This is a genomic window from Roseococcus sp. GW821-FHT12F05, from assembly GCF_058806835.1.
Map to the genome: position 1 here is coordinate 55676 of NZ_JBXAQB010000018.1, position 54077 is coordinate 109752.

Genomic DNA, 54077 nt, shown 5'->3' on the forward strand with positions numbered 1-54077 from the left:
CCGGGAGGACGAGCACGGCGTAGCGGTCCATCGCGGCATCGAGCGCCGCGACCTCCGTCGGGGCGAGCGGGCGGCTGGCGTCCAGCCCTTCCACGCGCGCGGCGAAGACCGGATGGAGTGGCGTGATGCGGAGCGGGGGCGCCGGTGTGGCGCTGTCATGTGCGGCGCTGCGGGCCTTGTCTGCCACGTCATCGGGCATTGCTTTTCCTCCCTCATCCCTTCGCCGTGGCGAAGCTTGGTATCGGTAACATGAGGCTAGCCCGGGAGTTTGCCGGGCACAAGGACATCCTGACCTTTTGCATTCGGATGCGGGATCGCGTGCCGGCGCTTCCCTCCGGTTCGGACGGGCGGACCTCAATCCGGCAGGGCGTGCGTCCCGCTCAATCCTCGATGCGCTCATGCGCGTCAGCGACGCCGCGCAGCCAGTAGCCCGCAGCCTTGGTCCAGGCGCGCGGATGGCCGAGGACCTCCACCACGTGCCGCCGCAGCGCGCGGGCGGCGGTGGCCTCGGCCGCGATCCAGACGAAGCCCTCGCCGCGGGGCAGGGTGAGGCCGGCCATGGCGGCGAGCAGCAGCGCGGCGTCGTCGGTTGCATTGCCGCGCGCGATCCAGTGGCCGGACCAGCTCGCCGCCGTCGCGAAGTGCTGCGCATCGGCCTCCTCCGGCACCACCACGAAGCTCCTGACCGGCACGCCCGGGCGCAGCTCCTCGATGCGCCGGCCGATGGCGGGCAGGGCGGTCTCGTCGCCGATCAGCAGGTACCAGTCGAAATCGTCGGGCACGACGGCCGAGCCGCGCGGGCCGCCGATCTCGATGACATCGCCGACCTTCGCCGCGAGCGCCCAGCGCGTGGCCGGGCCCGCCTCGTGCAGGGCGAAGTCGAGGGTGAGCGTGCCCGCCTCGGGGTCGAAGCGGCGCGGGGTGTAGTCGCGCATCTCCCCGCCGAAGAAGAGCTTCACGTGGTCGTCCGGCGCGGCGCTGACGAAGTCGCGCAGCTCCGGCGAGGCGAAGTGCAGCCGCAGCATGTGCGGCGTCAGCCGCTCGATCGAGGCGAGGGTGATCACCCGCCGGCGGGTCTCGTGCCGCAGGCGGGTGATCGCGTGGCGGGGCAGGCCGCCGTCCATCACAGCCGCTCGATCTTGCGCGCGGCCTCGTCGATCAGGGCGACGGCCTCGTGGACCTTGTCGCGGTCCAGCGTGCCGGTCGCCATGCGCTGCACCAGCACCGCGCGGAGGTTGTGCATGGCGCGGCGCAGCGGCGCGGCGTCGAAGCGGTCGCGCGTGGCGCCGAGCGCGTCGAGCCTGGCGAAGAGCGCCTGCACCTCGGCGGCGTGCTGCTCCAGATGGGCCGTGCCCTCGGGCGTCACGGCGAAGAGCTTGCGCGCGCCCTCGGCCTCCTGCTCGGCGATGAGGCCCATTTCCGACAGCAGGGTGAGCGTCGGGTAGACCACGCCCGGGCTGGGGGCATAGGCGCCGTCGGTCCGCTCCTCGACGGCGCGGATGAGGTCGTAGCCGTGGCGCGGCGTCTCGGAGATGAGCTTGAGCAGGACGAGGCGGAGCTCATCGCCGCCGAAGACGCGCTGGCGGCGTCCGCCCTCGCGCTCGCCGTCCCCGCCGGAAAACATGTCCCAGCCGCCGCGGCCGCCGAAGAAGCCGCCGCCGCGTCGCATGGCGTGGCGCATGTCGTGGCCGCGTCCGCCATGTCCGTCGTGTCGGTGATGTCTGAATCCGAACATCGGATGATTCCTTCTAGAGTGCTTCAGATGCGATCAAGATATATCTTGATCGCATCTTTGCAAGGGGAATCTTCGCGCCCGCCCGGCTACCCCTTCACCAGCCCGAGCCGGATCAGGCTCTCCGCGCTGGCCAGGATCGCCTCCTCGGCGCTGCGCGGCGCCCAGCCGAGCAGGCGCCGGGCCTTGGCGCCCGTGGCCCGCCGTACGAGGCCGAGCTGCGGCAAGATCGCGCGCGCCATCGGGTCGCGCAGCGCGACCAGGCGGATCAGCCAGTTGGGCAGCTCCCGGCGCGGGACCCGCCGGGCGGCCGCGCCCAGCCGGGCGCGCAGCAGCAGCGCGATCTCGTGCATCGACATCACCGTCTCGGTCGCGGCCAGGAAGCGCTCGCCGGCGGCGGCCGGGTGGGTCATGGCGCGGAGGTGCAGGTCGGCCACGTCGCGCACGTCGACCACGGTGAAGCTGAGCCGCGGCGCGCCGGGCATGTCCCCGTCCAGGAGCCGGCGGATGATCACGAGCGAGGAGAGGTCGGCGCCCAGCGCCGGGCCGAAGACGCCGACGGGGTTCACCACCGAGAGCTCCATCCCGCCGGCCTCGCGCTCGCAGAAATTCCAGGCGGCGCGCTCGGCGAGGGCCTTGGACTTCATGTAGGGCTGCACGTCGGCGGCCTCGGTGTCGGCCCAGTCGGTCTCGTCGAAGGGCCTGGCCCGCGGCTTGTTGCCGTAGCCGATCGCGGCGAAGGAGGAGGTCACGACCACGCGCCGCACGCCGGCGTCGCGCGCGGCCCGCAGCACGCGCAGCGTGCCGTCGCGCGCGGGGATGATCAGCTCGTCCTCATGGGCCGGGTTGGTCAGCGGCATGGGGGAGGCGACGTGCTGCACGAAATCGCATCCGGCGACGGCCTCGGCCCAGCCATGGTCGCGCAGCAGGTCGGCGGTGAGGAAGCGCAGGCGGTCGCCCGGCTCGGCGCCGCCCACCTTCAGCATGGCGCGGACCTCGGCCTCGCGGTCGAGGTTGCGCAGGGTGGTGCGCACCTCGTGCCCCGCTTGCAGAAGCTGCAGGATGACATGGGCGCCGACGAAGCCGGACCCTCCGGTGACCAGGACGGTGCTCATCACCATCTCCGCTGTTGCGGCGTGGAGATTCCGCGCGGCGCCGCCGGGTTCAAGAAGGATGGAAAACCATGCCGGGTATGGAAGACCTGACCGTGGAGATGGCGGACTGCGCCGGATGCCGCGTGCCGGCGCCTGCCGAGGTCCGCCGTTTCCAGGCCGCGCTGCGCGCGATCATGGGCAAGTGGAAGGTCGAGATCATCTGCGCCCTCGTCGACGGCCCGCGCCGCTTCGGCGAGCTGCGGCGCTGCCTCCCCGGCGTCACGCAGCACATGCTGACGGCGCAGCTGCGCGAGCTCGAGCGCGACGGACTCGTGCTGCGCACCGCCCATGCCGAGGTCCCGCCGCGCGTGGAGTACGAGCTGACCGAGGCGGCCTATGCGCTGGAGCCGGTCTTCGACGCGCTGGTGGGATGGTCGGGACGGCACGGGAACGTCTTGCGCGGCGGCGCGGAATGAGCCCAGGATCGCGCGTCATGAAGGCCGCGCTGCTCCTCCGACGCCGTCGTCCCGCCTCCCGCCTTCTGGCGCGGCGACGATGAGGCGCGGCTGACGCGCCCATCCGCAGGCCGCGCCCCATGCGCGGCCTTTTTGTTTCCGGATGCCTCGGAGCTTCCCATGACCACCCACCTGCGGCGCGCGGGCCCGGCGGATTCCGCCGCTGCGCGCGACCTCACCCGCGCGGCCTATGCCAAATGGGTCCCGCTGATCGGCCGCGAGCCGCTGCCCATGCGCGCGGATTACGACCGCGCCGTCGTGGAGCATCTCATCGACCTCTGGGAGGAGCAGGGCGAGCTGCTCGCCCTGATCGAGACCATCCCCGAGGCGGACCACCTGCTGATCGAGAACCTCGCGGTGCGGCCGGAGGCGCAGGGGCGGGGGCTCGGCGACCGCCTGCTGCGCCATGCCGAGGCGCTGGCGCGCTCGCTCGGCTTTGCCGAATTGCGGCTCTACACCAACGCGATGTTCGAGGAGAACATCGCCTTCTATTCGCGCCGCGGCTTCGAGGAGACGCATCGCGCGAGCATCCTGCCCGGCAGCATCACCGTCTTCATGCGCCGGCGCATCGCTTCCGGTTGACCGCGCGCCCCGGCGGGCGGAGGCTCGACCGTCACGGAGGTGTCGATGGGGCGCGTCGCGAGCTGGGCTGTCCGTATCATGACCGCGGCGCTGGCCGCGCTCGCGCCTGTGGCGCCGCGGGCGCAGAGCCTCACCATGGGCGTGCAGTCCAGCTTCACCCTCGACCCGCACTACCTCTTCCTCGGCCCGAACATGGCGGCCGCGCGGCATCTCTACGAGGCGCTGGTCGGCCGCGACGCCGACAGCCGCTGGGTGCCGGGCCTCGCGCTCTCCTGGGCGGCGATCGACGACACGACCTGGGAGTTCAAGCTGCGCCAGGGCGTCACCTTCCATGACGGTACGCCCTTCACCGCTGCCGATGTCGTGGCGAGCTTTTCCCGGGTTCCGTCGATCCCGAACAATCCCGGGCCCTATACGAGCAATCTACGAACCATCACGCGCACCGAGGTGGTGGATCCGCATACGATCCGCATCCACACGGACCGGCCGAACCCCGTGCTGCCGGGCCAGCTCACCAATATCTTCATCCTCCCCGCGCGCATCGCGGCCACGGCTGTTACCGGCGACTTCAGCACGGGCCGCGCGGCCATTGGCACGGGGCCGTTCCGGCTGGAGGCCGCGCGCGGCTCCGACGGCATGGTCCTGCGCCGCAACCCCGCCTGGTGGGGCGGCACGGCGCCCTGGGAGAGGGTCGATGTGCGCGTGGTCCCGAACGACGCCTCGCGCCTCGCTTCCCTGCTGGCCGGCGATCTCGACCTGACGGAGGAGGTGCCGACCACCGACCTCGCCCGTTTGGCGCGCGACCCGCGCGTCGCGGTGTTCCATCGCCCCTCCGACCGCGTGATGTTCCTGCTGCCCAATGTCGGCGCCGAGCGGCTACCGCTGCTGACCGATCCCGCAGGCCAGCCGCTGCCCTCCAACCCGCTGCGCGATCTGCGCGTGCGCCGGGCGATCAGCCTCGCGATCAACCGCACGGGCCTCGCGGAGCGCGCGCTGGACGGCTTCGCCTTCGCGACCGGGCAGCTGGTGCCCGAGGGCTTCGGGGGCGGCGATCCCACGATGCGCCCCGATCCCTTCGATCCCGCGCAGGCCCATCGCCTGCTCGCCGATGCCGGCTTTCCGCAGGGAATCGGCCTGACGGTCGCCTGCTCCAACAACCGCTACGTGAATGACGGGCGCGTCTGCCAGGCGCTCGGCCAGATGCTGAGCCGCGGCGGTTTCCAGGCCAAGGTGGAGGCGCTGCCCGGCACCGTCTTCTTCCCGCGCACCGTGGCCGGGCGGAACGACATGCCGCTGATCCTCTTCGGCCTCTCGCTCTCCTCGACGCGTGACGTGCAGCATCTGCTCGCCCTCGTGCTGCACAGCCGCAACCGCGAGCTCGGCTCCGGCAACCGCGGCGGCTTCGCCGATGCGGAGCTGGACCGGATGATCGAGGATGCGATGGTCCGCATGGACGACGGCCGCGAGGCAGCGCTGCGCGACGCCATGCGCCGCGGCGTCTCGCTGCTCGGCGCCATCCCGCTCTACAACCAGGTCACCATCGCCGTCGCGCGGCGCGGCATCGCCTACACGCCGCGCATGGACGAGCAACTCGTCGCCACCCAGGCCAGACCGGAGAACGCCCCATGAGCTTTGCCACGCGCCCGACCCTGAGCGGCCCCCGCCACGCCGTGAGCGCGGGTCACTACCTCGCGGCCACGGCGGGCCACGCCGTGCTGGAGGCCGGCGGCAACGCCATCGATGCGGGCTGCGCCGCGGGCATGGCGCTCGGCGTGCTGCTGCCGGACCTCGTGAATGTCGCGGGCGTGGCGCCGATCATGATCCGCAAGGCTGACGGCACGGTGGAGACCATCGCGGGCCTCGGCCATTGGCCCCGCAGCCTGCCGGCCGACCTCTTCATGCGCGAGCACGGCGGGAAGATCCCGAACGGCGTGCGGCGAACTGTGGTGCCGGCCGCGCCGGATGCCTGGATCACGGCGCTGGAGCGCCACGGCACCATGGGATTCGGCGATGTCGCCCAATACGCGATCCGCTACGCGGCCGAGGGCTTCGCCGTGTTCCCGCTGCTCGTGGAGAGCATCACGAACCACCGGACCGAATACGCCGGCTACCCCTCCAACGCGGCGATCTTCCTGCCGGGCGGCGAGGTTCCGAAGGTGGGCGACCGCTTCGTGCAGTCCGACCTCGCGAAGACGCTGACCTACATGGTGGACGAGGAGCGCAAGGCCGCGGGGAAGGGGCGTCTCGCCGGCCTCGCGGCGGCGCATGCGGCCTTCTACCGCGGCGACATCGCTCGCGAGATCGTGGCCTTCCAGAAGCAGGAGGGCGGCTTCCTCTCGATGGAGGACATGGCCGGCTTCCGCTCGAAGCTGGAGCCCGCCGTGATCCGCCCCTGGCGCGGGCACCAGGTGATGACCTGCGGCCCCTGGTGCCAGGGGCCTGCGCTGCTCGAGGCGCTGCTGCTGATGGAGCGCGCGGGCTTCACTGATATGGCGCACAACTCGGCCGACTACATCCATCTGCTGACCGAAAGCGTGAAGGCCGCGATGGCCGACCGCGAGTACCATTTCGGCGACCCTGCCTTCGTCGAGGTGCCGGTCGACGCGCTGCTCTCCGATACCCATCTGGCCACCCGCGTGGCGGCGATCGACCCGCTCCGCGCCTATCCCGGCATGCCCGGCCCGGTGCTGAACAGCGGCACCGGCACGCATCCGGAGACGCGGAGCCACGCGCCGATGGTGGAGGCCGACACCTCCTACGTCGCCGTGGTGGACCGCTGGGGCAATGCCTTTTCCGCGACGCCCTCGGATGGGTCCTGGAACTCGCCGGTGGTGCCGGGGCTCGGAATCATTCCCTCCAACCGCGGCAGCCAGAGCCGGCCGGACCCCGCGCATCCCTGCGGCGTCGCGCCCGGCAAGCGGCCGCGCCTCACGCCCAACCCGGCCATGGTGGTGACGGAGGACGGCGACGTCATGCCTTTCGGCACCCCCGGCGGCGACGTGCAGATTCAGGCGATGCTGCAGGTCATGCTCAACGTGCTGCATTTCGGCATGGAGGTGCAGGACGCCATCGAGGCGCCGCGCGTGGCCTCCTATTCCTTCCCCTCCTCCTTCGCGCCTTTCGAGTATTTCCCGGGGCGGCTCGCCGTCGAATCCCGCATTGATGCGGCGGTGCAGGAGGAACTCGCGGCGCGCGGCCACGAGGTCAAGGAATGGCCTGCCAAGACCTGGCTCGCCGGCAGCGTGGAGGCGATCCTGACGGACAGGAAAGCGGGGCTCGTCCGCGCCGGCGCCGATCCCCGCCGTCCTGCCTACGCCATCGCGGGGTGACGGTTCCTCCCGGGCGCGGATCGGGCCAAGCTGCGCCCGACCGAACCGGGAGAGACACCATGAAAGCCGCCGTCGTCACCGCCCAGGGCCTCGCCCTGCAGGACGTCCCCATGCCGAGGCCCGGCCCGCAGCAGATCCTCGTGAAGCTGCGCGCCATCGGGCTGAACCGCGCCGACCTCGGCGTCGCGGCGGGGCATGCGCATGGCTCGCAGGGCGGCATCGGCGCCATCCCCGGGCTGGAGGGCGCCGGCGAGATCGTCGAATGCGGCGCCGAGGTGCCGAAGACGCTGCAGCCGGGCATGCGCGTGATGGGCGGCATGGCCGGTTCCTACGCCGAATTCGCGCTGGCCGACTGGGGCCGCGTGAGTCTCGTGCCCGACACCAACATGCCCTGGGAGGTCGCGGCCACGCTGCCGGTCGCGCTGCAGACCATGCACGACGCTGTCGTGACGCATGGGCTCTGCGCACCGGGCAAGGCGATCATGATCCAGGGTGCGTCCTCCGGCGTCGGGCTGATGGGGCTGCAGATCGCGAAGCTCATGGGCGCATCCGTGGTCGTGGGCTCCTCCACCAACCCGGCGAAGCGCGCGCGGCTCGCGGAGTTCGGCGCGACGCTGGCTGTGGACACCAACGATCCCGCCTGGGTGAAGCAGGTGCTGGACGCGACGGGCGGGCGCGGCGTGGATGCCGTGGTGGACCAGATCAGCGGGCCGCTCGTCTCGCAGACGCTCGCGGCGACGGCGATCCTCGGGCGCATCGTGAATGTCGGAAGGCTCGGCGGCTTCAAGGCGGAGTTCGACTTCGACCTGCATGCGGCCCGGCGCATCACCTACGAGGGCGTGACCTTCCGCACGCGCAGCACCGAGGAGGTGCGCGAGATCGTGCGCAAGATGCGCGCGGACCTCTGGCCGGCGCTGGAGGCAGGGAAGCTGGCGCTGCCGATCGACAAGGTGTTCTCGCTGGACCAGGTGGTCGAGGCGCTGGCGCATATGAAGGCGAACCAGCACTTCGGGAAGATCGCGATGGTGCCGGGCTAGGGCATGTCGGGGTCGGCGCGCACCCAGCACAGCGGCCTCCCTCCGCCGCGCGCCCGCACGCTCAAGGAGCGCTTCGGCGCGCTGCGCAACCTGCGCCCCTTCCTGGCGATGGTCTGGCGCACGAGCCCGGGCCTCACCGCCGCCTCGCTGGCCCTGCGGCTGGTGCGGGCGCTGCTGCCGATCGCGACGCTCTTCGTCGGCAAGCTCATCATAGACGACGTCGTGCTGCTGCTGCGCGAGCCCGACCGTCCCGCGAGCTTTCTCGGCGCGTGGCATGCCGGAAAGCTCGACTGGATCGCCTGGCTGCTCGCCGCCGAGTTCCTGCTGGCGGTGGCCGCCGACCTTCTCGGCCGCGTCGTCTCGCTCGTCGACGGGCTGCTCTCCGAGCGCGTCACCAACGCCTCCAGCGTCCGTCTCATGGAGCATGCCGCCACCCTCGACCTCGAGGATTTCGAGGATGCCGAGTTCCAGGACCAACTGGAGCGCGCCCGCCGCCAGACCAGCGGCCGCATCACGCTGATGAACCTGCTCTTCAACCAGGCGCAGGACGTCGTGACGGTGACGAGCCTCGCCGCCGGCCTGCTCGTCTTCGCGCCCTGGCTGATCGTGCTGCTGGTCCTGGCGCTGGTGCCGGCCTTCCTCGGCGAATCCCACTTCAACGCGCAGGGCTACTCGCTCGACTTCGGCCGCACGCCGGAGCGGCGCGAGCTCGACTATGTCCGCCAGACCGCGGCCAGCGTGGAGACGGCCAAGGAGGTGAAGATCTTCGGCCTCCACGGCTTCCTGATCGAGCGGTACCTGCGGCTCTCCTCGGCCTTCTACAGGGCCAACCGGGCGCTGGCCCTGCGCCGCGCGGAATGGGGCGCCGTGTTCACCGCGATCGGCACGGCCGGCTACTACCTCGCCTATGCCTATATCGTGTGGCAGACGCTGGCGGGCGCCTTCTCGGTCGGCGACCTCACCTTCCTCGCGGGCTCCTTCCTCCGCCTGCGCACGCTGCTGGAGGGGATGCTCTCCGGCTTCTCCGTCATGGCTGGGCAGGCGCTCTACCTCGACGATCTCTTCACCTTCTTCGAGATGCGGCCCGAGATCCTCTCGCCCGAGAACCCGCTGCCCGTGCCTCATCCCATCCGCGAGGGCTTCGTCTTCGAGGATGTCGGCTTCGCCTATCCGGGCGCCGAGCGCTGGGCGGTGCGCCACCTCAGCTTCAAGCTGAAGGCCGGCGAGGTGGTGGCGCTGGTCGGCGAGAACGGCGCGGGAAAGACCACGCTGGTGAAGCTGCTGACCCGCCTCTACGACCCCGACGAGGGCCGCATCCTGCTCGATGGCCGTGACCTCCGCGGCTACGACCTCGACGCGCTGCGCGGCAGCATGGGCGTCATCTTTCAGGACTTCGTGCGCTACAACCTGACGGCGGGCGACAACATCGCCGTCGGCCGCATCGAGGCCCGCGGGGACCAGGCCCGCATCGAGCGCGCTGCCGAGCGCAGCCAGGCCGACGAGGTGATCGCCAGGCTGCCGCTGGGCTACGAGCAGATGATCGGCAAGCGCTTCAAGAACGGCGTCGAGCTCTCGGGCGGCGAGTGGCAGAAGATCGCCATCGCCCGCGCCTATATGCGCGAGGCCGAGGTGCTGGTGCTGGACGAGCCGACCGCGGCGCTCGACGCGCGCTCGGAGTTCGAGGTGTTTCGCCGGTTCAAGGAGTTGAGCGCCGGCAAGACCGCCGTGCTGATCTCGCACCGCTTCTCCAGCGTGCGCATGGCCGACCGCATCCTCGTCCTGGCCGATGGCAAGGTGGAGGCCGAGGGCACGCATGAGGCGCTGATGGCCCAGGGCGGCCGCTACGCCGAGCTCTTCGAATTGCAGGCGGCGGGGTACCGATAGAAACCCTGATGCGCGAAACGCCGGTCCGGGCGATAATGGCAGCCGCATGAGAATCGTCGCCCTCTTCGCCGCGCTGCTCCTCCTGGCTTCGCCTGTCGCGGCGCGGGCGGCGGTGCCGACGGCGTCCTGCCCGGACATCCTGCTGGGCGACAGCCTCGCCGTCGGCATGGGGCCCTATGCCCGGGCCGCGGGATTCCAGGTCATCGCGCGCACCGGCATCGGCCTCGCCTGGCTCCGCGCGCAGAATCCCCGCTGCGCCCGGCGCGTCGTGGTCGTGGTCGGCACCAACGACCTCCGTGGCATCGACCCCTGGTCGGCCGAGGCCTATCCCGAGCGGCTGGCGGCGATCATGGGCCGCTGGCAGGCGCAGCAGATCACCTGGGCGACGCCCGGCTGCTTCCCCTACGACGAGAGCCTCGAGCGGGGCAGCGAGGCGCTCGACCGCGCGCTAGCGCGCGAGCCGCTGGTGCGGGTGGGCTCCGGGCGCGGCTACATGCGCGTCCATTCCGGGCGGCCGGCGCGCTGCGGCTACCTCTCGGGCGACGGCATCCATCCCAGCGGAGCGGGCTATCGCGCCTGGTGGGCGAACCTCTCGCAGGCGATCGGACCGGCACCGGAGGACGGGCCGTATCGGGAGACAAGGACCCTCCGCGAGGCGCAGGCGCGCCCCCCCGTCCGTGCCGTGCAGCATGCCCGTTTCGAGCGGCAGGCCCGCGTCGGGCAGCAGGCGCGCTCCGCCCGGCAAACGCGTTCCGTCCAGCAGGCGCGCCTGGACCGGTGGGCTCCTTCCGCCCAGCAGGCTCGCTCGGACCGGCAGGCCCGTTCCGCCCGACAGGCGCGCTCCGGCCAGCAGGCTCGTCCGGTCCAGCAGGCCCGTTCCGACCGGCAGGCGCGCTCGATTCAGCAGGCGCGTTCCGATCGGCCATCCCGCTCCGCACAGCAAGCGCGCTCCACGCAGCAGGCCCGGTCCATCCCGCATGCCCGTCCCAGCCGGGATCCGCGGCAGCTGCGGCCGCCGGCGCGCCTGGTGGCCGCGACGCCCACCCGGCGCACCTGAAGCGCGGCCGCGCGACCGGATCAAGCGGCGCGAGGCCTTCCGTCCGGACCTTATATGGAACACCATCGGACAAATCGGGCGCCGAGACGCCCGCGTCCCAGGGAGTTGTCCATGCTGTTCGAACGCAGGCAGGCGCTGAAGGCCGCCGCCCTCACGCCCCTCCTGGCCGCTCCGGCCCTCGCGCAATCCGACTGGCCCAGCCGGGCGATCCGCATGGTCATCCCCTACCCGCCGGGCGGGGCGAGCGACATCATCGCGCGCATGCTCGCGCCTCACATGACGGAGTTGCTCGGGCAGACGCTGGTGGTGGAGAACCGGCCCGGCGCCAACGGCTTCATCGCGGCCGAATACGTCGCCCGCAGCGCGCCGGACGGCTACACGCTGCTCATGGGCAATGCCGGGCCGAACGCCACCGGCCCGGCGCTCTACGGCAGCCGCACGCCCTACGACCCGATCCGAGATTTTTCGTCCATCATGGCGGTCTCCATCGTGCCGACAGTGGTGGCGGTGCATCCCTCCGTGCCGGTGCGGAATTTTCCGGAGTTCCTGGCCCATGTGCGGGCGCTGCAGGGGCGGTTCAGCTACGGCACGGCCGGCATCGGCTCGGCCGGCCATATGGGCATGGAGCTGCTGAAGTCGCAGACCGGCATCGAGATGACCCACATCCCCTATCGCGGCAGCGGGCCCACCGTTGCCGACCTGATCGCGGGCGTCATCCCGATGAGCGTCGACACGGCGCCGGTGCAGTTGCCACATGCGCAGGCTGGGCGGGTCCGGGCGATCGCGACCGGCGCGTTGCGGCGCATGCCCGACGCGCCGGACCTGCCGACCATCGCCGAGACGGTGCCGGGCTTCGAGACGGTGAGCTGGGGCGGCGTGATGGGCCCGGCGGGCCTGCCGCCGGCGCTCGTGCTGCGCCTGAACGCGGCGCTGAGCACGGCGATGGAGCGCATCTCCGCGCAGCTCTCGACCCAGGGCATCCAGCCGCAGCGCGGCACGCCCGAGGAGTTCGCGACCTACGTGGCGGCCGAGGTGCGCAAGTGGACCGAGGTGGTCCAGAAGATGGGCCTGCGCCCGGAATGAGGGTGCAGGGAACGAGTTCCCTGCTGGGGGGAGCGCGAGGGGGGCAAAGCCCCTCTCGCATCACCGCGACGGGCTGTGCTCGTCGCGCATATGCCCGTGCTTCTGCATGTCCGGCATGAACAGCACGGCGATCAGCGCCACCGTCATCATCCCCACGACATACCAGGCGAAGCCGCCCTCGTTGCCCGCGGCCTTGAAGCTCAGCGCCACGTATTCCGCCGTACCGCCGAACAGCGCGTTGGCGATGGCGTAGGACAGCCCCACGCCCAGCGCGCGGATCTCGGCCGGGAAGAGCTCGGCCTTCAGCACGCCCGATATCGAGGTGTAGCAGCTCACGATCGCCAGGGCGCAGAGCAGCAGGATACCGGCCGAGGTCGCCGAGGTGACGCCGCCCAGCGCACCCAGCAACGGCACCGTGAAGAGGATGCCGCCGATGCAGAAGACGAAGAGCAGGTTGCGCCGCCCGAAGCGGTCCGAGACCGCGCCGAGGATCGGCTGCATCCCCATGTAGAGCAGCAGCACCACGGCCATCAGGATGCTGACCGTCTTCACCGGCAGGCCCGCGGTGTTGACCAGGTATTTCTGCATGTAGGTGGTGAAGGTGTAGAAGGCGAGGGAGCCGCCGGCCGTCAGCCCCATCACCGTCAGCAGCGCGCGCGGATGCTGCAGCAGCGCGCGCATCGTGCCGGCCTCCTTGTTGGCGCGGCCCTCGGCGGTGGTGGTTTCGTGCAGCGAGCTCCGCAGGTAAAGCGCCACGACCGCGGCGATGGCACCGATCACGAAGGGGATGCGCCAGCCCCAGGACCGCAGCTGCTCGGTGGTCAGCGTGAATTCCAGGACCACGATGACCAGCACCGCCAGCAGCTGCCCGCCGATCAAGGTCACATACTGGAAGGAGGCGTAGAAGCCGCGGTTCTTCGACGTCGCGACCTCGCTCATGTAGGTGGCTGAGGTGCCGTACTCGCCGCCGACCGAGAGGCCCTGCGCCATGCGCGCGAGCAGCAGCACGATGGGGGCGGCGATGCCGATGGTCTCGTAGGTCGGGATGACGGCGATGAGCAGCGATCCCCCGCACATCAGCAGCACCGAGGTCAGCATGGAGAACTTGCGGCCCTTCCGGTCGCCGAGCCGGCCGAAGAGCCAGCCGCCGATCGGGCGCATCAGGAAGCCGATGGCGAAGACGGCGGCGGTGTTGAGAAGCTGGACGGTCGTGTCGCCGGCCGGGAAGAAGGCATGGGCGAAGTAGAGCGCGGTGAAGGCATAGGCGTAGAAATCGTACCACTCGACGAGATTGCCCGAGGCGGCGCCGACGATGGCGCGGATGCGCTGGCGCATCTCATGGGGGCTGCCGACGACGATGCCGCCGGTGGTGGCGGCGTCACTGGTGCTCATGGAAAATCCTCCGTGTGTGCCGGACTTTCCTTCCCAATGCTGCCCAATATGTGCGGGTTGCCATGCCCCGTCACGCTGCGGTGCAGCATGGCGGGCCAAGTTCAGACGAAGCCGACCAATCCATGTTGCTTGTGATCGCACGGGGCGACCGGTGTCTGCCGTGTCTGCCGTGTGCGGATCACGCGGGAGCTCCCAAGGAGACATTTAGCATTCACGATCAGGATGATCTTTTCTGACAAGCGGACTCCTTCCTTCGACGAGGACGTTTCGGTCAGATGCTGTTCTGGTCAGTAGAGTTACGGATTCCATTCCGCTGTTCTGAATTGTATACTTACATTAAAGAACATGGCATTCTTAAGAATGATCCGGATTCGCGCCGTCCTGCTGTTATTCGCTCTGCTGGCATTGACCGGTTGCGGTCGGTCGCTCTGGGATCCCCATATCCATTCGACGAGACTACTGGCGGACGATGACCTGCTAGCAGGAGGCGCTGGCAATATCCTTGCTCCTGGCAATCCCGGCGCATCGCTAGGGGCGGTCTATCAGGCCGCGCGCGACCAGCAGCGGCTGTACCTGGAAGCCGTGGGCGACCAGTCGATCGTGCGCCAAGTCGCGCCGCTGCTGGCCGGCGGCATGGCGGTGTCCGGCGGGCTTCTCGCGGCCGGTGGCGGCGTGGCTCAGAGTACCATCACGGGCCTGATCGGCGGGGCGGCTGGCCTCGTGGCTACCAACCAGTATCTCAGCAATCCTGGGCGGCAATATATCTATCTGTCGGGGGCCGAGGCGATCGGCTGCGTCCTCCAGAGCCAGAGGATGATCTGGAACCGCGTGCGGGCGGCCAACCGGGTGGCGGCCGCCGATCGCGAGGTCGAGGCCGCGCTCACCGCGCTGGAGGAACTGCGCGCTAGGCAGGAGACTGGGATCACCTGGACGAAGGAAGGTCTCGACACCTTGACGGCCCAGGCGCGGCTCGCGCGATCGCTGGCGGCGGGCGTGCCGGGCAGTCTGCAGACGGACTTCCAGCAGGTGGCCGAGCGCCTGCGGGCGCGGGTGGTCGAGATCGTCATCGCGGTGGATCGCGAATTGCTGAAGACCTTGCCGGATCCGAGCGCCGCGATCCGGCTGGCCGCGAGCTTCCAGGCCGCCCTGTCCCAGGTCGGACAGCTCGGCATCGGCGTGATCCCGAGCCCCAATGAGCGCGCCGCATCTGCCAGCCGCGTCGATCAGGCGGCCGACCGGCTTCGGGAGGCGGTTCAGAAACTGTCCGACGCCCTGGCCGCGGTGTCCGCACAGCAGGAGCCGCCCGGCACGCATCCGATGCGGAATTCCCCCAGCAACGCCTGCGCCCTGGCCAACCTGCCGAACATGATGCGCATGCAGCCCCTGGAGGCGATCCACCCCGTGAACAGCTTCGGGGAGAAATGGGTCTTCCTGATCAGCGGAGGCACCGCGCCACGCGTGGCGACCATCACCGGCACGGCCCCCATCGATGCGATCGTCATCGACCGCCGCGACGTCGGGGTCGACACGACCCAGTTCACGGTCACGGTCACGGATAAGGCCGCCGACAGCACGGCCACGCTCGTGATCAGCGACGGCAGCGGGCTGGCGCCGATCGAGGTCCTGCTGCAGTTGCCGCAGGGCTCGGGGTCCGGTTCGGGCTCAGGCTCGGGGCAGGTCGTGGCCGGGAGCGGGATTCCTGCACGGAGGCAGAACAGGGAGCAGGCCTCGGTTCCGACTATCGCCGAGGTGAACATGGTACGCCGCTGGGCCGGTGCCGCGGTCACCCGCCCCTCGACCACGGTGCTGACGGCGGATGATGCCGAAAAGATCGAGAGGAAGGTCAACGAGGCCCGAGGAGTCTGGACGGGCAACGTCACCGCGACGACGGTGAGCTTGGCCGCCCAGGCCTTGCGGGAGCGTCGGCGCGGGGAGAATCCGGATGCACGGGAAATCCGGGCGGCCAACCCGGAGATCGGCGATGAGATTCTGCGGACGGCTGCGAGGCGACTCTGCATCACCCCGCCACGCCGTGACGACGAGCCGCCGTCGGAGGATCCGGCGCTCCGGCTGGCCCGCGCGGTCGCGGTGTTCAACGCGGATTTCCAGGACAGGCTGATGGCCTTCCAGCGGCGTCAGAACCTGCCCAGCAGCCCCGAGGTCACCGGGCATCTGGATAGCGGGACGTTCAACCTGCTGGTGACCGGGTCCCCAACATGCCGTGCCAACTGACGAGGAGATGCCCATGACCGATCTCTCCCCCGGTGCCAGCCGGATCACGGCGGAAGGCGGGCAAGCCGAGGTCTTCGGCACGCTCGGATGCGTTCTCAGCCTGTTCCGCGCCGATCCCGAAGAGCTCTTCCTGCTGACCTGCGCCCATGTCATCCGCACCGCGGAGGGTGCGCCGGCCGCGAAGGTTCTCTGCGACGGCAAGGTCATCGCGGACGCGGTGCGCATCTCCGATACGCGAGTGGACAAGCTGGATATCGGAATCGCGAAATTGACGGCGGAAGCCAGCCAGCAGATCAGGGCCGGCTATGCGATTGCCGGGATCGGTCCGCCGCGCGGCTCCCGCAACGAGGATTTTCCCGCGGAGGTGGGGCTGCCCCTGGTCATTGCCGGCGCCGCCAGCGACGGCGTCAGCAATGTCGTCGTCCAGGCGACGGACATCGCCATCGATGTCGGAGGGGAAGCCCTTGCCGGACAGTTCCTTACCGACCGCGGCGACCTGAAGCTGGGCGACAGCGGGGCGGTGGCGCTGGACGAGGCCGGGCTGATCGTCGGCATGCTGATCGGATTCCACCCCCGCGGGCCGGAGGATCCCCCTGAATGGGCGGAAAAGCTGGCGATCATGACGCCCATCCAGGACGTTCTGAAGCATATCAAGGAGAAGTTCGAGCTGGATCTCAGGCTCCTCATAGATGTATCGGAGCCACCGGAGACGGAGGCAACGCCGGACGCTTCCATACCGCCGCCAGCGCTTGCGGCGATGCTGGAGCAGATTCGCAGCGCCGGGCCGCGATCCTGGCGCAACTGCAACCCAGGCAATATGCGGCCGCTCTCGAACGATACCTGGCTGGGGCAGGCCCGGGTGGACGACCGCTTCGTCGTGTTCAGGACCGAGGCGCACGGCTGGCGCGCGCTCGCGCTCAACCTCAAGGCCTACAGGACGAAGCATCAGATCAGGACATTGCTCGGCATCACTAGGCGGTGGGCGCCTTCGTCCGACAATAACCGGCCGACGGACTATGCCAAGTATCTGCTGGACCAGTTGAACGGCGTGGCCGGCGCGCCGGCCACCGTGACCGAGGAATTTGATGTCCTGAACCCGGTCATCATGCGGACTCTGGCAAAAGCGATCGCAGGAAAGGAGGATTCCCGGGTCAAGTGGGACACGGTGGATCCCTCATGGCATACGGCCGATTTCCAGGCCGGCATGACGGCCGCCGGTTTCTGACAGGCCTGGCGGCATGGCCGGCTTGCCCGGTGGTCGGAGAGGAGGTCCTATGGCGGTTCGATGACTCCGGGCCGGCAGCGCCCGGCCTGGGGATGTCCGATGCCCGATGCCCATGAGGAACTGCGCCCCGCCGCGCTGACGCCGCCGCCCGCCCCGGCGCTCGACGAGGCGGGGCTGCGGCTGCGCCGGCTCTTCCCGCATTACGGCGTGATGGAGCGCCGGGCTAAGCGCCGCGTGCCGCGCTTCGCCTACGACTACGCGGCCGGCGGCGTGGGCGATGGCGCGCCCAATGTGTTGCGCAACCGCGCCGCGATGGACGCGGTGCGCATCCTGCCGCGCTACGGCGTGGACATCACCGGCATCGACACGCGCGTCACGCTCTTCGGGCAGGGGTATTCCATGCCGGTCGGCGTCTCGCCCATGGGCAATCCGGGCGTGGTCTGGCCCGGCACGGGCGACATCCTCGCCCGCGCGGCCCAGAAGGCGCGCATCCCCTATATCGGCTCGACCGTCGCCAACGAGAGCATCGAGCATTTCGGCCGGATCGCGCCCGACGTGTACTGGTTCCAGCTCTACCCGGCGCCGGCCAACGGCCACGAGCGCTCCTTCGACCTGCTGCGCCGCGCCGAGGCCGCGGGCGCGCAGGCGCTGGTGGTGACGATGGACGTGCCCTGCCGCCCGAAGCGCGTGGGCGACGTCGCCAATGGGCTGGAGGTGCCGTTCCGCTGGCGGGCCCGCACCATCCGCGACATCGCGATCTCGCCGAGCTGGGCGCTGGAGACGCTGCGGCGGGGCCGGCCGACCTTCGAGACGATGCGGCAGTATGTGCCCGCGGGCGCCTCCATCTTCGACATCGCGAAATTCGCGCAGAAGGAACTGGGCCAGGCCATCACCTGGGACTGGCTCGCCCGGCTGCGCGACGCCTGGCCGCGCGCGCTGGTGGTGAAGGGCATCATGCATCCCGACGACGCCGAGCGCGCGGTGGAGATCGGTTGCGACGGCATCCTGGTCTCGAACCACGGCGGCCGGCAGTTCGACGCGGCGCCGGCCTCGATCGACGTGCTGCCCGCGATCGTCGAGCGCGTGGGCGGGCGGGCGAAGGTGCTCTACGACGGCTCGATCCGCTCGGGGCTCGACATCCTGCGGGCGGTGGCGAGCGGGGCGGACTTCACCTTCGCCGCGCGCGCCTTCCTCTGGTCGGTGGCGGCGATCGGCGAGGCCGGCGGCGACCACGCGACCGCCTCCTTCCGCGAGGAGCTGCGCAGCAACATGGGGCAGGCGGGGGTGACGACGATCGAGGCGGCGCGGCGGGTGACGCTCCTGCCCTGACGGGTCAGGCAAAGAGCCCCGGACGCCGCAGCCGCAGCGTCTGCACCAGCAGCATGAGCTTCGCATCGGTCAGCAGGCCCGCATCGGCGAGGCGCGCGAGCTCGCCGAGCGGCATTTCCAGCACCGCAATCTCCTCCTGCTCCTCCGCGAGCCCGCCGCCCTCGGCGACGCGATCCGCCGCGGTATAGGGAGCAAGGAAAAGCGACACGCGCTCGGTGGAGATGGCCGGCAGCGAGAAGATGCGCGCCACGGCCTCCAGCCGGCCGAGACGCAGGCCGGTCTCCTCCATCGCCTCGCGGCGCGCGCAGGCTTCCGGCTCCTCGCCCTCCAGCCGGCCTGCCGCCGCCTCCAGGAGGAAGCCGTCCTCGCCGGCGAGGCGGACAGGGGCGCGGAACTGCCGGATCACGGTCGCGACGCGCCGGCCGGGATCGTAGGCGAGCACCATCGCGGCATCGCCATGGTCCTCGACGTCGCGCTCGCCGGTCGCGCCGGCCGCGGTGCGAATGGCGGCGACGATCACCCGGATCCAGCGCTGGTAGCCGATCCGGGTGGCGGTGATCTCGGCCATGCGGCCTCCCTGCAGTCGTGGCGCGCGAGCCTGCACGGGTCCGGGGCGGCGGGGAAGGCGTCAGGCGCTCAGTGGCGGACCCAGCCGCCGGGCACCCAGCGCCAGCGTGGCCCTTCCTGCTCCCAGCGCGGTGCGTTGTAGGCATAGCCGCGGCGCTCCCGCTCCCACCGGCCTTCGACCCAGACATGGTCGCGGCCGTTCCAGCGCCAGTAGCCGGGGACCCAGAGGAAGCCGCGGCGCGGCGGCGGAACCTCGACGACGCGCGGCGGCGGCGGGGCGCGCTCGATGAAGACAGGCTGGGCACCGGCGGGGGCGGCGAGACCGGCGGCGACCAGACCCGTGGCGGACAGCAGCAGCGACCGGCGTTCGGGCATGGGGAAGGCGCTCCATTTCGATGGAGCAAACTACGCCGCGCCGACAGCGCGGATGCGTGTCCCAGGGATGAGAAAACGGCAAAGCCGATAAGGGGCCTCAGCCGGCGTTGCGCAGGTTCTCCCGCAGCGTCTTCCCCGTGTATTCGGTGCGGAACAGCCCGCGCCTTTGCAACTCCGGAACGACCATCCGGCCGAACTCCTCGAAGGTCGTCGGGAAGATGGTCGGCGGCAGGATGAAGCCGTCGCAGGCGCCGGAGGTGAACCAGTCCTCCATCATGTCGGCGATCCCCTTCGGCGTGCCGGCCACCAGCGTGCGCGGCCGGCGCACCGCCTCGGCGAAGGTGATCCCCTTGTCGCGCGCCACCTGCATCATGCGGTCGCGATGGCCAGCCACGCCCTGGTTGCTGCCGGGCCGGTCGAGCTCGTCCGGATTCTCGATCTTCGAGAGATCCGCCACCACCGACCAGGAGCTGGAGGCGATCACCAGCTCGGGGTCCACCAGCGATTCCAGATAGGCGGCCTTCTCCTTCGCGATGGATTCCGTCTCGCCGACCACGAGCGTGACCGAGGGCAGGACCTTGCACTCGTCGGGATCGCGGCCGATCGCCTCCATCCGCGCGCGGATGTCGGTGCGGAAGGCCAGGGAATCGGCCTTGGTCGCGGGCGTGGCGAAGAGCATCTCGCCCCAGCGCGCGGCGAATTCCCGGCCGCGCGGCGAGGAGCCCGCCTGCATGATCGCCGGCCGCACCTGCGGCGTGCGCGGGATGGAGAGCGGCCCGCGCACGCTCACGTACTTTCCCTTGTAGTGCGCGTAGTGGACCTTCGACGGATCAGCGAAGCGACCGCTCGTCTTCTCGAGCAGCAGCGCGTCCTCGTCCCAGCCGTTCCATAGGGCGTCGCAGGCCTCCATGACCTCGTCGGCCATGTCGTAGCGCTGCTCCTTGGGCGGCAGGCCCTCATGCCCGCAATTCTGCGCCTCGAAGTCGCGCGCCGTCGTGACGACGTTCCAGGCCGCGCGGCCTTTGCTCAGCAGGTCCAGCGAGCCGAGGTAGCGCGCGATCATGTAGGTGGGCATGAAGCTGGTCGACAGCGTGACGCCGAGGCCGAGATGCTTCGTGACCCGTGCCATCAGCGGCAGGATCGCCATGGGGTCCAGCAGCGAGAGCTGCCCGCCGCGGCCGAGATAGTCGTCGTAGCTGCCCTTGTAGAGGTCGGGGATGCCGAGCCCGTCCGCGAAGAAGCAGGCGTCGAAGCGCGCCGCCTCCATGACGCGGGCCAGGTTCTCCCAGCGCTCCGGCTCGAAGAGGTCGTCGAGCGTCGCGGAAGGGTGGCGCCAGGTGCTGGGATAGCTGGCCGAGGGGCCGGCCTTGAGATAGGCGACGAGATGCATTTTTCCGGGCATGGGGACGCATCCTAGGCGAGCGGGACCCGCCGTCCATGGCCGCCCCTCGCGACCGCCGATTGGTCGCACGGCGCCGGGGCTGGCATCCTGGGCGGGCAACCGGATTCGCGCATGCTTCGGCACATCGCCCTCACGGGCCTCGTCCTCACGACCCTGTCGGCGGTCCCGGCCTTCGCCTACGAGGCGAGCTGGTGCAACGGCGCCATCGTGGCCGAGCGCTTCTCCACCAGCGTCGCGCCCGGACCCGTCCGCCGCGCGCGCTACTCGGTCCTGCTGCGCAACATGCGCGGCCAGAACCAGAGCTTCCGGCTCACCGTCATGGGGAGCTTCCTCGGCCGGCCGCCGCCGACGACGCAGACCATCCGGGCCAGCGCGACGATGAGCGTGGCGCTGGGCTACTCGCCGAACCTGCCCGGGGTGGCGCCGCTGCGGGGCGACCAGCTTGCGCAGGTCACGCGGATCGCCTGCCTCTGATGCGGGGACTGGTTCCTGGCCTTGTCCTCGCCGCTTCGATCATGGGCGCCGCGCGGGCCGGGACGCCGGCCGCCGCCTGGTGCGGCGACACGCTGCTGGCCGAGCGCTTCGAGACCGAGGTCGAGCCGCCGCCGCGCGGGATCGTCAGCTATGCGGTGGTGCTGCGCAACGCCCTCGACCGGGAGCGGAGCTTCGTCCTGGTGGTGACGGCGAGCCTGTTCCAGCGTCCTTCCGGCGCGCCGCGGACCATCCCGGCCGGCGGCACGGTGACGGTCGAGCTCGGCTACCAGGCCTGGCAGCCCGGCGTGGCGCCGCTGCGGGGCGACCGGCTCGCGCAGGTGACGCGCATCTCCTGCCCGGCCGGCGGCTGAGCGGCGACACACGCGACGAAGCGCGCGATTGGCGGGCGACGGGTGAAATGTCATGGTCACCGGACCAAGGGATTCGCTGCCGATGCTTCGCCACCTCGCCATGACCGGACTGATCCTGGCTGCATCGGCCGTCGCCCTGCCGGCGCGGGCCCAGCTGGCGACCTATTGCGGCGGCGTCATCCAGGCGGAGGCGTTCCCGAAGCAGGTCACTCCCGGGGTCCGGGCGAGCTATTCGGTCACGCTGCGCAATTCGGGCGGGCAGGCCCGGACCTTCGTGCTCGTGGTCACCGCGGCCTTCACCGACCGGCCGCTGCCGACGCCGCGCAGCCTCGTGCCGGGCGGCAGGATCACCATCGGCCTCGGCACCCAGATGCTCCTCGGTCGGCCTGCCATGCGGGACAACGAGCTCGCCGAGGTCGTGCGGATCACCTGTCAGTAGGGCCCGGCGGCGCGGGCTCGACGCTGATGTCCACGCGGGCGCGGGTGCCGCGGACGCCTTCCTCGACCCGCCTCGCACTTCGCTGGGCCTGGGCGCTGCGCATCGCGGCATAGGGGTCGAGCGAGCTGGCCATCAGCGCGTCGGTCGTCTCCAGCAGGTTGGCGCGGCCGTCCACCGTGCGGGCGCCCGTGCCGACCGCGCTGATCGCGCTCATGGCCCCGCCCGGGATGTAGGAGAGCGGGTTGGCGACGAAGCCGATCACGGTTCCGGTCGCATCGCGCACATTGCTCGGGCCGAAGAGCGGCAGCTGCACCGCGGGGCCCGGCCCCACGCCCCAGACGCCCAGCGTCTGGCCGAAATCGGCGTCGTGCCCTTCCAGGCCGAGGCCTCCGGCCACGTCGAAGATCCCGCCGACGCCGGCCGTGCTGTTCACGACGAAGCGCTGCGTGGTGGTCCAGGCGCGGGTGACGTTGCCCTGCAGCAGGTCGTTCGTCAGCACCACCGGCTGACGCAGGTTCCCGGCGAAGTTGCCGACGGAGCTGCGGACCGATTGCGGCAGGTTGTCGCGATAGGTCCGTGCGATGGGGGCCAGCAGGTTGCGGTCCACGAACTGGTTCGCGGCGAAGATCTGCCGGTTCACGCCCTCGGCGGGGTCGTGGACCTCCTGCGCCTCGGCCGGCGGCGGCGTGGCGGAGCAGGCGGCCAGGGCGAGGACGCCCAGGGACAGGCAGGCGATGTGGGGCAGGCTGGGGGTCATGGGGGGCTCCTGTTCGGCAGCCAGACCCTGAACGCGCCGCGTTGCAGCATGATGTGCCGGTTGCGCCGGACGGGACATGATGTGTCCGGCCGGAAACAATCCGATGGAAATCCGGACATACGCAGCGACCGCCCGGGACGGTAGAAGGGCGGCATGACGCGATTGCCTCATGTCCTGATCGTCGACGACGACGAGGACATCCTTGCCCTGCTGACCGAGTTCCTGAAGCGCCACGGCTGCACCGTCGCGGTCGCGCGGGGCGGGCCGGAGATGTTCGCGGAGCTGGGCGCGCGGCCGGCCAGCGTCGTCGTCCTCGACGTGATGCTGCAGGGCGAGAGCGGCTTCAGCCTCTGCCGGCGCCTCCGCGCGGAATCCGCCGTGCCGGTCATCATGCTGACCTCCATGAGCGACCACGCCGACCGCGTGGTGGGTCTCGAGATCGGCGCCGACGACTACCTCACCAAGCCGTTCAACGCGCGCGAGCTGCTGGCGCGGATCCGCGCGGTGCTGCGCCGCACGGAGGGCGAGGCGCCGGCGCGGCCGCAGGCATCCCGCCCGGTGCTGCGCTTCGGCTGCTGGCGGCTGGACGTCGCGCGGCGGGAGCTGCGCTCGGCGGACAACATGCTGGTCTTCCTCTCGGGCGGCGAGTTCGAGCTGCTGCTCACCTTCGCCGAGCATCCGCAGCGCGTGCTGACCCGCGACATGCTGATGGACCTCGCGCGCGGCCCGAACCATGCGAGCTTCGACCGCAGCATCGACGTGCAGGTCAGCCGGCTGCGCCGCAAGCTCGAGGCAGACCCGAAGAACCCGCTGCTGATCCGCACCGTGCGCAACGGCGGCTACATCCTGACAGCGCCGGTCACGATCGCGCTGGCGGAGGGCGCGTGAACCTGCGCCGCTGGATGGGCGACACCATCGCCCGGCGCGTGGCGCTCAGCATCGTGCTTGCCATCATGGCGGCCATGATGCTCAACGCGATTTTCCTGGACGTCGCCGGCTTTCGTATCTGGGCGCGCCCCTCGGTCACCGAGACGGGGCTGATGCATAGCGCCGCGACGGTCGTGCGCATCGTCGAGGCCCAGCCGGCCGGAAGCCGCGCCGCGATCGCAGAGGCGGCCGGGACGTCGGAGTACCACCTGCAATGGTACCCCGGCCCTGAGCCCATTGAGATCACCCCTCGCATCCAGCGGAATTTCCGGGAGGGCCTGAATGCGCTGCGGCCGCTGCTCGAAGACGCGGAGCGCCGCATCTTCTTCCTGGACTACGACAGTTCCGAAATGGCGACCGCGCGGTTCGAGCGCGATCCGGTCCGCGACGGCCGGGCCTATTTCATGGGCATCGAGCTGATCGACGGCAGCTGGCTGATCTTCACGGCGCCCGAATGGCGCTGGGGCCTCGATCCCGGTTGGCGCTTCGCGTTGAAGTTCATCATCGCCAACATCGCCTTCCTGTCCTGTGCCCTTCTCATGGCACGCGGGCTGGTCCGCCCGATCGAGCGGCTGGCCCAGGGCGCGCAGCGCTTCGGCGCCGACCCGCGGGCGCCGGCCATCGTTCCCTCGGGCCCGGTGGAGCTGCGCAAGACGATCGAGGCCTTCAACGCCATGCAGGAGCGGATCGGCCGTTTCGTGGAGGACCGCACGGCCATGCTGGCGGCCATCTCGCACGACCTGCGCACGCCGCTCACGCGGATGCGGCTGCGCGCAGAGCTGATCGACGACCCCGTGCAGCAGCGCAAGCTGTTCCGCGACGTGGACGAGATGCAGGGGATGATCGATGCGGCGCTGGCCTTCTTCCGCGACGACTTCGCCCAGGAGCCGCCGACGCGCTTCGACCTGCCGGAGTTGCTGAAGTCCCTCGTGGACGACTACGGCGACCAGGGCCAGGCGGTGGGCTACGAGGGGCCGGACCACGCCTCCCATCCGGGGCGGCCGCACGCGTTGCGGCGCGTCTTCGCGAACCTCGTGGACAATGCGCTCAAATACGGCACGCCGCCCGGCATCACGCTGCGGATGACCGCCGGGGAGGCGAGGGTGACGGTCCGCGACCACGGGCAGGGCATCGCCGAGGAATCGCTGGAGGAGGTGTTCCAGCCGTTCCACCGGCTGGATGCCTCGCGCAACCGGGGCACGGGCGGGGTGGGGCTCGGCCTCACCTCGGCGCGCAGCATCGTGCGCGCCCATGGCGGCGAGCTGACCCTGCGCAACCATCCCCAGGGCGGGCTGGAGGCGCTGGTGGTGCTGCCGGCTGTGGCGCTGCCCTGAGGGCAGTCAGTCCGCCTGCATGCCGACGCGCTGGATGACTGGGGACCAGCGCTCGGCGTCGGCGCGGATCTTCGTGGCCAGCGCCTCGGGGCTCTCGTCCACGGGGTCGATGCCCAGCGCCGCGAGGCGCTCGCGCACCTCGGTGAGTTTCAGCACCTGGCCCACGGCCTGGTTGATGCGCGTCACGATCGCGGGGTCGGTGCCCTTGGGCGCCACCAGCCCGTGCCAGCCCGCGACGTCCACGCCGGCGAGGCCGGCCTCGATCAGCGTCGGCACCTCGGGCAGCGCGGCCGTGCGCGTGCCGGTCGAGACGGCGAGGCCGCGCAGGCGGCCGGACTGCACGTGCTGCGTCACCGCGCCGATGTTGATCATCACGCCCTGGAGCGAGCCGCCCAGCAGGTCGTTCACCGCCAGCGCGCCGCCGCGATAGGGCACGTGGGTCCAGCGCGTCTCCGTGGCCTGCTGGACCAGCTCGATCAGCAGGTGCGAGAGGCTGCCGTTGCCCGGCGTGCCGACGGCGGCGGGGCTGGTGCGGCTGCGGGCCACGAAATCCGCGAAGGATGCGGCGGGGAAGTCGGCGCGGACCACCAGGATCTGCGGCACCGAGGTCGCCTGGGCGATCGGCGCGAAATCGTCGACGGGATCGAAGGAGAGGCGGCGGAACAGGCCCTTGTTGATGGACAGGCTGTCCGAGCCGGCGAGCAGGGTCAGCCCGTCCGGCCGGGCCCGCGCGACGAGCTCGTAGCCGATGTTGCTGCCGGCGCCCGGATGGTTCTCGACCACGATCTGCGCGCCCAGCGCCGGGCCGAGATGGCGGGCGATCAGCCGGCCCACGATGTCCTGGCTGCCGCCGGGCGCGACGGGGACGATCAGGCGGATGGAGCGGTCCGACTGCGCCAGGGCGGGGGCGGCCAGGGCTGCAGCAGGCAAGGCGAGGAATTGACGACGGATCATGGTGGTTCGCTCCAGGGCGGGATGTTCAGGAATTTCGAGGCGTTCCTGCGAAACATCGCGCCCGGCCTGCCGCGTGAAATACGATCATGTCACGTGGTATGGAGATTTGATCATCCGGGGTCAACGTGGATTTCGCACGGAATCGCCAGGGGTTTTCGCATCCATCCCCTGCGCTTCACGCATTGCTCCGGGAATTCTTCCTGTTCCACGTCTGCACCGGGCTGATATCCTGCCGATATGAACGCCATGCACAGCTCCCCCGCCCGCGGCCTGCTCGGCTCCATCGGCAACACCCCGCTCATCCGCCTCGCGCGGGCGAGTGACGCCACGGGATGCGAGATCCTGGGCAAGGCGGAGTTCATGAATCCCGGAGGCTCGGTGAAGGACCGCGCGGGGCTCGCCATCATCGAGGGCGCCATCGCCAAGGGACAGCTGCAGCCCGGCGGCGTCATCGTCGAGGGCACGGCGGGCAACACCGGCATCGGCCTCACGCTCGTGGGCAATGCGCTCGGACACCGCAGCATCATCGTGATGCCGGAGACGAACAGCCAGGAGAAGATCGACTTCCTCCGGATGATCGGCGCGGACCTGCGCCTCATCCCGGCCAAGCCCTACAAGGATCCCGGCAACTACGTGCACGTCTCGCGCCGGCTGGCCGAGGAGATGAACGCGCAGAAGCCCGGCAGCGCCATCTGGGCGAACCAGTTCGACAATCTCGACAACCGCGAGGGCCATCGCCGGACCACCGGCGCCGAGATTCTGCGCCAGGCCGGCGGCCGCGTGGACGCCTTCACCTGCGCCTGCGGCACCGGCGGCACGCTGGCCGGCGTCGCCTTCGCATTGAAGGAGGCGGACCCGACCACGCGCATCGTGCTGGCCGACCCGATGGGCTCCGCGCTCTATTCCTGGAAGAAGTCCGGCGAGCCCGTGATGAGCGAGGGCGGCTCCATCGCCGAGGGCATCGGCCAGTCGCGCGTGCCGGAGAACCTGGAAGGCGCGCCGATCGACGACGCCCTGCAGGTGACGGACAACGAGGCGCTGGAGCAGATCTTCGACCTGACGCTGAACGAGGGCCTCTGCGTCGGCGGCAGCGCGGGCATCAACGTGGCGGCGGCGGTGAAGCTGGCGCGGGAGATGGGGCCGGGGCACCGCATCGTGACCATCCTCTGCGACGGCGGGTCACGCTACCAGTCGAAGCTGTTCAACCCCGAGTTTCTGCGCACCAAGGGGCTGCCCGTGCCGCCCTGGCTGGCATGACGCTGGAGATCGTCGAGCTCGGCCGCTCCATCCGCGAGCGCGACCCGGCACGGCCCTCCTGGCCCGAAGTCATCTTCTCGTATCCCGGCCTGCATGCGGTGCTGTGGCATCGTGTCGCACATGCCCTGTGGGGTTGGGGACTGCGAGGCTGGGGGCGCTTCTTCTCGCATCTCGGGCGCATGCTGACGGGGATCGAGATCCACCCGGGCGCGCGCATCGGCCGGCGGCTCTTTATCGACCATGGCATGGGCGTGGTGATCGGCGAGACCGCTGTTATCGGCGACGACGTGACGATCTATCACGGGGTGACGCTGGGCGGGCTCTCGCTGAAGCCCGGCAAGCGGCACCCGGACGTGCTGGACGGCGCGGTGATCGGCGCGGGCGCGCAGGTGCTGGGGCCGATCACGGTCGGGCGGGGCGCGCGGGTGGGGGCCAATGCGGTGGCGGTGGCCTCGGTGCCGGACGGAGTCACGGTGGTCGGCATCCCCGCGCGGCCGAGCGGGCCGGACGGTCCGCGCGGGACGGTGGGCTACGGCCTACCGGCCACGGAGATCGACCCGGTCGGCGAAAGGCTGGCAGCGCTGGAGGACGAGGTGCGCGCGCTGCGGGGTGCGCTGGAGGCGCGGCGCGTGAGCTGATTCAGCTTCGGAGGAACCGGCACAGGCGCGACAGCAGGCCGGGCCGGTCGGGCGTGGGCCACGGGTTCCAGTCGCTGTGGCCGCGCAGGGCCTCCGGCAGGGTCGCGATCAGCTCGGCCGGGCCTTCCACGTCCCAGATCAGCACGCAGCAGCCGCAGCCGCGCTGGTCCGAGACCTGGGTGAGGCGGTTGCGCGCGGCCTCCAGCCAGGCCTCCGCCGCCTCGGCCTCACCGGGCTCGTCCACCGAGGCGATGATCGTGGCCCGTCCGAGCATCACACGTAGTGGCGCAGGCGCGCGCCCGGCAGCAGCTCATAGGGCGGTTTCCAGCCGGGCAGGGCGGCGATCCGCCCGAGCCAGGCATGGATCGCCGGATGGCTGGCGGCGAGGTCGTAGCCCGCCTCCTCCTTTGGAAAGGAGAGGTAAGCGCACATGGAGAGGTCGGCGACAGTGGGCCGCTCGCCGATGGCGAAGGGATGGTCCGCGACGTGCCGTTCCAGGATGCCGAGGAAGTCGTCCAGGCGGGACTTCAGGAAGGCCATCACCTCGGGCTCGGCCGCGGGCAGGAAGGCTCGGCGGAAGCGGTAGGTGGCCATGAAGCCGGTCAGCTTGTGGTTGTCCCAGAAGAGCCAGCGCAGGACCTCGAAGCGCTCGGCCTCGGTCTCGCCCTGGAAGCGGCCGTAGCGCTCGGCGAGGCGCAGCAAGATGGGCGCGGTCTGGGTGAGGGCGACGCCGTCCTCCTCGAGGACGGGGATCTCGCCCATGGGATTCACCCTGCGCCGCCATTCCGCGGTGCGCGTCACGCCGCCGCCGAAATCGGTCCAGACCGGCTCGAAGGACTGGCCGCAGAGGGTCAGCATCAGCGCCAGCTTGTAGCTGTTGCCGGATTCCGGAAAGTAATGGAGGCGGTATCGGGTCATGCGCGGAGGCTAGGAGGCGGCTGGGCCTGCGACCATTCGATTGTCGGCCGCGAGGCTTCCGGAAAACTCAAGCCGCGGCGGCCTCGCCGAGGAGCCAGTCGCGGAAGGGGGCGAAGCGCCCACCCGGCCCTTCGCCCTGCCGGCGGACCAGCTGGAAGCTGCGGGACAGCCGGAGCTGCGAGGGGAAGAGCCGCACCAGCCGGCCGCTGTCCAGGAAGGGGCGCACCACCGGCTCGAGGCCGAGGGCGATCCCCATGCCGGAGGCGGAGGCCTCGTAGACGAGATGCAGGTTGTCGAAGCTCCGATAGCGGCAACCGGCGGCGTCGAGGCCCGCATCGGAGAACCATTCGCTCCAGAATTCGGGCTGGTGGTCCGTGCCGATCAGGGGATGGCGCAAAAGGTCGCGCGGCTCGCACAGGGGCCGGGCGGCCAGGAAGCCGGGGCTGGCGACGGGGCAGGCATCGACCGGCAGAAAGGGCTGGTGGGTCAGCCCGGCCCAGGGTCCCTTGCCGAGGCGGATGGCGCAGTCGAGATCGGGCCGCACCGCGAGATCGACCAGCTCGGACGAGGTCTCGATCTCCACATGGCCGCGGAAGCGGGCCAGCCGCGGCACGAGCCAATTGGCCGCGAAGCTCGGCATGACGCTGACCTTCAGCCCGGCGCGGCGGGTGGGCGCGCGAACCGCCTCGGTCGCCGCGCGCACCGCGTCCCAGGCAGGGAGCAACCGCGCGGCATAGGCGGCGCCGGACGCGGTGAGCTCGAGCCCGCGCGGCAGGCGCCGGAAGAGCCGGGTGCCGAGCTCCTCCTCCAGCATCTGGATCCGACGGCTCAGGGCGGGGACGGTTAGGTCCATCTCGGCGGCGGCGCGGGCGAGGCTGAGCGTCCGCGCGACCACGGCGAAGGCCTCGATGGAGCGCAGGGGAAGCCGCCTCATGCACCTAGGCTAGGCCGATCCGCCCGGTGCGCCCATATGCCTCGCCATCGCAGGGGGAGGGGACATGGCCGAGCATATCGGGATCGTCGGGTGCTCGGCCGAGGGCGCGGCCCTTTGCTACCGCACCATCTGCGCGGAGGGCGCGGAGCTCTTCGGGCTGCATGGGCATCCGGAAGTATCGATGCACACCCACTCGCTGGCCGACTACGTCGCCGCGCTGGACGCCGGCGATATCGAGGGCGTGGGGCGGCTGATGCTGTCCTCGGCGGAGAAGCTGGCGCGGGCCGGGGCGGATGTCCTCATCTGCCCGGACAACACCATCCACCAGGCGATGGGCTTCGTGCTGCCGCGCTCGCCGCTGCCCTGGCTGCACATCGCGGAGGTGGTGGCGGAAGAGGCGGTGCGGCGCGGGTTTTCCCGGATCGGCATCACCGGGACGACCTGGTTGGTGGACAGTGAGGTCTATCCGGAAAAGCTTTCGGCCCGCGGACTGGAGTACCTGCGTCCCGCGGTCGAGGAGCGGGACGAAATCGGCCGGATCATCATGGAGGAGCTGGTGCGCTCGCGCTTCACGCCGGAGGCTGTGGCGTATTTTCAGCAGGTGATGAGCCGCATGAAGGAGGGAGGCTGCGACGCGGTGGTGCTGGGCTGCACGGAGATTCCGCTGATCATGAGCGACGCGAACTCGCCGCTGCCCACGCTGGATTCCACGCGGCTGCTGGCGCGGGCGGCGCTGCGTCGGGCGGCCGGGGCATGAGCGAGGTGATCTATGCCGTCGAGCCGGGGCTGGAGGTCTCGGAATTCCGCCGCGTGCTGGCGGAATCCGGCCCTGGACTGAACCGTCCGCTCGGCGATGCCGCGCGGATGGCGGCGCTGATATCGGGCGCCGACCTGATCGTGACGGCCAGACTGTTGGATGGCAGGTTGGTCGGTGCCGCGCGGTGCATCACGGATTTCGCGTGGTCCTGCTACGTCGCCGAGCTCGCCGTCTCCGCCTCGGTCCAGGGGCTTGGGGTGGGGCGCGGCCTGCTGGCGGAGGTCTGCCGGCAGCTCGGGCCGCGCGTCAGTGTGACCCTCACCTCCGTGCCCGAAGCCGTGGGCTTCTACGAGAGGATCGGCATGGAGCGGGTGGCCGACGCCTTCTCGTTCCGCCGGTCGGAGTGAACGCCTTCAGTCGATCGCGATCACCAGCTTGCCGAAGTTCTTCCCCTTCAGCAGCCCGATGAAGGCCTCCGGCGCGTTCGCGAGGCCGCTCACCACGTCCTCCTTCCACACCATCTGCCCGGAATTCATCAGCCCAAGCATCACCGCCCGGAACTGCGGATAGCGCTGCCAGCCCTTGTCGCTGACGATGAATCCCTGGATCCGCAGCCTTTTCCGCACCACAGGCCCGAGGTTCGGCCCCGGCGGCGCGCCGGCTGCGTCGGCGCCCGGCGCCTGGTTGTACTGCGCGATCATCCCGCACATCACCATGCGCCCGAAGTCGCGGAATCTCGGAAACACCGCCTCCTGCACGTGCCCGCCGACATTCTCCCAGTAGACGTCGATCCCCTCCGGACAGGCCGTGTCGAGCTGCGCATTCAGGTCGCCGCGATGGTCGAGGCAGGCGTCGAAGCCGAGCTCCTCCGTCACGAAGGCGCATTTCGCCGCCCCACCGGCGATGCCGACCACCCGTGCCCCGCGCGCCTTGGCGATCTGCCCCGCCACCTGGCCGACCGCGCCCGAGGCCGCGCTGATCACCACCGTCTCGCCGGGCTTCGGCTCGCCGATATCCTCGAGGCCCACCCAGGCGGTCAGCCCCGGCATCCCCAGCACGCCGAGATTGGCGGAGAGCGGCGCCTCGCCGACATCCACCTTGCGGAGGCGCGTGGCATCCACGGCGCAGAAGCGCTGCCAGCCATAGCCGCCCATCACCGTGTCGCCGGGCGCGAAGCCGGGATCGTGGGATGCCACGACCTCGCCCACCGTCATCCCCTCCATCACCCCGCCGATATCCACGGGCTTGGAATAGCTCTTCGCGTCGCTCATGCGGCCGCGCATGTAGGGGTCGAGGCTGAGGAAGCGCGCGCGCACCAGCACCTGGCCGTCGCCCGCCACCGGCACCGGCGTCTCGACGACCTGGAAATCGTCGGGCACCGGCTCGCCCACCGGGCGGCGGCGCAGCAGGACCTGGAGGTTCGTCTCGCTCATGGCTCGCAGCCTTCCTCGATCAGCAGGGCGCGGACCAGATCCTCGGTCACGCCGGATTCGGTGAACACGTCGCCGGGCGCGCGCAGCAGCACGAAGCGCAGGGCCCCATCGCGCGCCTTCTTGTCGGCGCGCATGCGGGCGAGCAGCCGCTCGATGGAGAAACGCCGCGGCAGCTCCGAGATACGGACCGGCAGCCCCACCTCGCGCAGATGCTCGCGCACCCGGCCCGGCATCTCCTGCGAGCAGAGGCCGAGGCGCGCCGAAAGCTCCACCGCCAGCCCGAGCCCGATCGCCACCGCCTCGCCATGCAGCAGCTGGCCGCTGTAGCCGCACTCGGCCTCCAGCGCATGGCCGAAGGTGTGGCCGAGGTTGAGCAGCGCGCGGCCGCCCTCCGCCTTGGTCTCGAACTCGTCCTCGGTGACGACGGCCGACTTCAGCTTGCAGCTCTCCAGCACGGCATGGGCCAGCGCCGCCGGATCGCCCCGCATGGCATTCGGCCCCTCGGCCTCGCACCACTCCCAGAGCGGGCCTTCCAGCAGCCCGTGCTTGGCGACCTCGGCCCAGCCGGCGCGCAGCTCGCGGACCGGCAGGGTGCGCAGCACGGCCGTGTCGGCCAGCACCAGCTTCGGCTGATGGAAGGCGCCGACCAGGTTCTTGCCGTGGCTCGTGTTGATGCCGGTCTTGCCGCCGACCGAGCTGTCCACCTGGGCCAGCAGCGTCGTCGGGCATTGCACGAAGGGCAGCCCGCGCAGCACCGAGGCCGCGCAATAGCCCGCGAGGTCGCCCACCACGCCGCCGCCGAGCGCCAGCACGGCCAGCCGCCGGTCGGCCTTGGCGGAGAGGATCTGGTCCACCACGCGCTCGAACTGCGCGAAGGATTTGCTGGCCTCGCCCGGCGGCACGAGGATCTCGGCCGCCACGGTGAAGCCGCCATCGGCCAGCGATTCGCGCAGCGTCGGCAGGTGCAGCGGCGCCACCGACTGGTCGCTGACGATGACGACGCGCCGCCCCTCTAGCCGCTGCGCCATCTCGGCGCCGGCGCGGCGCAGCACGCCCTCGCCGATCACGATGTCGTAGGCGTTGCGCGAGAGCGCCACGCGCAGCCGCTCGGGCGGGCGGTAGCTGGTGATGGCGTCAGCGGCGCGGCGGGCCGTCACGTCGGGATGTTCGTCGGAGCAGGTAAGGGTCACATCGGCCTCGGCATAGGCGGGGTGGCGCGCGGCCATCAGGCGCTCGAGCACCTCGCGCGGATCGGCGTTCACGAACATGGGCCGGTGCTCGCGGCCGACGACGCGGCGCATGAGCGTGGAAAGCCGGCACTTCAGCCAGACGGAGGTCGCGCCCGAGTCGCGCACGGCCTGGCGCGTGCGCGGATCGGCGAAGGCGCCGCCGCCGGTGGCGAGGATCACCGGCTCGCCCGAGGTCAGCAGCCGGGCGATGACCCGCCGCTCGCCTTCGCGGAAATGCCCCTCGCCGTATCGGGCAAAGATCTCGCTGACGGGGATGCCGGCGGCCGCCTCGATCTCGGCGTCGGCGTCGCGGAAGGGCATGCCCCAGCGCGCGGCGAGCCGCCGGCCGATGGAGGATTTTCCCGCGCCGGGCATGCCGACCAGCACGACGCTGCCTCTCGGGCGCGTGGGGCTTTGTGGCGGCGCAGTGGATGCGGTTTCAGGCTGTGCGAGGTTGCGTGACACGGTCTGCAACGGTAGCACAGCCTCCCATCCGCGCGAGGGGACGCGTTTCCACCATGTTCCGACGGCCCTTTCTGACGCTGCTGCTGATCCTGATCGTGATCGGCGGGCTCGGCCTGCTCGCACTCGGCGCCTTCCCGCCCGCGGTGAACACGGTGCCGGTGGAGCGCAACCTGCCCAACGACCGCTTCCAGGTGCGGTGAGCCATCACCTCGAAGCCTTCCTGGAGATGATGTCCGCCGAGCGCGGGGCCTCTCCCAACACGCTGCTCGCCTATCGCGCCGACCTGCTGGACGCGCTGGCCTTTCTCGGCGCGGGCGCCGCGCAGGCGGGGCCGGAGGAGCTGCGCGCCTGGCTCGCGACCCAGGCCGGGTTCTCCGCGCGCACCCAGGCGCGGCGGCTCTCGTCCCTCCGCCAGTTCTACCGCTTCCTCGCCCGCGAGGGCGTGCGGGCGGACGATCCCACCGAGCTGCTGGACAGCCCCAAGGCGCCGGCGCCGCTGCCCAAGGCGCTGAGCGAGGCGGAGGTCGGCCAGCTCATCGCCGGCGCGGCGAAGCTGCCCGCGGCGCAGGCCGCCGTCGCCACCGCCGCGATCGAGCTGCTCTACGCCTCGGGCCTGCGCGTGACGGAGCTCGTTACCCTGCCCGCCGGCACGCTGCGTGCCGAGGAGCCGCTGGTCGCCGTGCGCGGCAAAGGCTCGAAGGAGCGGCTGGTCCCCATCTCGCGCCGCGCCCGCGAGGCCGCCGCGGCCGCGCAGGCGACGCTGAAGCCGCTGGGGAAGGGCAGGGCGACCGCCCGGAAGTGGCTGCTGCCCTCGCGCGGCGCCAACGGCCATCTGACGCGGCAGGGGGTGGGGCTGCTGCTGAAGCAGGCGGCCCTGGCGGGCGGGCTCGACCCGGCCAAGGTGAGCCCGCACGTGTTGCGCCACTCCTTCGCGACGCATCTGCTCTCCCGCGGCGCCGACCTGCGCGCGCTGCAGACGCTGCTGGGCCATGCCGACATCGCGACGACGCAGATCTACACCCGAGTCCTGGAGGAACGGCTGCGAGCGGTGGTCGAGGAACACCATCCGCTGGCGCGGGGATAGCTTGCGCCGACGCGGCGGGCAGGAGCAGGTTTTCCGCCATGCTCGCCTCCGCTCTTACGGCTCTCGGCGCCATTCTCGTCTCCGCCGTCCTCGGCGTGGCGATCTACCGTTTCGCGCGCTTCCTGTGGCCGGTGACCGACAAGGAGGGCGCCGACCTTGCGTCGCTGGTCATCGTGCGCATCGGCATCCTGCATGCGCTGATCGTCGCGCTGGCCTTCGCCGAGGTGAAGAGCAACGAGCTGCACGCGCGCCAGCTCGTGGCCGAGGAGGCGGTGACGGTGGCGAACGTCTTCTATGACCTGGAGCGCTTCGGCGGGGACGCGACGCTGCCCGAGCAACGGCTGCTCGTGCGCTACGCGCGCGACGTCGTCCATGGCGACTGGCCGGAGCTCAACGCCCATGGCCGGCTCAGCACCGAAGCCTGGCGGAGCTGGCGCGCCCTGATCGAGGCGGTGCTGCGGCTGCAGCCGGCGGATCGGCGGCAGGAGCTGATCCTGTCGCGGATGGTGGGCAACGCCTGGAAGCTGGAGGATCTGCGGCAGCGGCGGGAGGGCGACGCCTATGCGGCGCCGCATCCGGTCTTCTGGTTCACCTCGATCGTCGGGCTGATCGTCATCTGCGGTTGCCTCGCGCCCTATCCGCCGCGCCGCTCGACCCATGTGCTGATCGCGGCCTTCTCGGGCTTCACCGGCGCGGTGCTCTTCCTCGCCTATGATGTGGCGACGCCCTTCCACGGGCTGTGGGCCATCCATCCCACCGCGCTGCAGAGCTTCCTGCACCAGGCCGGGCCGGCGGCGCTGCTGGCGGGCGGCTGACGGCTCAACGCGGCGCGAGGGCGAGCGAGCTGTAGCCGGTCCACAGGATCTGGATGCCGATGCACAGGAGCAGAAAGGCCGAGAGCCGCACCACGACATTCGTGCCGCTCTTGCCCAGGCGGGCGATCAGGGGCTCGGCGAAGCGGTAGCAGACATAGACGGTGGCCGCGATCGCCAGGATGCCGGCGAGCGCCGCGGCCGCTGGCAGCGCCATGGCGGCCAGGCCGGCCTCGCTGGGCCGCTGGCTGCCCAGCGCGATGGCGACGGAGATCGATCCCGGGCCGACGGTGAGCGGCAGGGTCAGCGGATAGAAGGAATCCACCTCTCCCGGACGGTGCTCCGCGCTGTCCGCGCGCGCGCCGTCGATGTCGAGGCCGGAATGCAGCAGCTTCCAGCCGAAGGCGACCAGCACCAGCCCGCCCGCGATGCGGACGACGGGCAGGGTGATGCCGAAGAGCACCAGCAGGTGCGAGCCGACGAACATCGACCCCGCCAGAAGCAGGGCGCTGTTGATCGCCACCCGCCGGGCGATCAGGTGCCGCTCCGCGTCGGGATAGGCGGCGGTGAGGCCGAGGAAGAGCGGCGCTCCGCCGATCGGATTCACGATCGGAAAGAGCCCGGCATAGACCAGCAGAAAGGCGTTGATGATGTCGTTCAAGGAGCAGGTTCCCCGCCATGCGGTCCGGAGCCCGCCACCCGTCGTCGCTGCGCCATTCCGCCCGTCTCCTGACCCCGCGAGGATGGCAGGAGGAGGCGGATCACCGCAAATCCGGCGGGATCCGCCGGGTCAGCCCCGGCTGGCGCGCACCAGCTCGCGCAGGCGGGAAGCGGCCTCGGCGCCCTTCATCGAATCGCGCCACATCGCCTCGGCCACGCGCTGGTGGACGGCTACGGCCTCCTCGGCGGCCGTGATGCCGGCCACGCCGACCGCGACCGAGGGCGGCGTGTCCGCCGGGATGGGCGAGGTCACCACATGCGCGCGGTCGCGCCCGCGCAGCACCATGAAGGGGGCGGCGGGCTGCGGGCCGGTCGCGAGCCCGAGCTGCAGGCCGATCGGCACGCTCTCCATCAGCGCGGCCATGTGCTCCGCCTCCTGCTGGGCGGCGATGCGGGCGCGGGTGCGGGTGGCCTCGGGGATGTTCAGGCCGGGCGCCACGCCCTCGGTCAGCATGCCGCGCAGCGCGGTCTCGCCGAGCACGGCGATCATGGTCGGGCGCTTCTGGGCATAGAGGCGCTTGCGGGCGGTCAGCGCGCCCAGCCCCTGCTCGACCTGCGAGATGGCGGCCGCGCGCTCGGGCCCCGCCTGGATGGCCTGGGTCCAGGCCTCGGCCAGCGCGCCTTCCATGGCCTCGCCGGTGATGGGCCAGCAATAGGCGCCGCCGACGAGCAAGATCTGGTCGGCCTGCTCCTCCAGCCCGCGCAGCCGCTCCTGGAAGGCGGCGGGGCGGGCGAAATACTCGATGCCGATGCCGAGCAGCGAGAGCGGCGAGACCTTGAGCAGCTCCGCGAGCCGGCGGATGGTCTCCAGCTTGATCACCTCGCCCTTCTCGTAGCGGTAGAGGGCGGCGCGGGAGACGCCGAGTCGGGCGGCGATTTCCTCGGCCCGCATGCCCGATTCCATCCGATAGGCGCGCAGCTGCTGTCCAATATCAGCGAATTTCATGAAATTTGCCCTGTCGCTCGCCGGTTTGCAACCATAAGGTGGTAACGCAATAGATACACAACCCAGTCTAACGAGATTAACATTCGCCCCGCAAGACTTGGATCAAAAATCGTCACGCCGCTTTGGATACCCCATCGGGCGATTTCAGCCTAGGCTCCCCCCATGAATCCAGACCTTCATGCGACCGTCACCGGCTGGCGTCGTCACCTCCACCAGAATCCGGGCCTGACGCTGGACGAGGGCGAGACGGCAGCCTTCGTGGTGGAGAAGCTCAGGTCGCTCGGCGTCACCGAGATCGAGACCGACATCGGCGGCCACGGCGTCGTCGCCACGCTCCGGCGCCAGGGGGGGAAGCCTGCGAGCGGGCTCGGCGGCAACCGCAGCGTGGGCCTGCGCGCCGACATGGATGCGCTGCCGATCCAGGAGGCCGACGAGAGCCTGCCGCACCGCAGCCGCAAGCCGGGCGTGATGCATGCCTGTGGCCACGACGGCCACACCGCGGCGCTGCTCGGCGCCGCGGCCCTGCTGCAGGCCGACACCTCGTGGTCCGGCACGGTGCGCCTCGTCTTCCAGCCGGCCGAGGAGGGCGGCGGCGGCGCCCGCAAGATGATCGCCGACGGGCTGTTCCAGCGCTTCCCGATGGAGCGCATCTTCGGCTGGCACAACTGGCCGGGCCTCGCCGCCGGCACCGTCGCGGTGCATGAGCGCGCCGTCATGGCCGCCGGCGCCCGCTTCGACATCACCTTCGACGGCCATGCCGGTCACGCGGCGCTGCCGCACATGACCAAGGACCCCATGATCGGCGCGGGCCACGCCATCGTGGCGCTGCAGTCCATCGTCGGCCGCAACGTGGACCCGATGATGGCCGGCGTGGTCAGCATCACCATGGCGGCCTCCGGCGAGGCGCAGAACCAGGTGCCGGCCCGCGCCGTGCTGAAGGGCACCGCCCGCTGGCTCGACAATGCGGTGGGCGACATCATCGAGACCCGCATGCGCGAGATCGCCCAGGGGCTGGCCATAACCTTCGGCCTCTCGGCGACGGTCAATTTCCACCGCGGCGTGCCCGTGACGGCGAACCACCCGGCCGAGCGCGAGACCGCCGCCGCCGCCGCCGCTGATGTCACCCAGGTCACCCGCGACCTGCCGCCCGCCATGACCGGCGAGGATTTCTCCTGGTTCCTCGACGAGGTGCCCGGCGCCTTCGTCTGGATCGGCAACGGCCCGGCCGAGGGCGGCCGCGAGCTGCATCACCCGGCCTATGATTTCAACGACGCCATCCTGCCCGCCGCCTCCGGCTTCCTTGCCGCCGTGGCCAAGCGGGCGCTCGGTGAGGGGTAGCATGACGAATATTTCCCGCCTGCGCGGCTTCATCCAGGACATGACGCGGCTCGCCGGCGAAACGCCGTCCGAGGCGCGCTGGCTGGAGGAGGGCGGCGCGCTGCTGAAGGGCCTCGTCTCGCAGGACGACTGGCTGCCCGAGGCCCTGGCCGAGCCCGGCCCGACCTACCGGCAGTACCTGCTGCACTGCGACCCGCTCGAGCGCTTCAGCGTGGTCAGCTTCGTCTGGGGCATCGGCCAGCGCACGCCGGTGCACAATCACAAGGTCTGGGGCCTCGTCGGCATGCTGCGCGGCGCCGAGGTGAGCGTCACCATGCACCCGATGCCCGGAGCGCCCATGCGCGCCGGCCAGGTGGACCACCTGCAGCCCGGCGAGGTGGTGGGCGTGGGCTCCGGCGAGGAGGACGTGCACTGGGTGGAGAACGCGATCGCCGACCGGCCATCCATTTCCATCCATGTCTACGGCGGCAATATCGGCGCGATCGAGCGCCACACCTTCGACCCCGAGACGTCGGCCCGGAAGCGCTTCGTCTCGGGCTACACCAACGCCGCGGTGCCCAACCTCTGGGACCGCTCGGCGGAGATGGCGTAGCCAGGGCATTTCCTAGGGCCGGTGGGGATTTGGCCCCGGGATGTGATCGACGTGTGATTTTTCGTGGCTGCAAGGCGGGCTTGCGTGGGCGATGCGGTTTCATCGCCAGGCAAGCCCAACGCGGCAGGCGCGGAAAAGCATCGCCGAGCACGCCCGAGGCCAATTCCCCACAGGCCTTAGTCCAGGGGCAGGCGCGCCGTCTCGCGCAGGCCCCAGGTCGAGAGCAGCGAGACAGCCGCGGCCGCCATCAGGAGCCAGGCCGGCGAGAGGTCGTCCTGGCTGCGCGACATGAGCCAGGTCGCAACCATGGGCGTGGTGCCGCCGAGCACGCCGAAGCCGAGATTCTGCGCGAAGGACAGGCCAGTGCAACGGAGGCGGCGGGGCATCAGCTCGGCCATCATCGCCGGCACCGTGCCGGAGGAGAGGCCGATCGGGATGGCTAGGCCGATCTGCCCCAGCAGCGCCAGCCGGGGATCCGAATGGTGCATGAGCCAGAAGAGCGGCCAGGCCAGGACCAGCAGTGCACCGGCCGCGGCCAGCAGCACCGGGCGGCGGCCGATCCGGTCGGACAGCGCGCCGGAACCCAGCGTCGCCGCGAGCATCGCCACCATGGCGAGGGTGTTGATGTCGAGCGCGGCCTCGGCCCCGAGATGCCCGACCCGCTGGAGATAGCTCACCACGAAGATGAAGCAGAGGTAGAAGCCGACGCTGAGCACGGCATTCACGCCGAGAATGCGCAGGATGGCGCGCCATTGGGTGCGGAAGGCCTCCGGGACAGGCGAGGCGGAGACGGAGGCGGGCGGCGGCTCCGCGAGGCCCGGCAGGCCGCGCCGGATGTAGAGGCCGCAGCCCGCCACCCCGAGGCCCAGCACGAAGGGCAGCCGCCAGGCCCAGGCCTCGACGGCGGCCTCGCCCAGCAGCCCCGTGAACACGGCTCCCACCGCCGAGCCCAGCAGCACGCCGCAGCCGATGCCGAAGGGGCTCCAGGCCCCGGTTAGGCCCCGGCGGCCCGGCCGGGCCTGCTCGACGAGGAAGGTCATGGAGGTGCCGCTCTCGCCGCCGACGGCCAGGCCCTGGAGAAGGCGCATCGCCACCAGCAGCAGGGGGGCTGCCGCGCCGATCTGCGCATGGGTCGGCAGCAGCCCGAGCAGCAAGGTCGGCACGGCCATCACGGCCACCGAGAGCCAGAGCGCCCGGCCGCGGCCGAAGCGGTCGCCGATATGGCCGAAGACGAGGCTGCCGAAGGGGCGGGCGAGGAAGCCCGCCGCGAAGGCGCCGAAGGAGGCGAGCAGCGAGGCGACCGGGTCCTCCGAGGGGAAGAACTGCCGGCCGATCACCACGGCGAAGTAGCCGTAGACCGTGAAGTCGTACCATTCCATCACGTTGCCGGCGATGCCGGCCAGGATGAGGCGGGGCTGGCTTCCCGTCCCGGGGGCGGGCAGGGCCAGGCCGGCCGCGGCAGCGTCACTCATCTCCGGTCCTCCGTTCCGGCCATCCCGCGCCCGGATGGGCGGGCCATCGATCGCCGCGACATGGAGCGGCGCGCCTGGCCCGCCGTGATCAGCGGAAGGCGATCTTCGCCAGCTCGATCTCGGACAGCGCGGCACGGATCAGCCGGATGGCCTCGGCCTTGTGGCCACCGAAGCGGTCGGGCGCGCGGTGCAGCGAGTCGAGCGCGGCGCTGAGCTGCATCTCGGCATCGACGAGGTTGGGGAAGGGCACCTGCGCCTCGACGGCGCAGCCGGCGAGGGTCACGCCGGCCACAGCGGTGACGGCGGACAGGACTGCGAGATCGCGGCGGGACGGAAGGCTCATCTGTTCTCTCCTTGGCGAAGACGCCAGTTAAGGCCCGGCGCGCGGGCGCGGCATCACCAGTTCTGGTGAGCGTCGCGCTCAGCGGCGCAGCCGCAGCATGGCGACGCAGCCCAGCGCCGGCCCGATCGCCAGGACGGCGAAGGCGCCGCCCCAACCCATGGCGCCCACCAGCACCGGCATCAGATGGATGGTCACCAGCGTCAGGGTGAAGCCGAGGCTCGTCTGTACGGTGAGCATCGTGCCCACCAGCCCGGGCGCCGACATCTCGGCCACGCTGGCGGAGAACTGCGCCGAATCCGCCACCACGGCGAAGCCCCAGACCAGGCAGAGCCCGATCGTCCAGGCCGGATGCAGCCCGAGGAAGGCGCCCGCCAGCAGGCAGCAGGCGCCCGAGACGGCCATGGCCGCGACCGTCACCGCCACGCGGCCCAGCCGGTCGGCCGCCAGCCCGGCCGCCACGCTGCCGACCGCGCCCGCCAGGATCACCGCGAAGGTGGCCAGCGCCGCCTCGGCGGGATCGGCGGCGGCATCGCCGCGCCACAGGGAGAAGCTCGCGGCCAGGTAGAGCCCGACCCAGCTCCACATGGCATAGAGCTCCCACATGTGGCCGAGATAGCCGAGAGTCGCGAGCCGCGTGCCCCGGTTGCGCCAGAGCTCCAGCACGGCGGCGGGCCGGAAGGGCGGTGCGGGCGCGTGCCGGGGACCAAGGCGCACCGCGCCGATCAGCGCGGCGCCGGCCACCGCGGCGGCGGTCGCGAAGCCCAGCGTCAGCCGCCAGTCGAGCCCGCCCAGGGCGTTCACCAGATGCGGGGAGGCGGAGCCCAGCGTCAGCCCGCCCACCAGGATCCCCACGATCAGCCCCATGTCACCGCGGTCGGCCCAGCCGGCCGCGAGCTTCATCCCGACCGGATAGACGCCGGCCAGCGCCGCGCCGGTCGCGAAGCGGGCCGCCACCGCGGCGTCCGAGCCGAGCGGGAGGGCGAGGATCAGCGCGTTCGCCGCCGCCCCCAGCAGCGCCGAGGCGGCGAAGACCCGGCGCGGATCGAAGCGGTCGGGCAGGGCGAGGAGGGCGCTGACCAGCGTCCCCGCCACGAAGCCGGCCTGGACGGCGGAGGTCAGCAGCGCCTGGAAGCCCGCGGGCAGGGCGGCGTCGCGGGCCATGCCCGGTCCGGCGGCAGTGCCGGAGAACCACAGCGAGAGCACCAGCACCTGGGCCAGCGCGACCAACGCGACATTGCCGGCCTTGCTGGACATGGGCGGCATCAGGCAGATACGGAAACGCGGCCGTCAAGGACGGCCGCGTCGAAAAATCCCGAACGCCGCAACCGGGGCGGCGCGGCCGGGTTTATCGGGTGGTGCGCGCCGAGGCCAGCCGGACGGGCTGGCCGGTGCGGGCGGAGACGGCGCGGCCCTGCGTGCGGCGGGCGCTGCGGGTCTCGGCCTGCTGGGTCCGGCCGGGACGGGCCGCGGCGTGGGCGGAGCCGCGGCGCGTGTGGCGGTCGCGGACCTCGCTGCGGATGGAGTAGGAGACGGGGCGGATCATGTCGTCCGCGCCGGCGATGTAGCTGCTGGCCGGGCGGTTGTGGATGAAGCCGTCGGTCGGGTATTCGCGCCCGAAATTCTCGGAGGTCCAGCCGACCTGGACGCGCACGCGCGTCCAGGAATTGTCGTCGGAGACGTCCATGACGCGGACGTTGTGCATGACGGTGCCGCGGCGGATGCCCGGGCCGCCCCAGTTGGCGTGGTCGATCTCGATCATGCGCGGCTGCAGGATGCGGGAGACGACGGCCACGTGGCCGGAGCGCATGCCGCCCGAGCTCGGGAAGGAGAGGACGGAGCCGATCTGCGGGCGCTGGCCGCGGGCGTAGCGGCCCGCCGCGTTCTCCCACCAGTTGCCGCCGTTGCCGGAGATCTCCATGCCCGTGACGGAGCGGGCATAGGGGACGCAGGAGATGCCGCCGTAGCTGGCGCGAGCGCCGCGTGCGGAGCGGCGGTTGCCGGCGAAGTGAACGGCGCTTCGGGAAGAGCGGGCTTCGGAGCGGTTGTCGCCCCGGGCGGCTTCGGCTTGCTGCGCGAAAGGTGCGGCGGCGAGCAAAAGGCCCATGGCGATCATGGCGATCCGAAGTCGCATGCGGTACCCTCCTGGTGCGGCACGCCTCAAAAATCCCCCGAGGCGTGCAACCGGCGTATCCAGGCCATGCACGCACCGCAACCCGCCAAATCGACACATCGGGAAACCTGCCGTGATTTGTCGATCCGTGCCCTGCATGAACGGACAAATCAGGACGATGATCCTAGCTTCGGCCTGTGGCCGGTAACAGGCCACAGTGTTGCGGCAAATTTGCCACACGGGACTCTACGTAGATTCCCCTAACCGACTCAGCAACGATTCCGGATGGACCCGTCGTCATGTCCGTGAAAAAGCATGAAAAAGGCGCCGGACAGTGATGCCCGGCGCCTCTCGCAGTTTTTATTCCCGAATTAATGATCCGGGACTGTCGATTACTTGCAGGCGGTGACCATGATCTCGACCAGGTGGCGCGGATCGGCCATGTTCGCCTGCACGCAGGCGCGCGCCGGACGGCCAGCATCGCCGAGCCACTCCACCCACACCTTGTTCATGGCGTCGCGGTCGCGGATGTCCTTCAGCCAGATCTGAGCCTGGAGGAGGCGCGTGGTGTCCGTGCCGTTCTGCTCCAACAGGGCGTTGATCTTGGCGACGACCTGCTTCGTCTGGCCGGTGATGTCCTGGCTCAGGTCGTCGGCGGTGATGCCGGCGCAATAGACGAAGTTGTGGTACTCGACCGCGCTGCTGAGGATCTGGTTGCTGCCGGTGCGGTTGATCTTGCTCATCTCTCTGGCCTTCTCCTGCCTTGGGATGGTGGTTTGTGTAGCGGCTCAGGCGGGGACCGCATAGGCGCTGCCGGAGGCGGCGGCGCCGATCATGGTCTCGAAGACGGCCACGCCGTGGATCGCCTCGTCGAGCGGCAGCGGATATTCCGGGCCGCCTGCGACGGCGGCCGCGAAGGCCTCCAGCTCGGCCCGCTCGATGTCGGTGACGGGATAGTCGCGCGTCCACTCCTCGCCGCCCTCGCGGGCGCGGAAGAAGAGCTGCTCGTGCCCGCGCAGCTCCACCAGCCCGTCCGAGCCGAAGAGGGCGCAGCGCCAGTAGCGGGTGGCGGCGCCGAGCGTGGCGAAGGTGCAGGTCGCGCCGCTCTCGAGCGTGGCCAGCATCGCCGTCGTGTCGTCGATGGTGGTGAGCACGCGGGCATGGCTCAGCACGCGCACGTCGCGGAAGCGGCCGGCCAGCGCGATGATCAGGTCGATCATGTGGATGCCCATGCCGCCCATGCCCCCGAGCGGGCTCTCGGCCCGGTCGGCGCGCCAGCCGCCGGGGACGAAGGTGAAGCCGCCGGGGCCGCTGAACTGGCCCTCGACATGCAGCAGCGTCCCGAGCTTGCCGGAGGCGATGATCGACTTCATCTCGGCCACGGCCGGCAGGAAGCGCCGGTTGTGGCCGAGCGCCATCACCACGCCCGCCTTCCGGCAGGCGGCGACGGCGGCCTGGGCGCTCGCCTGGCTCAGCGTGAAGGGCTTCTCGACGAAGACGTGCTTGCCCGCGGCCGCGGCGGCGATCACCTGCTCCGCGTGCTGGGCGTGCGGCGTCGCCAGCACGATCGCGCCGATGGAGCGGTCGGCCAGGATCGGCGCCAGACTCTCGTGCAGCACGATGCCCTTCTCGGCGGCGTAGTCGCGCGCCTTGGCGGGCGTGCCCGTACAGCCCGCGACGAAGCGGATGCCGGACTCGTTCTTCTCCTGCACGCTGTCGACCAGTGTGCGTCCCCAGCGGCCCATCCCGATGATGGCGGCGTCGAGCATCGCGATACTCCAATAGGTCGTTGGCACGCGCGATTCCGACTTTTCGGCCAAGGCGGCCTCAAGTCATCGCGCGCTAGGTCGGATTTTCCAGATGTCTGGCCCAGGCGCGCATCCGTGTCACGCCCCAGACCGTGACAAGCATGGCGCAGAAGGCCGCGACAAGTGTCGGCGGCCGCATGCCGAAGACCTCGCCGGTCGAGCCCAGCACCAGCGCGCCGAGCGCCGGGCAGGCCCGCGTGATGAGCCCCCAGAGCGCCAGCGTCCGCCCCCGCATGCGCGTCAGCGCCGCCGACTGCACCAGCGTCTGCGCGGAGATGCCGTGCGCCGTCGCGCAGGCGCCGTAGAGCGCGCCGCACAGCACGGCGAAGGGAAACCAGCTTGTCGAGACGAAGGCGACCACGACCACGGACTGCACGGCGATCGCCAGCACCGCGACCCGCGTGGTGCCCTTGATCCGCCCGCGCGCGGCGATGGTGACGCCGCCGATCAGCGCGCCCACGCCGATCGAGGCCGTCAGGAAGGCGAGCCCGCCGGCGCCCTGGTGGAAGATGCGCTCCACGAAGGGCGGCAGGACCTCCTGCACGCCGCGCAGCAGGATGGCGCTCATGCCGGCGAAGGCCAGGACCGGCCCGATGCCCGGATGCGAGGCCGCGTAGCGCATCCCCTCCATCATCTCCGAGAAGAGCGAGCCCTCGGGCGCATGGCCGCGCAGGTGGATCGGGTTCACCCGGATCAGGGGCATGGTCAGCGTCGCGATCGTATAGGCCGCGACGTTGCAGAGGATGGCGGGCACCACGCCCCAGGCCGCCACCATGGGCCCCGCGACGGCAGGCCCGAGGAAGCGGGCCACGTTGAAGCAGAGCGAGTTGCAGGCGACCGCGGCCGGCAGGTCCGAGACGGGGATCAGGCCCGGCATCAGCGCCTGGCGCGCCGGCTGGGCGAAGCTCTGGGCGATGCCGCCGATCAGCTCGAAGCAGATCAGCACCACGATGCTGATATGCCCCGTGGCGGTGAAGGTCGCGGTGCAGAGCGCCTCGGCGGCGACCACCATCTGCGCGATCATGGTCAGCTTCACCCGGTCCATGCGGTCCGCGACGGCGCCGGCGATCGGGCTGAAGATGACGGCCGGCGCCAGGTCCGAGAAGGCGACCATGCCGACCCAGAAGGCCGAGCGCGTGAGCTCCCAGGCCAGCCACATCACGGCGATGCGGTGCATCCAGAGGCCGGTCCAGGAAGTCAGGCTCGCGGTGAAGAAGATCCGGGCGTCGCGGTGGGACAGGGCGCGCGAGAGCGCGCCAAACGGTCCCAGGTCAGGACCTCGGCCGGCTGCGGGCGGGCGGCGGCGGCGGGGGCGCGGGCGGCTCGGCGGCGGGAGCCGCGGCCGGATGCGGCATGCTCTGCTGCGTGTTGGCGCGGATGCAGTCGTCCACTTCGCGGCCGAACTGGAACTGGCGGCCGAGGCGGTCGGTCTGCATGGCCTGGCTGGAGGAGACGGTCTCGGAGCCGAGGCGGCTGTCGCGCTCGTCCTCGCGCATCAGCTGGCCGCGGTCCTGCCGCTGGATGCGGCGGGCGGTCTCCTCGCGGCAGGCCTGGGCGACCTGCGGGTTGGTGCGGACGGCGTCGCCGGGGCGGGGCGGGGGAATGAGAGGGGTGTTGCTGCAGGCGGCCAGCAAGAGGACCGGAAGGAGAAGGGCGGCGGCGCGCGGCATGGGTCGGCTTTCGTCAGGCGGGCGGATCGGCCCTGGGAAGTGTGCGCGACAACATGGCACGCATCGGCCCATCCTCGAAGCGCCCCGTCGCGTCGAGCGGGGCGCGGGCGGCGGCGGCGAGCAGCGCCGGGTGGAATTCCGCGCCATCCGCGCCGATCGTGAACATCCCGCGCGTCCAGGGCGCGCGGCCAAGCAGCTCCACCAGCGCCAGCAGGCGGAGGCAAAGCGCGAGGCCGGCAAGCGAATCGAGTCCGGAATGACGGGCCATGGCCTCGGCCCAGCTCGCGGCATCGGCGTCGGTGAGGGCGATCTCGACGCCGCCGGGGAAGGCGAGCAGGCGGGCGGGGCCCCAATGGCCTGCCTCGGCGGCCGCGCGCGCGACCTCCCAGGCGATCTCGAGAGCACTGGGCGAGACGGCGGGCAGCGCCTCGGCGGCGACGGCGACCTCGTGGCGGAGGGCGCCGGAGGGTAGGGCGGTGGTGGTGACGGTCACCGGAGGAATGTTGCGTTGCGGCGCGCGGATTTACAGGGCCCCAGTTTACAGGACCTCAGTGCCCGGAGGTGGGCATGGCCCCGGGCTTGTCGTGCAGGCCCAGTCGATCCACGAGCGTCCGGCTGGCCTCGTTCATGCCCACGATCTCCACGGGGACGCCGTGGTGGCGGAACTTCAGCACCACCCGGTCCAGCGCATTCACGGCCGTGAGATCCCAGAAATGGGCGGCGTGGACGTCGATCACCACCTGCGCCGGCTCCTCCCGGAAGTCGAAGGCGGCGTGGAAGGCCTCGGCAGTGGCGAAGAAGATCTGGCCGGTGACGCGGTAGGTCCGGATGCCGGCCCTGATATCCGAGGCCACGCCGAAGAAGCGCGAGACCTTCTGGGCGAAGAACAGCCCGCTCAGGATCACGCCGACCAGGACGCCCTGGGCGAGGTCGTGCGTCCAGACCACCATGGCCACCGTCGCGACCATCACGATGCTGGAGCTGGTGGGGTGGATGAAGAGGCTCTTCAGCGAGGCCCAGCGGAAGGTGTTGATGGAGACCATCACCATCACGGCCACCAACGCTCCCATCGGGATCTGCGCCACCCAGGGGCCCAGCACCACGCAGAGGAAGAGCAGCAGCGCGCCGGCCCAGAGGCAGGAGAGCCGGCCGCGCCCGCCGGAGGAGACGTTGATCACGGACTGGCCGATCATGGCGCAGCCCGCCATGCCCCCGAAGAAGCCGGTCACGAAATTGGCGATCCCCTGGCCGCGGCATTCCCGGTTCTTGTCGGAATTGGTGTCGGTCATCTCGTCCACGATGGCCGAGGTCATCAGGCTCTCCAGCAGGCCGACCATGGCCAGGGTGAGCGAGTAGGGCAGGATGATCCGCAGCGTCTCGAAGGTGAGCGGGACGTCGGGCAGGGCGAAGGAAGGGAGCTCGGCCGGCAGCGCACCCATGTCGCCCACCGTGCGCAGGTCGAAGCCGATGGCCATGGACAGCGCCGTCATCGCGATGATGGCGACCAGCGGCGAAGGGATGGCCTTCGTCAGCCGCGGCAGCAGGTAGATGATGGCCAGGCTCGCCGCGACCATGACGTAGGTGGGCATGCCGCGGCCGATCAGCTCGGGCATCTGGGCCAGGAAGATCAGGATGGCCAGCGCGTTCACGAAGCCCGTGATCACCGAGCGGGAGACGAAGCGCATGAGGTCGCCGAGGCGCAGCAGGCCGGCGACGAACTGGATCACGCCGGTCAGCACGGTCGCGGCCAGCATGTAGCCGATGCCGTGGTCGCGCACGAGGCTCACCAGCACCACCGACATGGCCGCTGTCGCGGCCGAGATCATGGCCGGGCGCCCGCCGGCGATGGCCGTGATGACAGCGATGGAGAAGGAGGCGTAGAGGCCGAATTTCGGGTCCACGCCGGCGATGATGGAGAAGGCGATGGCCTCGGGAATGAGGGCCAGGGCGACGACGGTGCCGGCCAGGAGATCGCGCGTGATGTCGGGCGCCCATTCGGCGCGCAGGCGGGAGAGGGGCATGAGGAGCTTTCGTGAGCCGCCGGGAGGGCGAGGCAGGTCGGGACCGCACGGCCTCGCGGCGCGCGGACGGGGTCTTGCGGTCGGCGGCCCCTCAGGGCGGCGTGGGCAGGGCGCGGGTCACGGTCACGCGGCGAGCCTAGGCGGGGGAATGCTGCGGCGCAACCTCGCGCGCCGGGCAACCGTTCTGTAAGAGCGCCGGAAAGACGGAGGACCACATGCGCCATTCCATCACGCGCCGCCTGCTGGCGACAGGGCTCGCCGGGCTTGCCGCCACGCCGGCCCTGGCGGCCGAGGATCCCCTGGCCGCGCTGGAGCAGCGGGAGGGCGGGCGGCTCCACGTCTTCGCCCTGGACACCGGCTCGGGCCGTAGCCTCGCGCATCGGTCGGAGGACCGGGTGCTGATGTGCAGCACTTTCAAGGCGCTGCTCGCGGCCGCCGTGCTGGCGCGGGTGGATGCCGGCGAGGAGAGGCTCAACCGCCGCGTGGATTACAGCGCGGCGGACCTGCTCGAATACGCGCCCGTCGCGCGGGAGCATCTGGCGCAGGGCGGCCTGCCGGTCGAGACCCTGGCGGAAGGGATGGTCGGCCTCAGCGACAACACCGCCGCCAACCTGCTGCTGCCCTCCGTGGGCGGGCCCGTGGGGCTGACGCGGTGGCTGCGCGGGATCGGCGATCCGCTGACCCGGCTGGACCGCAACGAGCCGGGCCTCAACCGCGTCCTGGGCGAGATGGACACGAGCACGCCCCGTCAGATGGCGGAGACGCTGCGTATGATCCTGTTGGGCGAGGCGCTGTCCGCGGCCTCGCGCGAGCGGCTGGAGGGCTGGATGGCGGCGAGCCCGACCGGCAGCGCCCGGCTGCGCGCGGGCCTGCCGGAAGGCTGGCGCGTCGCGGACAAGACCGGCTCGGGCGAGAGCTGGGCCAATGTGGTCGCGCTGGTCCGGCCGCCCGAGCGGGCGCCGGTGGTGGTGGCGTCGTTCTACGACCTCGCGGATGTCCCCGGCGCGAAGCGCGACGGGGTGCATCGCGAGGTGGGGCGGATCGTCGCGGCCTGGCTCGGGCGGGGATGAGGGCGCGCCGCCCCGGCATCCGGCCGCCTGGTCAAGCGGGGAAGGCGACCGGCTCGGCGCGGGAGAATCCGATGTGGATGGGCGCGCCGACCGGCCAGCGGTGCAGGGCCTCGACGCCGGGCACGCGCAGCAGGATGCGGCCAGCCTCGGGCACCTCCACGACCAGCTCGGCGCGGTCGCCGAGATAGGCGCGGCTGGCGACGGTGCCGGCGAGGCCCTCGTCCTCAGGCGAGAGATGCTCGGGGCGCAGGTAGAGCAGGACGGCGGCGCCCTCGGCCAGCGCCTCCAGCGGCCCGGCGGGCACGGTGAAGTTCCGGCCCGCGGCCCGCACCAGCGCCGCCGTGCCGTCGCGGCGGATCAGGTGGCCGGGCAGCATGGTCGCATCGCCCACGAAGCCGGCGACGAAGGGATGGGCGGGCCGGCGGTAGATGCCCTCGGGCGTGTCGAGCTGGAGGATGCGGCCCTCCGACATCACGGCCACGCGGTCGGACATCGACATGGCCTCGCCCTGGTCGTGCGTCACGAAGATGGTGGTGACGCCGAGGCGCCGCTGGATCTCCTTGAGCTCGATCTGCATCTCCGCGCGGAGATTGCGGTCGAGTGCGGAGAAGGGCTCGTCGAGAAGGAGAAGGCGCGGACGGATGACCAGCGCGCGGGCGAGGGCCACGCGCTGCTGCTGGCCGCCGGAGAGCTCGCGCGGGCGGCGCCTGGCCAGGGCGGAGAGGCGGACGAGGGCCAGCGCCTCCTCGACGCGCTGGGCAGCCTCGGCCTTGCCGATGCCGCGGGCGCGCAGGCCGTAGCCGATGTTGTCAGCGACATCCATGTGCGGGAAGAGCGCATAGGACTGGAACACCATGCCCAGGTCGCGCTCCCATACGGGAAGCTGGGTGACGAGCCGGCCGCCGATGAAGATCTCGCCGGCGTCGGCTTCCAGGAAGCCGGCGATCAGGTTCAGCAGCGTCGTCTTGCCGCAACCAGAGGGGCCGAGAAGGGTGATGAACTCGCCGTCCTCGACGTTCAGCCAGGCCTCGTGCAGGGCGGTGACGGCGCCGAAGCGCTTGCTCACGCCGTCCAGGCGGAGCGCTTCAGTGGCGAGCATCTTCGGTTCCCAGGATGCGGCCGAGGCCGAGGAAGCGGTTGGCGATGACCAGGACGATGGTCGTCAACAGGATGTAGAGCGCCGAGATCGCGGCCATCGAGGGATCGGCGTATTCGCGCACGTAGTTGTACATGGCGACCGGCAGCGTCTGGGTGCGCTGGGCCGTGACGAAGAGCGAGGCGGTGAACTCGTTGAACGAAAGAATGGCCGCGAAGAGCCAGCCGCCGGCGAGGCCAGGGGCGAGGGCGGGGAGGGTGACGGTCCAGATCACGCGGCCCGGGCGCGCGCCGAGGGAGAGGGCCGCCTGCTCCAGCCGCGGGTCGACGTTGCGCAGCGAGACGTAGAGGCTGCGCAGCACAAAGGGCAGCACCATCACGACATGCGTGAGGATCACCACGGGCCAGCCGCGCGATTGGCCGATCTGCGCGGCCACGATCAGCGCGCCGAGGCCGATGGTGAAGTGCGGGATGGCGAGCGGCGCCAGCAGCAGCGCCTCCAGCGTGGCCCTGCCGCGGAAGCGGTAGCGGTCGATCGCATAGGCGACGCCGCTGCCGATCACGACGGAAAGGGTGGAGGCGACGGCGGCCACGAAGAGGCTGTTGGTGAAGCCGGACTGAAAATCCTCGTAGGTGACGGCGCGGTGGAACCAGCGGAGCGAGAGGGTCTGCGGCGGGAAGGCGATGACGGAGCGCGCGTCGAAGGCGGCGATCACGGCGACGACGGCGGGCAGCAGCACGAAGCCGAGCAGCAGCGCGACCAGGATCCGGAAGACGGTGCCGATCATCTTGCGGCGATGCGGTTTAGCGGCCGCAGCAGCGCGCGGAAGCCGGCCAGCGCGATCCCCGTCAGGACCAGGCCGGCGACGGAGAGGGCGGCGGCGAAAGGGAAGTTGAAGGACGCGAAGCCCAGGGAATAGACGAGGTTGGACAGCATGTTCACCCGCCCGCCGCCGATGAGCTGTGGGGTCGCGAAGGCGGAGAAGGTCCAGGCGAAGCCGGTGGTCAGGCCGGCGACGATGCCGGGCATGGAGAGGGGCAGGGTCACGGTCAGGAAGACGCGCAGCGGCTTGGCGCCGAGGGCGGCGGCGGCGCGCTCCAGGTCGCGGTCGATGTGGCTGATGGCGGCGGCGAGCATGATCACCACCACCGGCAGGGTGACGTGGACCAGGGCGATGAGCACGCCCGTCTCGGTGAACATGAGCGCGATGGGGCGGTCGATGACGCCGATCGCCATCAGCGTGGCGTTCACGAAGCCGCGGTTCCCGAGGACGATGATCCAGGCGTAGGTGCGGATCACCTCGCCGAGGAAAAGTGGCGTGACGGAGATGATGAGGATTGCCGATTTCAGGTAGGGGTTTTGGGCGCGCACCAGCGCCAGGGCCAGCGGGTAGGCGGCGAGCAGTGCGAGGAAGGCATTGAGGAAGCAGATGCGCACGGTGTCCCAGAAGACGCCGGCGTAGAGCGGCTTCATCATGTCGCGGAAGTGCATGAGGCTGAAGCCGCCGGGCTCCAGCTCGCCGGGGATGTGGGCGAGCACGGCGTATTGCAGCACGGCGGCCATGGCCAGCACGAAGCCCGCCGCGACGAGCACGGCGGGGGTGACGAAGAGGCCAAGGAAGGGTCGCTTCACCCAGGAGCTTTCAATTGATGAAGGTGCAGGAAACGAGTTTCCTGCTGGGGAGCTCGAGGGGCAAAGCCCCTCGATCTTTTACCGCGCGATGATGTTCTCCTGGAACCACCGCCGCCACTCGTTGGTCTTCTCCGCCCGCAGCCGGTGGTCGATGATCATCGCCTGGGTGCGCCACTGTTCCGGCGTGGTGAACACGCCCGGCAGCGCGGCGACGGCCGGGGCGACCGTCGCGTTGGAAACGGTCGGGCTGCCCTTCTTGTCGGCGCAGATGGCGCCCTGCACGCCGGCATCGAGGCAGGTGTTGATGAAGCGGTAGGCGAGCTCCTGCTTCCGGCTGCCCTTCATGATGGCGATGGTGTCGACGCCGAGCACCGCACCCTCCTTGGGGATGGCGAGGCGGACGTTGATGCCCTCGTTGACCATGTGGTGCGCGTTCATCGAGAGGATGACCTGCACGGGCGTCTCGCCGCTGCCGATGAGCTGCTGGCTGTTGGCGTCGTTGGTGTAGAAGGCCTTGAAGTTGGGGCGAAGCGCGCGGAGGCGGGCCTGGCCGCGCTCCCAGGTGGCGGCGTCGCCGCCTTCGAGGACCGCGGCGGCCACGATGATGTGGCTCGGGTCGAAGTCCGGAGCCGCGATCTTGTTGAGCATGTTGGGCTTCCAGAGGTCGCCCCAGGATTCGAAGGTGACGCCGGGCAGCAGGTCGGGCCGGTAGCCGATGGTGTAGACATAGGCCCAGGTGCCGAGGTGGAAGGGGCTGATCTTGGCCTGCTCCACGAGGTTCGTGGCGTTGGGCACCTTGGAGAGGTCGAGCGTCTCGTAGAGGTTGTCGTTGGCGTAGAGCCAGCCGAAATGCGAGGTGGTGAAGGTCAGGTCCGCCTCGGGGGCCGCGCGGGAGAGGCGGGCGCGGTTCAGGCGGTCGACGGTGCCGCCGGTCTGGAACTCGACGGTGGCACCGGTCTCGGCGGTGAATTTTTCGGCCACCTGCTTCTGCACCATGTCGCGCCAGGAGCCGCCCCAGATGGAGACGGCGATGCGGTTGGCCTGGGCATTGGCGATGTGAGGGGCGGCGAGAAGCCCCGCACCGAGGAGCGCCGATTGGCGCCGCGTCATCCGAACCATGGTCAGCCTCCTTGTTGGTGTTTTTGTGAAGCAAACGTTATGCCGGACTTGAGGGGGCTTTGCCCCCTCAAACTCCCCCAGCAGGGCTTTTTGCCCTGCACCCCATCAGTTTTAGGGTCCAGGGCCGAAAGCCCTGGCGGGGTTGGCGCCGAAGGCGAGACAACCGAGGGGCAGAGCCCCTCGCATCAGGCGCGATCCGCGGGAATCTCCGCGATGATGTCGATCTCCATCAGGTATTCCGGCTTGGCGAGGCCGTTCACGATGATGCCCGTGCTGACGGGAAAGACGCCCTTCAGCCATTTGCCGACGACCCGGTACACCGTCTCGCGATAGGCGCGGTCGGTGATGTAGATCACGATCTTGCAGACGTCCTGGAGCTCGGCGCCGGCTTCCTTCAGCAGGATCTCGGCGCATTTCATGGCGTTCTCGGTCTGCGCCGCGGCGTCGCCCACGCCGACGATCTTCCCGTCCAGGTCCATGGCCGTCTGGCCGCGCAGGTAGACGGTGTTGCCGGCGCGCACG

58 protein-coding genes (2 of these 58 running past the window's edge) are annotated in these 54077 nt (G+C 70.8%); 26 read left to right on the plus strand and 32 right to left on the minus strand.

Annotated features, from left to right (window positions below; translation table 11 throughout):
* The 4 genes from AC1ROY_RS29585 to AC1ROY_RS29600 form a co-directional block, all read right to left on the minus strand.
* Positions 1-199, minus strand: partial view of a TauD/TfdA dioxygenase family protein gene (locus tag AC1ROY_RS29585; RefSeq protein WP_493152532.1) — the beginning only. It extends 743 nt beyond the left edge of the window; 199 of the gene's 942 nt are visible here — the first part of the coding sequence; its start codon is at positions 197-199; its stop codon lies beyond the left edge, outside the window.
* 181 nt (positions 200-380) lie between these two features.
* Positions 381-1124: a siderophore-interacting protein gene (locus tag AC1ROY_RS29590; RefSeq protein WP_493152533.1), complete on the minus strand. Its 744-nt coding sequence runs from the start codon at positions 1122-1124 to the stop codon at positions 381-383.
* Entirely contained in the window at positions 1124-1735 is a 612-nt protein-coding gene (locus AC1ROY_RS29595) for a PadR family transcriptional regulator (protein WP_493152534.1), read from the minus strand. The genes AC1ROY_RS29590 and AC1ROY_RS29595 overlap by 1 nt, the downstream gene beginning before the upstream one ends.
* 86 nt (positions 1736-1821) lie before the next feature.
* A complete protein-coding gene (locus tag AC1ROY_RS29600; RefSeq protein ID WP_493152535.1) occupies positions 1822-2847 on the minus strand; it encodes an SDR family oxidoreductase in 1026 nt (341 codons plus the stop codon).
* Between the two features lie 98 nt (positions 2848-2945).
* Here AC1ROY_RS29600 and AC1ROY_RS29605 point away from each other — a divergent pair, with 98 nt between their 5' ends.
* From AC1ROY_RS29605 to AC1ROY_RS29640, 8 genes are all read left to right on the plus strand, one after another.
* Positions 2946-3302: a winged helix-turn-helix transcriptional regulator gene (locus AC1ROY_RS29605; RefSeq protein ID WP_493152619.1), complete on the plus strand. Its 357-nt coding sequence runs from the start codon at positions 2946-2948 to the stop codon at positions 3300-3302.
* A 159-nt stretch (positions 3303-3461) separates the two neighbouring features.
* A complete protein-coding gene (locus AC1ROY_RS29610) occupies positions 3462-3923 on the plus strand; it encodes a GNAT family N-acetyltransferase (RefSeq protein WP_493152536.1) in 462 nt (153 codons plus the stop codon).
* Positions 3924-3968: 45 nt separating this feature from the next.
* Entirely contained in the window at positions 3969-5552 is a 1584-nt protein-coding gene (locus AC1ROY_RS29615) for an ABC transporter substrate-binding protein (RefSeq protein ID WP_493152537.1), read from the plus strand.
* Positions 5549-7252, plus strand: coding sequence for a gamma-glutamyltransferase family protein (locus AC1ROY_RS29620; protein WP_493152538.1), 1704 nt, complete (start codon positions 5549-5551; stop codon positions 7250-7252). Before AC1ROY_RS29615 ends, AC1ROY_RS29620 begins: the two co-directional genes overlap by 4 nt.
* A 59-nt stretch (positions 7253-7311) precedes the next feature.
* Positions 7312-8289: a zinc-binding dehydrogenase gene (locus AC1ROY_RS29625; protein WP_493152539.1), complete on the plus strand. Its 978-nt coding sequence runs from the start codon at positions 7312-7314 to the stop codon at positions 8287-8289.
* A 3-nt stretch (positions 8290-8292) separates the two neighbouring features.
* Positions 8293-10173, plus strand: coding sequence for an ABC transporter ATP-binding protein (locus AC1ROY_RS29630; protein ID WP_493152540.1), 1881 nt, complete (start codon positions 8293-8295; stop codon positions 10171-10173).
* Between the two features lie 46 nt (positions 10174-10219).
* Positions 10220-11230: an SGNH/GDSL hydrolase family protein gene (locus AC1ROY_RS29635; RefSeq protein ID WP_493152541.1), complete on the plus strand. Its 1011-nt coding sequence runs from the start codon at positions 10220-10222 to the stop codon at positions 11228-11230.
* 111 nt (positions 11231-11341) lie between these two features.
* Complete coding sequence (locus AC1ROY_RS29640) at positions 11342-12313, plus strand: Bug family tripartite tricarboxylate transporter substrate binding protein (protein WP_493152542.1); 972 nt, start codon at positions 11342-11344, stop codon at positions 12311-12313.
* 60 nt (positions 12314-12373) lie between these two features.
* Here the strand turns inward: AC1ROY_RS29640 and AC1ROY_RS29645 are convergent, their stop codons facing one another.
* Positions 12374-13705, minus strand: a complete 1332-nt coding sequence (locus tag AC1ROY_RS29645) for an MFS family transporter (RefSeq protein WP_493152543.1) — start codon at positions 13703-13705, stop codon at positions 12374-12376.
* A gap of 360 nt (positions 13706-14065) precedes the next feature.
* Here AC1ROY_RS29645 and AC1ROY_RS29650 point away from each other — a divergent pair, with 360 nt between their 5' ends.
* From AC1ROY_RS29650 to AC1ROY_RS29660, 3 genes are all read left to right on the plus strand, one after another.
* Positions 14066-15937, plus strand: coding sequence for a hypothetical protein (locus AC1ROY_RS29650; protein WP_493152544.1), 1872 nt, complete (start codon positions 14066-14068; stop codon positions 15935-15937).
* A gap of 13 nt (positions 15938-15950) precedes the next feature.
* Positions 15951-17162 carry a hypothetical protein gene (locus tag AC1ROY_RS29655; protein ID WP_493152545.1) on the plus strand — a complete coding sequence of 404 codons (1212 nt, stop codon included), beginning with the start codon at positions 15951-15953 and terminating at the stop codon, positions 17160-17162.
* A 99-nt stretch (positions 17163-17261) separates the two neighbouring features.
* Complete coding sequence (locus AC1ROY_RS29660; RefSeq protein ID WP_493152546.1) at positions 17262-18491, plus strand: alpha-hydroxy acid oxidase; 1230 nt, start codon at positions 17262-17264, stop codon at positions 18489-18491.
* A 4-nt stretch (positions 18492-18495) separates the two neighbouring features.
* On the opposite strand, the gene AC1ROY_RS29665 is transcribed toward AC1ROY_RS29660, so the two are convergent.
* The 3 genes from AC1ROY_RS29665 to AC1ROY_RS29675 all read right to left on the minus strand — a co-directional run bounded on the left by AC1ROY_RS29665 (position 18496) and on the right by AC1ROY_RS29675 (position 20835).
* Complete coding sequence (locus tag AC1ROY_RS29665; RefSeq protein WP_493152547.1) at positions 18496-19059, minus strand: NUDIX domain-containing protein; 564 nt, start codon at positions 19057-19059, stop codon at positions 18496-18498.
* A gap of 68 nt (positions 19060-19127) precedes the next feature.
* Positions 19128-19433 carry a hypothetical protein gene (locus tag AC1ROY_RS29670; RefSeq protein WP_493152548.1) on the minus strand — a complete coding sequence of 102 codons (306 nt, stop codon included), beginning with the start codon at positions 19431-19433 and terminating at the stop codon, positions 19128-19130.
* 97 nt (positions 19434-19530) lie between these two features.
* Positions 19531-20835, minus strand: a complete 1305-nt coding sequence (locus AC1ROY_RS29675; protein WP_493152549.1) for an NtaA/DmoA family FMN-dependent monooxygenase — start codon at positions 20833-20835, stop codon at positions 19531-19533.
* 111 nt (positions 20836-20946) lie between these two features.
* Here AC1ROY_RS29675 and AC1ROY_RS29680 point away from each other — a divergent pair, with 111 nt between their 5' ends.
* The 3 genes from AC1ROY_RS29680 to AC1ROY_RS29690 all read left to right on the plus strand — a co-directional run bounded on the left by AC1ROY_RS29680 (position 20947) and on the right by AC1ROY_RS29690 (position 22119).
* Positions 20947-21309: a hypothetical protein gene (locus tag AC1ROY_RS29680; RefSeq protein ID WP_493152550.1), complete on the plus strand. Its 363-nt coding sequence runs from the start codon at positions 20947-20949 to the stop codon at positions 21307-21309.
* Positions 21309-21680 (plus strand): hypothetical protein, encoded by a 372-nt coding sequence (locus AC1ROY_RS29685; RefSeq protein ID WP_493152551.1) that lies wholly within the window; start codon positions 21309-21311, stop codon positions 21678-21680. Before AC1ROY_RS29680 ends, AC1ROY_RS29685 begins: the two co-directional genes overlap by 1 nt.
* Positions 21681-21762: 82 nt before the next feature.
* Positions 21763-22119, plus strand: coding sequence for a hypothetical protein (locus tag AC1ROY_RS29690; protein ID WP_493152552.1), 357 nt, complete (start codon positions 21763-21765; stop codon positions 22117-22119).
* Here AC1ROY_RS29690 and AC1ROY_RS29695 read toward each other — a convergent pair.
* Positions 22106-22876: an MlaA family lipoprotein gene (locus AC1ROY_RS29695; RefSeq protein WP_493152553.1), complete on the minus strand. Its 771-nt coding sequence runs from the start codon at positions 22874-22876 to the stop codon at positions 22106-22108. The genes AC1ROY_RS29690 and AC1ROY_RS29695 overlap by 14 nt on opposite strands.
* A gap of 153 nt (positions 22877-23029) precedes the next feature.
* Here AC1ROY_RS29695 and AC1ROY_RS29700 point away from each other — a divergent pair, with 153 nt between their 5' ends.
* Positions 23030-23764 carry a response regulator gene (locus AC1ROY_RS29700; RefSeq protein ID WP_493152554.1) on the plus strand — a complete coding sequence of 245 codons (735 nt, stop codon included), beginning with the start codon at positions 23030-23032 and terminating at the stop codon, positions 23762-23764.
* Complete coding sequence (locus AC1ROY_RS29705) at positions 23761-25137, plus strand: ATP-binding protein (RefSeq protein ID WP_493152555.1); 1377 nt, start codon at positions 23761-23763, stop codon at positions 25135-25137. The genes AC1ROY_RS29700 and AC1ROY_RS29705 overlap by 4 nt, the downstream gene beginning before the upstream one ends.
* A gap of 6 nt (positions 25138-25143) precedes the next feature.
* On the opposite strand, the gene AC1ROY_RS29710 is transcribed toward AC1ROY_RS29705, so the two are convergent.
* Entirely contained in the window at positions 25144-26091 is a 948-nt protein-coding gene (locus AC1ROY_RS29710) for a Bug family tripartite tricarboxylate transporter substrate binding protein (protein WP_493152556.1), read from the minus strand.
* Positions 26092-26337: 246 nt separating this feature from the next.
* Between AC1ROY_RS29710 and AC1ROY_RS29715 the strand changes: the two genes are divergently transcribed.
* Together AC1ROY_RS29715 and cysE are read left to right on the plus strand one after the other, a co-directional pair.
* Positions 26338-27348 (plus strand): cysteine synthase A, encoded by a 1011-nt coding sequence (locus AC1ROY_RS29715; protein ID WP_493152557.1) that lies wholly within the window; start codon positions 26338-26340, stop codon positions 27346-27348.
* Positions 27345-27986, plus strand: a complete 642-nt coding sequence (cysE, locus tag AC1ROY_RS29720) for a serine O-acetyltransferase (RefSeq protein WP_493152558.1) — start codon at positions 27345-27347, stop codon at positions 27984-27986. Before AC1ROY_RS29715 ends, cysE begins: the two co-directional genes overlap by 4 nt.
* Position 27987: 1 nt before the next feature.
* On the opposite strand, the gene AC1ROY_RS29725 is transcribed toward cysE, so the two are convergent.
* From AC1ROY_RS29725 to AC1ROY_RS29735, 3 genes are all read right to left on the minus strand, one after another.
* Positions 27988-28260 carry a hypothetical protein gene (locus tag AC1ROY_RS29725; RefSeq protein WP_493152559.1) on the minus strand — a complete coding sequence of 91 codons (273 nt, stop codon included), beginning with the start codon at positions 28258-28260 and terminating at the stop codon, positions 27988-27990.
* A complete protein-coding gene (locus AC1ROY_RS29730) occupies positions 28260-28904 on the minus strand; it encodes a glutathione S-transferase family protein (protein ID WP_493152560.1) in 645 nt (214 codons plus the stop codon). Before AC1ROY_RS29730 ends, AC1ROY_RS29725 begins: the two co-directional genes overlap by 1 nt.
* Positions 28905-28971: 67 nt before the next feature.
* The gene (locus tag AC1ROY_RS29735) at positions 28972-29838 is read right to left on the minus strand and encodes a LysR substrate-binding domain-containing protein (protein WP_493152561.1); all 867 of its coding nucleotides are present in this window, start codon (positions 29836-29838) and stop codon (positions 28972-28974) included.
* A 64-nt stretch (positions 29839-29902) separates the two neighbouring features.
* Between AC1ROY_RS29735 and AC1ROY_RS29740 the strand changes: the two genes are divergently transcribed.
* Together AC1ROY_RS29740 and AC1ROY_RS29745 are read left to right on the plus strand one after the other, a co-directional pair.
* Positions 29903-30595: an aspartate/glutamate racemase family protein gene (locus AC1ROY_RS29740; protein ID WP_493152562.1), complete on the plus strand. Its 693-nt coding sequence runs from the start codon at positions 29903-29905 to the stop codon at positions 30593-30595.
* Entirely contained in the window at positions 30592-31002 is a 411-nt protein-coding gene (locus AC1ROY_RS29745) for a GNAT family N-acetyltransferase (protein ID WP_493152563.1), read from the plus strand. The genes AC1ROY_RS29740 and AC1ROY_RS29745 overlap by 4 nt, the downstream gene beginning before the upstream one ends.
* 6 nt (positions 31003-31008) lie before the next feature.
* Here the strand turns inward: AC1ROY_RS29745 and AC1ROY_RS29750 are convergent, their stop codons facing one another.
* Together AC1ROY_RS29750 and aroB are read right to left on the minus strand one after the other, a co-directional pair.
* Entirely contained in the window at positions 31009-32028 is a 1020-nt protein-coding gene (locus AC1ROY_RS29750; protein WP_493152564.1) for an NADP-dependent oxidoreductase, read from the minus strand.
* Positions 32025-33740, minus strand: coding sequence for a 3-dehydroquinate synthase (aroB, locus tag AC1ROY_RS29755; RefSeq protein ID WP_493152565.1), 1716 nt, complete (start codon positions 33738-33740; stop codon positions 32025-32027). The genes AC1ROY_RS29750 and aroB overlap by 4 nt, the downstream gene beginning before the upstream one ends.
* Positions 33741-33775: 35 nt before the next feature.
* On the opposite strand from aroB, the gene AC1ROY_RS29760 reads away from it, so the two are divergent.
* From AC1ROY_RS29760 to AC1ROY_RS29770, 3 genes are read left to right on the plus strand one after another with little or no spacing between them, the layout of a single operon-like run.
* Complete coding sequence (locus AC1ROY_RS29760; protein ID WP_493152566.1) at positions 33776-33922, plus strand: hypothetical protein; 147 nt, start codon at positions 33776-33778, stop codon at positions 33920-33922.
* Positions 33919-34806 carry a tyrosine recombinase gene (locus tag AC1ROY_RS29765; RefSeq protein WP_493152567.1) on the plus strand — a complete coding sequence of 296 codons (888 nt, stop codon included), beginning with the start codon at positions 33919-33921 and terminating at the stop codon, positions 34804-34806. The genes AC1ROY_RS29760 and AC1ROY_RS29765 overlap by 4 nt, the downstream gene beginning before the upstream one ends.
* A gap of 38 nt (positions 34807-34844) precedes the next feature.
* On the plus strand, positions 34845-35621 hold the full coding sequence (locus tag AC1ROY_RS29770; RefSeq protein ID WP_493152568.1) for a bestrophin-like domain: 777 nt from the start codon (positions 34845-34847) through the stop codon (positions 35619-35621).
* Between the two features lie 4 nt (positions 35622-35625).
* Here AC1ROY_RS29770 and AC1ROY_RS29775 read toward each other — a convergent pair whose 3' ends face one another.
* Together AC1ROY_RS29775 and AC1ROY_RS29780 are read right to left on the minus strand one after the other, a co-directional pair.
* A complete protein-coding gene (locus AC1ROY_RS29775; RefSeq protein WP_493152569.1) occupies positions 35626-36279 on the minus strand; it encodes a MarC family protein in 654 nt (217 codons plus the stop codon).
* Between the two features lie 129 nt (positions 36280-36408).
* Entirely contained in the window at positions 36409-37284 is an 876-nt protein-coding gene (locus AC1ROY_RS29780) for a helix-turn-helix domain-containing protein (protein ID WP_493152570.1), read from the minus strand.
* Between the two features lie 162 nt (positions 37285-37446).
* Between AC1ROY_RS29780 and AC1ROY_RS29785 the strand changes: the two genes are divergently transcribed.
* Positions 37447-38622 carry an amidohydrolase gene (locus AC1ROY_RS29785; protein WP_493152571.1) on the plus strand — a complete coding sequence of 392 codons (1176 nt, stop codon included), beginning with the start codon at positions 37447-37449 and terminating at the stop codon, positions 38620-38622.
* 1 nt (position 38623) lies between these two features.
* Complete coding sequence (locus AC1ROY_RS29790; RefSeq protein ID WP_493152572.1) at positions 38624-39214, plus strand: cysteine dioxygenase family protein; 591 nt, start codon at positions 38624-38626, stop codon at positions 39212-39214.
* A 176-nt stretch (positions 39215-39390) separates the two neighbouring features.
* Here the strand turns inward: AC1ROY_RS29790 and AC1ROY_RS29795 are convergent, their stop codons facing one another.
* From AC1ROY_RS29795 to AC1ROY_RS29840, 10 genes are all read right to left on the minus strand, one after another.
* A complete protein-coding gene (locus AC1ROY_RS29795) occupies positions 39391-40686 on the minus strand; it encodes an MFS transporter (RefSeq protein ID WP_493152573.1) in 1296 nt (431 codons plus the stop codon).
* Between the two features lie 88 nt (positions 40687-40774).
* Complete coding sequence (locus tag AC1ROY_RS29800) at positions 40775-41029, minus strand: hypothetical protein (RefSeq protein WP_493152574.1); 255 nt, start codon at positions 41027-41029, stop codon at positions 40775-40777.
* A 78-nt stretch (positions 41030-41107) separates the two neighbouring features.
* Positions 41108-42283 carry an MFS transporter gene (locus AC1ROY_RS29805; protein WP_493152575.1) on the minus strand — a complete coding sequence of 392 codons (1176 nt, stop codon included), beginning with the start codon at positions 42281-42283 and terminating at the stop codon, positions 41108-41110.
* A gap of 91 nt (positions 42284-42374) precedes the next feature.
* A complete protein-coding gene (locus tag AC1ROY_RS29810; RefSeq protein WP_493152576.1) occupies positions 42375-43160 on the minus strand; it encodes a CHAP domain-containing protein in 786 nt (261 codons plus the stop codon).
* Positions 43161-43531: 371 nt separating this feature from the next.
* A complete protein-coding gene (locus tag AC1ROY_RS29815) occupies positions 43532-43882 on the minus strand; it encodes a RidA family protein (RefSeq protein WP_493152577.1) in 351 nt (116 codons plus the stop codon).
* 45 nt (positions 43883-43927) lie between these two features.
* Positions 43928-44908 carry a Gfo/Idh/MocA family protein gene (locus AC1ROY_RS29820; RefSeq protein WP_493152578.1) on the minus strand — a complete coding sequence of 327 codons (981 nt, stop codon included), beginning with the start codon at positions 44906-44908 and terminating at the stop codon, positions 43928-43930.
* A 73-nt stretch (positions 44909-44981) separates the two neighbouring features.
* A complete protein-coding gene (locus AC1ROY_RS29825; protein ID WP_493152620.1) occupies positions 44982-46295 on the minus strand; it encodes an MFS transporter in 1314 nt (437 codons plus the stop codon).
* Positions 46219-46617 carry a hypothetical protein gene (locus tag AC1ROY_RS29830; RefSeq protein WP_493152579.1) on the minus strand — a complete coding sequence of 133 codons (399 nt, stop codon included), beginning with the start codon at positions 46615-46617 and terminating at the stop codon, positions 46219-46221. The genes AC1ROY_RS29825 and AC1ROY_RS29830 overlap by 77 nt, the downstream gene beginning before the upstream one ends.
* 13 nt (positions 46618-46630) lie before the next feature.
* The gene (locus AC1ROY_RS29835) at positions 46631-47110 is read right to left on the minus strand and encodes a hypothetical protein (protein WP_493152580.1); all 480 of its coding nucleotides are present in this window, start codon (positions 47108-47110) and stop codon (positions 46631-46633) included.
* A 55-nt stretch (positions 47111-47165) separates the two neighbouring features.
* Positions 47166-48638, minus strand: a complete 1473-nt coding sequence (locus AC1ROY_RS29840) for a SulP family inorganic anion transporter (RefSeq protein WP_493152581.1) — start codon at positions 48636-48638, stop codon at positions 47166-47168.
* Positions 48639-48853: 215 nt separating this feature from the next.
* On the opposite strand from AC1ROY_RS29840, the gene bla reads away from it, so the two are divergent.
* Entirely contained in the window at positions 48854-49708 is an 855-nt protein-coding gene (bla, locus tag AC1ROY_RS29845; protein WP_493152582.1) for a class A beta-lactamase, read from the plus strand.
* Positions 49709-49739: 31 nt separating this feature from the next.
* Here bla and AC1ROY_RS29850 read toward each other — a convergent pair whose 3' ends face one another.
* The 5 genes from AC1ROY_RS29850 to AC1ROY_RS29870 all read right to left on the minus strand — a co-directional run.
* On the minus strand, positions 49740-50807 hold the full coding sequence (locus AC1ROY_RS29850) for an ABC transporter ATP-binding protein (RefSeq protein ID WP_493152583.1): 1068 nt from the start codon (positions 50805-50807) through the stop codon (positions 49740-49742).
* Positions 50794-51591, minus strand: a complete 798-nt coding sequence (locus AC1ROY_RS29855; RefSeq protein ID WP_493152584.1) for an ABC transporter permease — start codon at positions 51589-51591, stop codon at positions 50794-50796. Before AC1ROY_RS29855 ends, AC1ROY_RS29850 begins: the two co-directional genes overlap by 14 nt.
* On the minus strand, positions 51588-52436 hold the full coding sequence (locus AC1ROY_RS29860) for an ABC transporter permease (protein WP_493152585.1): 849 nt from the start codon (positions 52434-52436) through the stop codon (positions 51588-51590). The genes AC1ROY_RS29855 and AC1ROY_RS29860 overlap by 4 nt, the downstream gene beginning before the upstream one ends.
* A gap of 78 nt (positions 52437-52514) precedes the next feature.
* Positions 52515-53555 (minus strand): ABC transporter substrate-binding protein, encoded by a 1041-nt coding sequence (locus AC1ROY_RS29865; protein ID WP_493152586.1) that lies wholly within the window; start codon positions 53553-53555, stop codon positions 52515-52517.
* Positions 53556-53740: 185 nt separating this feature from the next.
* On the minus strand, positions 53741-54077 hold the 3' portion of the coding sequence (locus tag AC1ROY_RS29870) for a RidA family protein (protein WP_493152587.1). Its footprint extends 83 nt past the window's final position; the window shows 337 of its 420 coding nt (coding positions 84-420); its start codon lies off the right edge, out of view; it ends in the stop codon at positions 53741-53743.

Excerpts from the sequence above, each read along its gene's own strand:
- AC1ROY_RS29680 (WP_493152550.1), top strand. The coding sequence starts at position 20,947 with ATGCTTCGGCACATCGCCCTCACGGGCCTCGTCCTCACGACCCTGTCG.
- AC1ROY_RS29780 (WP_493152570.1), bottom strand. The coding sequence starts at position 37,284 with ATGAAATTCGCTGATATTGGACAGCAGCTGCGCGCCTATCGGATGGAA.
- AC1ROY_RS29600 (WP_493152535.1), bottom strand. The coding sequence starts at position 2,847 with ATGAGCACCGTCCTGGTCACCGGAGGGTCCGGCTTCGTCGGCGCCCAT.
- AC1ROY_RS29810 (WP_493152576.1), bottom strand. The coding sequence starts at position 43,160 with ATGCGACTTCGGATCGCCATGATCGCCATGGGCCTTTTGCTCGCCGCC.
- AC1ROY_RS29620 (WP_493152538.1), top strand. The coding sequence starts at position 5,549 with ATGAGCTTTGCCACGCGCCCGACCCTGAGCGGCCCCCGCCACGCCGTG.
- AC1ROY_RS29590 (WP_493152533.1), bottom strand. The coding sequence starts at position 1,124 with ATGGACGGCGGCCTGCCCCGCCACGCGATCACCCGCCTGCGGCACGAG.
- AC1ROY_RS29595 (WP_493152534.1), bottom strand. The coding sequence starts at position 1,735 with ATGTTCGGATTCAGACATCACCGACACGACGGACATGGCGGACGCGGC.
- AC1ROY_RS29625 (WP_493152539.1), top strand. The coding sequence starts at position 7,312 with ATGAAAGCCGCCGTCGTCACCGCCCAGGGCCTCGCCCTGCAGGACGTC.
- AC1ROY_RS29610 (WP_493152536.1), top strand. The coding sequence starts at position 3,462 with ATGACCACCCACCTGCGGCGCGCGGGCCCGGCGGATTCCGCCGCTGCG.
- AC1ROY_RS29830 (WP_493152579.1), bottom strand. The coding sequence starts at position 46,617 with ATGCCGCGCGCCGCCGCCCTTCTCCTTCCGGTCCTCTTGCTGGCCGCC.
- AC1ROY_RS29655 (WP_493152545.1), top strand. The coding sequence starts at position 15,951 with ATGACCGATCTCTCCCCCGGTGCCAGCCGGATCACGGCGGAAGGCGGG.
- AC1ROY_RS29725 (WP_493152559.1), bottom strand. The coding sequence starts at position 28,260 with ATGCTCGGACGGGCCACGATCATCGCCTCGGTGGACGAGCCCGGTGAG.
- AC1ROY_RS29715 (WP_493152557.1), top strand. The coding sequence starts at position 26,338 with ATGCACAGCTCCCCCGCCCGCGGCCTGCTCGGCTCCATCGGCAACACC.
- AC1ROY_RS29665 (WP_493152547.1), bottom strand. The coding sequence starts at position 19,059 with ATGGCCGAGATCACCGCCACCCGGATCGGCTACCAGCGCTGGATCCGG.
- AC1ROY_RS29815 (WP_493152577.1), bottom strand. The coding sequence starts at position 43,882 with ATGAGCAAGATCAACCGCACCGGCAGCAACCAGATCCTCAGCAGCGCG.
- AC1ROY_RS29800 (WP_493152574.1), bottom strand. The coding sequence starts at position 41,029 with ATGAGCCTTCCGTCCCGCCGCGATCTCGCAGTCCTGTCCGCCGTCACC.
- AC1ROY_RS29790 (WP_493152572.1), top strand. The coding sequence starts at position 38,624 with ATGACGAATATTTCCCGCCTGCGCGGCTTCATCCAGGACATGACGCGG.
- bla (WP_493152582.1), top strand. The coding sequence starts at position 48,854 with ATGCGCCATTCCATCACGCGCCGCCTGCTGGCGACAGGGCTCGCCGGG.
- cysE (WP_493152558.1), top strand. The coding sequence starts at position 27,345 with ATGACGCTGGAGATCGTCGAGCTCGGCCGCTCCATCCGCGAGCGCGAC.
- AC1ROY_RS29635 (WP_493152541.1), top strand. The coding sequence starts at position 10,220 with ATGAGAATCGTCGCCCTCTTCGCCGCGCTGCTCCTCCTGGCTTCGCCT.
- AC1ROY_RS29645 (WP_493152543.1), bottom strand. The coding sequence starts at position 13,705 with ATGAGCACCAGTGACGCCGCCACCACCGGCGGCATCGTCGTCGGCAGC.
- AC1ROY_RS29630 (WP_493152540.1), top strand. The coding sequence starts at position 8,293 with ATGTCGGGGTCGGCGCGCACCCAGCACAGCGGCCTCCCTCCGCCGCGC.
- AC1ROY_RS29785 (WP_493152571.1), top strand. The coding sequence starts at position 37,447 with ATGAATCCAGACCTTCATGCGACCGTCACCGGCTGGCGTCGTCACCTC.
- AC1ROY_RS29670 (WP_493152548.1), bottom strand. The coding sequence starts at position 19,433 with ATGCCCGAACGCCGGTCGCTGCTGCTGTCCGCCACGGGTCTGGTCGCC.
- AC1ROY_RS29730 (WP_493152560.1), bottom strand. The coding sequence starts at position 28,904 with ATGACCCGATACCGCCTCCATTACTTTCCGGAATCCGGCAACAGCTAC.
- AC1ROY_RS29650 (WP_493152544.1), top strand. The coding sequence starts at position 14,066 with ATGATCCGGATTCGCGCCGTCCTGCTGTTATTCGCTCTGCTGGCATTG.
- AC1ROY_RS29660 (WP_493152546.1), top strand. The coding sequence starts at position 17,262 with ATGCCCGATGCCCATGAGGAACTGCGCCCCGCCGCGCTGACGCCGCCG.
- AC1ROY_RS29840 (WP_493152581.1), bottom strand. The coding sequence starts at position 48,638 with ATGCCCCTCTCCCGCCTGCGCGCCGAATGGGCGCCCGACATCACGCGC.
- AC1ROY_RS29795 (WP_493152573.1), bottom strand. The coding sequence starts at position 40,686 with ATGAGTGACGCTGCCGCGGCCGGCCTGGCCCTGCCCGCCCCCGGGACG.
- AC1ROY_RS29605 (WP_493152619.1), top strand. The coding sequence starts at position 2,946 with ATGGCGGACTGCGCCGGATGCCGCGTGCCGGCGCCTGCCGAGGTCCGC.
- AC1ROY_RS29855 (WP_493152584.1), bottom strand. The coding sequence starts at position 51,591 with ATGATCGGCACCGTCTTCCGGATCCTGGTCGCGCTGCTGCTCGGCTTC.
- AC1ROY_RS29820 (WP_493152578.1), bottom strand. The coding sequence starts at position 44,908 with ATGCTCGACGCCGCCATCATCGGGATGGGCCGCTGGGGACGCACACTG.
- AC1ROY_RS29850 (WP_493152583.1), bottom strand. The coding sequence starts at position 50,807 with ATGCTCGCCACTGAAGCGCTCCGCCTGGACGGCGTGAGCAAGCGCTTC.
- AC1ROY_RS29675 (WP_493152549.1), bottom strand. The coding sequence starts at position 20,835 with ATGCCCGGAAAAATGCATCTCGTCGCCTATCTCAAGGCCGGCCCCTCG.
- AC1ROY_RS29615 (WP_493152537.1), top strand. The coding sequence starts at position 3,969 with ATGGGGCGCGTCGCGAGCTGGGCTGTCCGTATCATGACCGCGGCGCTG.
- AC1ROY_RS29805 (WP_493152575.1), bottom strand. The coding sequence starts at position 42,283 with ATGTCCAGCAAGGCCGGCAATGTCGCGTTGGTCGCGCTGGCCCAGGTG.
- AC1ROY_RS29640 (WP_493152542.1), top strand. The coding sequence starts at position 11,342 with ATGCTGTTCGAACGCAGGCAGGCGCTGAAGGCCGCCGCCCTCACGCCC.
- AC1ROY_RS29710 (WP_493152556.1), bottom strand. The coding sequence starts at position 26,091 with ATGATCCGTCGTCAATTCCTCGCCTTGCCTGCTGCAGCCCTGGCCGCC.
- AC1ROY_RS29735 (WP_493152561.1), bottom strand. The coding sequence starts at position 29,838 with ATGAGGCGGCTTCCCCTGCGCTCCATCGAGGCCTTCGCCGTGGTCGCG.
- AC1ROY_RS29695 (WP_493152553.1), bottom strand. The coding sequence starts at position 22,876 with ATGACCCCCAGCCTGCCCCACATCGCCTGCCTGTCCCTGGGCGTCCTC.
- AC1ROY_RS29865 (WP_493152586.1), bottom strand. The coding sequence starts at position 53,555 with ATGGTTCGGATGACGCGGCGCCAATCGGCGCTCCTCGGTGCGGGGCTT.
- AC1ROY_RS29690 (WP_493152552.1), top strand. The coding sequence starts at position 21,763 with ATGCTTCGCCACCTCGCCATGACCGGACTGATCCTGGCTGCATCGGCC.
- AC1ROY_RS29750 (WP_493152564.1), bottom strand. The coding sequence starts at position 32,028 with ATGAGCGAGACGAACCTCCAGGTCCTGCTGCGCCGCCGCCCGGTGGGC.
- AC1ROY_RS29745 (WP_493152563.1), top strand. The coding sequence starts at position 30,592 with ATGAGCGAGGTGATCTATGCCGTCGAGCCGGGGCTGGAGGTCTCGGAA.
- AC1ROY_RS29700 (WP_493152554.1), top strand. The coding sequence starts at position 23,030 with ATGACGCGATTGCCTCATGTCCTGATCGTCGACGACGACGAGGACATC.
- AC1ROY_RS29685 (WP_493152551.1), top strand. The coding sequence starts at position 21,309 with ATGCGGGGACTGGTTCCTGGCCTTGTCCTCGCCGCTTCGATCATGGGC.
- AC1ROY_RS29760 (WP_493152566.1), top strand. The coding sequence starts at position 33,776 with ATGTTCCGACGGCCCTTTCTGACGCTGCTGCTGATCCTGATCGTGATC.
- AC1ROY_RS29770 (WP_493152568.1), top strand. The coding sequence starts at position 34,845 with ATGCTCGCCTCCGCTCTTACGGCTCTCGGCGCCATTCTCGTCTCCGCC.
- AC1ROY_RS29740 (WP_493152562.1), top strand. The coding sequence starts at position 29,903 with ATGGCCGAGCATATCGGGATCGTCGGGTGCTCGGCCGAGGGCGCGGCC.